The 56008-nt window shown below is 69.9% G+C and carries 61 protein-coding genes (1 of these 61 only partly in view); 37 read left to right on the forward strand and 24 right to left on the reverse strand.

Going from position 1 to position 56008, the window contains the following annotated elements; all coding sequences use genetic code 11:
• The first annotated feature begins 153 nt into the window (after nt 1-153).
• From ACFO0C_RS20175 to ACFO0C_RS20235, 13 genes are all read left to right on the forward strand, one after another.
• A complete protein-coding gene (locus tag ACFO0C_RS20175; protein ID WP_093619563.1) occupies nt 154-441 on the forward strand; it encodes a flagellar FlbD family protein in 288 nt (95 codons plus the stop codon).
• Complete coding sequence (locus ACFO0C_RS20180) at nt 441-1232, forward strand: flagellar motor protein (protein WP_378068184.1); 792 nt, start codon at nt 441-443, stop codon at nt 1230-1232. Before ACFO0C_RS20175 ends, ACFO0C_RS20180 begins: the two co-directional genes overlap by 1 nt.
• Nucleotides 1233-1237: 5 nt before the next feature.
• Nucleotides 1238-2236 carry a flagellar motor protein MotB gene (locus ACFO0C_RS20185; RefSeq protein ID WP_378068185.1) on the forward strand — a complete coding sequence of 333 codons (999 nt, stop codon included), beginning with the start codon at nt 1238-1240 and terminating at the stop codon, nt 2234-2236.
• A gap of 17 nt (nt 2237-2253) precedes the next feature.
• Complete coding sequence (locus ACFO0C_RS20190; RefSeq protein WP_378068186.1) at nt 2254-2712, forward strand: flagellar basal body-associated FliL family protein; 459 nt, start codon at nt 2254-2256, stop codon at nt 2710-2712.
• Nucleotides 2713-2821: 109 nt separating this feature from the next.
• A complete protein-coding gene (locus ACFO0C_RS20195; protein WP_378068187.1) occupies nt 2822-3772 on the forward strand; it encodes a flagellar motor switch protein FliM in 951 nt (316 codons plus the stop codon).
• The gene (fliN, locus tag ACFO0C_RS20200; protein ID WP_378068188.1) at nt 3769-4521 is read left to right on the forward strand and encodes a flagellar motor switch protein FliN; all 753 of its coding nucleotides are present in this window, start codon (nt 3769-3771) and stop codon (nt 4519-4521) included. The genes ACFO0C_RS20195 and fliN overlap by 4 nt, the downstream gene beginning before the upstream one ends.
• Nucleotides 4522-4526: 5 nt before the next feature.
• Nucleotides 4527-4949, forward strand: coding sequence for a flagellar biosynthetic protein FliO (locus ACFO0C_RS20205; RefSeq protein ID WP_378068189.1), 423 nt, complete (start codon nt 4527-4529; stop codon nt 4947-4949).
• A gap of 1 nt (nt 4950) precedes the next feature.
• Nucleotides 4951-5709: a flagellar type III secretion system pore protein FliP gene (gene fliP / locus ACFO0C_RS20210; protein ID WP_378068190.1), complete on the forward strand. Its 759-nt coding sequence runs from the start codon at nt 4951-4953 to the stop codon at nt 5707-5709.
• 4 nt (nt 5710-5713) lie between these two features.
• Nucleotides 5714-6478 carry a flagellar biosynthetic protein FliR gene (gene fliR / locus ACFO0C_RS20215; RefSeq protein WP_378068191.1) on the forward strand — a complete coding sequence of 255 codons (765 nt, stop codon included), beginning with the start codon at nt 5714-5716 and terminating at the stop codon, nt 6476-6478.
• 47 nt (nt 6479-6525) lie between these two features.
• Entirely contained in the window at nt 6526-7617 is a 1092-nt protein-coding gene (locus ACFO0C_RS20220) for an EscU/YscU/HrcU family type III secretion system export apparatus switch protein (protein WP_378068192.1), read from the forward strand.
• Between the two features lie 232 nt (nt 7618-7849).
• A complete protein-coding gene (locus ACFO0C_RS20225; protein WP_378068193.1) occupies nt 7850-9835 on the forward strand; it encodes a flagellar biosynthesis protein FlhA in 1986 nt (661 codons plus the stop codon).
• Nucleotides 9825-11351, forward strand: a complete 1527-nt coding sequence (locus tag ACFO0C_RS20230; protein ID WP_378068194.1) for a hypothetical protein — start codon at nt 9825-9827, stop codon at nt 11349-11351. Before ACFO0C_RS20225 ends, ACFO0C_RS20230 begins: the two co-directional genes overlap by 11 nt.
• Nucleotides 11352-11364: 13 nt before the next feature.
• Nucleotides 11365-11613 carry a hypothetical protein gene (locus tag ACFO0C_RS20235; RefSeq protein ID WP_378068195.1) on the forward strand — a complete coding sequence of 83 codons (249 nt, stop codon included), beginning with the start codon at nt 11365-11367 and terminating at the stop codon, nt 11611-11613.
• 44 nt (nt 11614-11657) lie between these two features.
• Here the strand turns inward: ACFO0C_RS20235 and ACFO0C_RS20240 are convergent, their stop codons facing one another.
• The 14 genes from ACFO0C_RS20240 to ACFO0C_RS20305 all read right to left on the reverse strand — a co-directional run bounded on the left by ACFO0C_RS20240 (nt 11658) and on the right by ACFO0C_RS20305 (nt 25166).
• A complete protein-coding gene (locus ACFO0C_RS20240) occupies nt 11658-13805 on the reverse strand; it encodes a flagellar hook-length control protein FliK (protein WP_378068196.1) in 2148 nt (715 codons plus the stop codon).
• A gap of 46 nt (nt 13806-13851) precedes the next feature.
• Nucleotides 13852-14841: a transglycosylase SLT domain-containing protein gene (locus ACFO0C_RS20245; RefSeq protein WP_378068197.1), complete on the reverse strand. Its 990-nt coding sequence runs from the start codon at nt 14839-14841 to the stop codon at nt 13852-13854.
• Complete coding sequence (locus ACFO0C_RS20250) at nt 14838-15296, reverse strand: cell envelope biogenesis protein TolA (RefSeq protein WP_378068198.1); 459 nt, start codon at nt 15294-15296, stop codon at nt 14838-14840. The genes ACFO0C_RS20245 and ACFO0C_RS20250 overlap by 4 nt, the downstream gene beginning before the upstream one ends.
• A gap of 414 nt (nt 15297-15710) precedes the next feature.
• The gene (locus tag ACFO0C_RS20255; RefSeq protein ID WP_378068199.1) at nt 15711-17018 is read right to left on the reverse strand and encodes a FliI/YscN family ATPase; all 1308 of its coding nucleotides are present in this window, start codon (nt 17016-17018) and stop codon (nt 15711-15713) included.
• Nucleotides 17015-17689: a FliH/SctL family protein gene (locus tag ACFO0C_RS20260; protein ID WP_378068200.1), complete on the reverse strand. Its 675-nt coding sequence runs from the start codon at nt 17687-17689 to the stop codon at nt 17015-17017. Before ACFO0C_RS20260 ends, ACFO0C_RS20255 begins: the two co-directional genes overlap by 4 nt.
• Nucleotides 17673-18698: a flagellar motor switch protein FliG gene (fliG, locus tag ACFO0C_RS20265; RefSeq protein ID WP_378068201.1), complete on the reverse strand. Its 1026-nt coding sequence runs from the start codon at nt 18696-18698 to the stop codon at nt 17673-17675. The genes ACFO0C_RS20260 and fliG overlap by 17 nt, the downstream gene beginning before the upstream one ends.
• A gap of 16 nt (nt 18699-18714) precedes the next feature.
• The gene (fliF, locus tag ACFO0C_RS20270; RefSeq protein WP_378068202.1) at nt 18715-20325 is read right to left on the reverse strand and encodes a flagellar basal-body MS-ring/collar protein FliF; all 1611 of its coding nucleotides are present in this window, start codon (nt 20323-20325) and stop codon (nt 18715-18717) included.
• Between the two features lies 1 nt (nt 20326).
• Complete coding sequence (locus ACFO0C_RS20275; protein WP_378068203.1) at nt 20327-20692, reverse strand: flagellar hook-basal body complex protein FliE; 366 nt, start codon at nt 20690-20692, stop codon at nt 20327-20329.
• Nucleotides 20689-21081 carry a flagellar basal body rod protein FlgC gene (locus tag ACFO0C_RS20280; protein WP_378068204.1) on the reverse strand — a complete coding sequence of 131 codons (393 nt, stop codon included), beginning with the start codon at nt 21079-21081 and terminating at the stop codon, nt 20689-20691. The genes ACFO0C_RS20275 and ACFO0C_RS20280 overlap by 4 nt, the downstream gene beginning before the upstream one ends.
• Before the next feature lie 2 nt (nt 21082-21083).
• The gene (locus ACFO0C_RS20285) at nt 21084-21431 is read right to left on the reverse strand and encodes a flagellar basal body rod protein FlgB (RefSeq protein ID WP_378068205.1); all 348 of its coding nucleotides are present in this window, start codon (nt 21429-21431) and stop codon (nt 21084-21086) included.
• A 179-nt stretch (nt 21432-21610) separates the two neighbouring features.
• Nucleotides 21611-21976: a hypothetical protein gene (locus tag ACFO0C_RS20290; protein WP_378068206.1), complete on the reverse strand. Its 366-nt coding sequence runs from the start codon at nt 21974-21976 to the stop codon at nt 21611-21613.
• Nucleotides 21946-22320 carry a flagellar export chaperone FliS gene (gene fliS, locus ACFO0C_RS20295; protein WP_378068207.1) on the reverse strand — a complete coding sequence of 125 codons (375 nt, stop codon included), beginning with the start codon at nt 22318-22320 and terminating at the stop codon, nt 21946-21948. The genes ACFO0C_RS20290 and fliS overlap by 31 nt, the downstream gene beginning before the upstream one ends.
• 50 nt (nt 22321-22370) lie before the next feature.
• Nucleotides 22371-23807, reverse strand: coding sequence for a flagellar filament capping protein FliD (gene fliD / locus ACFO0C_RS20300; protein ID WP_378068208.1), 1437 nt, complete (start codon nt 23805-23807; stop codon nt 22371-22373).
• A 138-nt stretch (nt 23808-23945) separates the two neighbouring features.
• Nucleotides 23946-25166: a flagellin N-terminal helical domain-containing protein gene (locus ACFO0C_RS20305; RefSeq protein WP_378068209.1), complete on the reverse strand. Its 1221-nt coding sequence runs from the start codon at nt 25164-25166 to the stop codon at nt 23946-23948.
• 247 nt (nt 25167-25413) lie between these two features.
• Between ACFO0C_RS20305 and ACFO0C_RS20310 the strand changes: the two genes are divergently transcribed.
• From ACFO0C_RS20310 to ACFO0C_RS20340, 7 genes are all read left to right on the forward strand, one after another.
• Entirely contained in the window at nt 25414-25899 is a 486-nt protein-coding gene (locus ACFO0C_RS20310; RefSeq protein WP_378068210.1) for a flagellar protein FlgN, read from the forward strand.
• Nucleotides 25899-27347: a flagellar hook-associated protein FlgK gene (gene flgK / locus ACFO0C_RS20315; RefSeq protein WP_378068211.1), complete on the forward strand. Its 1449-nt coding sequence runs from the start codon at nt 25899-25901 to the stop codon at nt 27345-27347. The genes ACFO0C_RS20310 and flgK overlap by 1 nt, the downstream gene beginning before the upstream one ends.
• Before the next feature lie 76 nt (nt 27348-27423).
• Entirely contained in the window at nt 27424-28338 is a 915-nt protein-coding gene (locus tag ACFO0C_RS20320; RefSeq protein WP_378068212.1) for a flagellin N-terminal helical domain-containing protein, read from the forward strand.
• Nucleotides 28339-28415: 77 nt separating this feature from the next.
• Nucleotides 28416-28778, forward strand: coding sequence for a flagellar assembly protein FliW (fliW, locus tag ACFO0C_RS20325; RefSeq protein ID WP_378068522.1), 363 nt, complete (start codon nt 28416-28418; stop codon nt 28776-28778).
• Nucleotides 28779-28854: 76 nt separating this feature from the next.
• Nucleotides 28855-29100 (forward strand): carbon storage regulator CsrA, encoded by a 246-nt coding sequence (gene csrA / locus ACFO0C_RS20330; protein ID WP_378068213.1) that lies wholly within the window; start codon nt 28855-28857, stop codon nt 29098-29100.
• Between the two features lie 160 nt (nt 29101-29260).
• Complete coding sequence (locus tag ACFO0C_RS20335; RefSeq protein WP_378068214.1) at nt 29261-30010, forward strand: hydrolase; 750 nt, start codon at nt 29261-29263, stop codon at nt 30008-30010.
• Nucleotides 30011-30099: 89 nt separating this feature from the next.
• Nucleotides 30100-30765 (forward strand): SRPBCC family protein, encoded by a 666-nt coding sequence (locus ACFO0C_RS20340; protein WP_378068215.1) that lies wholly within the window; start codon nt 30100-30102, stop codon nt 30763-30765.
• A gap of 48 nt (nt 30766-30813) precedes the next feature.
• Here ACFO0C_RS20340 and ACFO0C_RS20345 read toward each other — a convergent pair whose 3' ends face one another.
• Entirely contained in the window at nt 30814-32613 is a 1800-nt protein-coding gene (locus ACFO0C_RS20345) for a sensor histidine kinase (protein WP_378068216.1), read from the reverse strand.
• 48 nt (nt 32614-32661) lie between these two features.
• The gene (locus tag ACFO0C_RS20350) at nt 32662-32874 is read right to left on the reverse strand and encodes a DUF7455 domain-containing protein (protein ID WP_093619596.1); all 213 of its coding nucleotides are present in this window, start codon (nt 32872-32874) and stop codon (nt 32662-32664) included.
• 269 nt (nt 32875-33143) lie between these two features.
• On the opposite strand from ACFO0C_RS20350, the gene ACFO0C_RS20355 reads away from it, so the two are divergent.
• A complete protein-coding gene (locus ACFO0C_RS20355) occupies nt 33144-34388 on the forward strand; it encodes a S8 family peptidase (protein ID WP_378068217.1) in 1245 nt (414 codons plus the stop codon).
• 145 nt (nt 34389-34533) lie between these two features.
• Nucleotides 34534-34938: a response regulator gene (locus tag ACFO0C_RS20360; protein WP_378068218.1), complete on the forward strand. Its 405-nt coding sequence runs from the start codon at nt 34534-34536 to the stop codon at nt 34936-34938.
• Here ACFO0C_RS20360 and ACFO0C_RS20365 read toward each other — a convergent pair.
• Nucleotides 34935-35687, reverse strand: a complete 753-nt coding sequence (locus ACFO0C_RS20365) for a class I SAM-dependent methyltransferase (RefSeq protein ID WP_378068219.1) — start codon at nt 35685-35687, stop codon at nt 34935-34937. The two genes, ACFO0C_RS20360 and ACFO0C_RS20365, sit on opposite strands and share 4 nt — an antisense overlap.
• Before the next feature lie 2 nt (nt 35688-35689).
• Nucleotides 35690-36445, reverse strand: a complete 756-nt coding sequence (locus ACFO0C_RS20370; protein ID WP_378068523.1) for an SDR family NAD(P)-dependent oxidoreductase — start codon at nt 36443-36445, stop codon at nt 35690-35692.
• A gap of 153 nt (nt 36446-36598) precedes the next feature.
• On the opposite strand from ACFO0C_RS20370, the gene mshA reads away from it, so the two are divergent.
• The gene (gene mshA, locus ACFO0C_RS20375; protein WP_378068220.1) at nt 36599-37888 is read left to right on the forward strand and encodes a D-inositol-3-phosphate glycosyltransferase; all 1290 of its coding nucleotides are present in this window, start codon (nt 36599-36601) and stop codon (nt 37886-37888) included.
• Nucleotides 37882-38364, forward strand: a complete 483-nt coding sequence (locus ACFO0C_RS20380) for a type III secretion system chaperone family protein (protein ID WP_378068221.1) — start codon at nt 37882-37884, stop codon at nt 38362-38364. The genes mshA and ACFO0C_RS20380 overlap by 7 nt, the downstream gene beginning before the upstream one ends.
• A 747-nt stretch (nt 38365-39111) precedes the next feature.
• Here the strand turns inward: ACFO0C_RS20380 and ACFO0C_RS20385 are convergent.
• Complete coding sequence (locus ACFO0C_RS20385; RefSeq protein WP_378068222.1) at nt 39112-40356, reverse strand: MDR family MFS transporter; 1245 nt, start codon at nt 40354-40356, stop codon at nt 39112-39114.
• 137 nt (nt 40357-40493) lie between these two features.
• On the opposite strand from ACFO0C_RS20385, the gene ACFO0C_RS20390 reads away from it, so the two are divergent.
• On the forward strand, nt 40494-41243 hold the full coding sequence (locus ACFO0C_RS20390; protein WP_378068223.1) for a phosphoglyceromutase: 750 nt from the start codon (nt 40494-40496) through the stop codon (nt 41241-41243).
• A gap of 69 nt (nt 41244-41312) precedes the next feature.
• On the opposite strand, the gene phoU is transcribed toward ACFO0C_RS20390, so the two are convergent.
• Entirely contained in the window at nt 41313-41981 is a 669-nt protein-coding gene (gene phoU, locus ACFO0C_RS20395; protein ID WP_378068224.1) for a phosphate signaling complex protein PhoU, read from the reverse strand.
• Between the two features lie 195 nt (nt 41982-42176).
• On the opposite strand from phoU, the gene ACFO0C_RS20400 reads away from it, so the two are divergent.
• The gene (locus ACFO0C_RS20400; protein WP_378068225.1) at nt 42177-43457 is read left to right on the forward strand and encodes a sensor histidine kinase; all 1281 of its coding nucleotides are present in this window, start codon (nt 42177-42179) and stop codon (nt 43455-43457) included.
• 29 nt (nt 43458-43486) lie between these two features.
• Nucleotides 43487-44170: a response regulator transcription factor gene (locus tag ACFO0C_RS20405; RefSeq protein WP_106315884.1), complete on the forward strand. Its 684-nt coding sequence runs from the start codon at nt 43487-43489 to the stop codon at nt 44168-44170.
• A 32-nt stretch (nt 44171-44202) separates the two neighbouring features.
• Here the strand turns inward: ACFO0C_RS20405 and ACFO0C_RS20410 are convergent, their stop codons facing one another.
• Complete coding sequence (locus ACFO0C_RS20410) at nt 44203-45045, reverse strand: hypothetical protein (RefSeq protein WP_378068226.1); 843 nt, start codon at nt 45043-45045, stop codon at nt 44203-44205.
• An 85-nt stretch (nt 45046-45130) separates the two neighbouring features.
• On the opposite strand from ACFO0C_RS20410, the gene ACFO0C_RS20415 reads away from it, so the two are divergent.
• A complete protein-coding gene (locus tag ACFO0C_RS20415) occupies nt 45131-45940 on the forward strand; it encodes a sugar phosphate isomerase/epimerase family protein (RefSeq protein ID WP_378068227.1) in 810 nt (269 codons plus the stop codon).
• A gap of 3 nt (nt 45941-45943) precedes the next feature.
• On the opposite strand, the gene ACFO0C_RS20420 is transcribed toward ACFO0C_RS20415, so the two are convergent.
• A complete protein-coding gene (locus ACFO0C_RS20420; protein ID WP_378068228.1) occupies nt 45944-46483 on the reverse strand; it encodes a CGNR zinc finger domain-containing protein in 540 nt (179 codons plus the stop codon).
• An 85-nt stretch (nt 46484-46568) separates the two neighbouring features.
• Here ACFO0C_RS20420 and ACFO0C_RS20425 point away from each other — a divergent pair, with 85 nt between their 5' ends.
• The 5 genes from ACFO0C_RS20425 to ACFO0C_RS20445 all read left to right on the forward strand — a co-directional run bounded on the left by ACFO0C_RS20425 (nt 46569) and on the right by ACFO0C_RS20445 (nt 50307).
• Nucleotides 46569-47489 carry a proline dehydrogenase family protein gene (locus ACFO0C_RS20425; protein ID WP_378068229.1) on the forward strand — a complete coding sequence of 307 codons (921 nt, stop codon included), beginning with the start codon at nt 46569-46571 and terminating at the stop codon, nt 47487-47489.
• Nucleotides 47490-47673: 184 nt separating this feature from the next.
• Nucleotides 47674-47886: a helix-turn-helix domain-containing protein gene (locus tag ACFO0C_RS20430; RefSeq protein ID WP_014447695.1), complete on the forward strand. Its 213-nt coding sequence runs from the start codon at nt 47674-47676 to the stop codon at nt 47884-47886.
• Between the two features lie 165 nt (nt 47887-48051).
• Entirely contained in the window at nt 48052-48153 is a 102-nt protein-coding gene (locus ACFO0C_RS20435) for a 30S ribosomal protein bS22 (RefSeq protein WP_007465623.1), read from the forward strand.
• Nucleotides 48154-48229: 76 nt separating this feature from the next.
• The gene (locus ACFO0C_RS20440; RefSeq protein ID WP_378068230.1) at nt 48230-49309 is read left to right on the forward strand and encodes an NAD-dependent epimerase/dehydratase family protein; all 1080 of its coding nucleotides are present in this window, start codon (nt 48230-48232) and stop codon (nt 49307-49309) included.
• On the forward strand, nt 49306-50307 hold the full coding sequence (locus ACFO0C_RS20445; protein ID WP_378068231.1) for a lysophospholipid acyltransferase family protein: 1002 nt from the start codon (nt 49306-49308) through the stop codon (nt 50305-50307). Before ACFO0C_RS20440 ends, ACFO0C_RS20445 begins: the two co-directional genes overlap by 4 nt.
• 128 nt (nt 50308-50435) lie before the next feature.
• On the opposite strand, the gene ACFO0C_RS20450 is transcribed toward ACFO0C_RS20445, so the two are convergent.
• Nucleotides 50436-51587 carry a DUF5667 domain-containing protein gene (locus tag ACFO0C_RS20450; protein ID WP_378068232.1) on the reverse strand — a complete coding sequence of 384 codons (1152 nt, stop codon included), beginning with the start codon at nt 51585-51587 and terminating at the stop codon, nt 50436-50438.
• A 175-nt stretch (nt 51588-51762) separates the two neighbouring features.
• Complete coding sequence (locus tag ACFO0C_RS20455; RefSeq protein WP_378068233.1) at nt 51763-52686, reverse strand: ECF subfamily RNA polymerase sigma factor, BldN family; 924 nt, start codon at nt 52684-52686, stop codon at nt 51763-51765.
• 395 nt (nt 52687-53081) lie between these two features.
• On the opposite strand from ACFO0C_RS20455, the gene ACFO0C_RS20460 reads away from it, so the two are divergent.
• The 4 genes from ACFO0C_RS20460 to ACFO0C_RS20475 form a co-directional block, all read left to right on the forward strand.
• The gene (locus ACFO0C_RS20460) at nt 53082-54515 is read left to right on the forward strand and encodes a class I adenylate-forming enzyme family protein (protein ID WP_378068234.1); all 1434 of its coding nucleotides are present in this window, start codon (nt 53082-53084) and stop codon (nt 54513-54515) included.
• Nucleotides 54512-54757: a glutaredoxin family protein gene (locus tag ACFO0C_RS20465; RefSeq protein WP_378068235.1), complete on the forward strand. Its 246-nt coding sequence runs from the start codon at nt 54512-54514 to the stop codon at nt 54755-54757. The genes ACFO0C_RS20460 and ACFO0C_RS20465 overlap by 4 nt, the downstream gene beginning before the upstream one ends.
• Nucleotides 54758-54766: 9 nt before the next feature.
• The gene (locus ACFO0C_RS20470) at nt 54767-55408 is read left to right on the forward strand and encodes an HAD family hydrolase (protein WP_378068236.1); all 642 of its coding nucleotides are present in this window, start codon (nt 54767-54769) and stop codon (nt 55406-55408) included.
• Nucleotides 55409-55640: 232 nt separating this feature from the next.
• Nucleotides 55641-56008 carry the 5' end (the start) of a redox-sensing transcriptional repressor Rex gene (locus tag ACFO0C_RS20475; protein ID WP_378068237.1) on the forward strand. It continues 379 nt past the right edge of the window, so the window shows 368 of its 747 coding nt (coding positions 1-368); its start codon is at nt 55641-55643; the stop codon falls past the right edge of the window.

A 56008-nucleotide genomic window follows, 5' to 3' on the forward strand; every position in this document is an offset into this window, starting at 1 on the left:
CCCGGCCGTTCGTCGCGTCCGGAAGGGTGAGCTCCTTCGCACCCGGATAGCGACCGCCTCGATCTCATCGGCAACCGGGATCGGGCCGAAGTAACAGGCGAAGGGCCACGGACGGCCCACACCAGCCAAGGACGACCCAAGGACGGAACTGTCTTGATCCTCGTAACTCGTATCAACGGTGCCGTGTTCGCCCTGAACCCGGACCTGGTCGAGCGCGTCGACTGCACGCCCGACACGGTCGTCACCCTGGTGGACGGCACCAAGTACGTCATCGCCGAGTCCGTGCCCGAATTCATCGACTCGGTGCGTCACTACCGCGCCTCGCTGATCGCCCAGGCGAGCCGCATGGAGCCCGAGCCCTCGGCCCTCACCACTTCCTCGTCCTCCTCGGATGACGACCTCGACGCCAAGGTGCTCCCGCTGCACCGGAAGGAACGCTGATGGACCTCGCTAGCATCATCGGTGTGGTCGCCGGCCTGGCGATCGTCTTCACCGTCCAGATCCTGGAGGGCGGCTCACCCGCCTCCATCATCCTGCTTCCCTCGATGCTCCTGGTCTTCGGTGGCGCCTTCTGTGCCGCCATGGCCGGCGGCATCATGAAGGACGCCGGCGGCTTCGTCAATCAGCTCAAGAAGGCCTTCACCAACAAGGTCACCCCGCCGACCCAGCTGCTCGACAACGTCGTGAAGCTGGCCGAGCGGGCCCGCCGCGAGGGCCTGCTGGCCCTCGAGGACGCGGTCAAGACGGTCGAGCACCCCTTCCTCAAGCGCGGGCTGCAGCTCGCCATCGACGGCACCGACCCGGACGAGCTGCACGACATCCTGCACGCCGAGGTCGCGGCCAAGAAGAAGGCCGACAAGGCCGGCAAGAAGTTCTTCGAGAACATGGGTGGCTACGCCCCGACGATCGGCATCATCGGCACGGTCATGGGTCTGGTCCACGTGCTCGAGAACCTGGACAAGCCCGAGACGCTCGGCCACTCGATCGCCGCGGCGTTCGTCGCGACCCTCTGGGGCGTGCTCAGCGCGAACATCATCTTCCTGCCGATGGCGGCCCGGCTCGACCGGCTGGGCGCCATCGAGGCCGAGGAGATGGAGCTGGTCATCGACGGTGTCCTGGCCATCCAGGCCGGCTCGAACCCGCGCCTGGTCGCCCAGAAGCTGCGGAGCCTGCTGCCTCCGGACGAGATGAAGAAGGCCGAAGCGGCGGCCTCGAGCAAGAAGGCGGCCTGACCTAGATGAGTTCCGGCGGGGGCAAGCGTAAGCAGAAGCACGAGGAGCACGAGGAGCACGTCAACCACGAGCGCTGGCTCGTGTCGTACGCAGACATGCTGACCCTGCTGTTTGTTCTCTTCGTGGTGCTCTTCTCGATGAGTGACGTGAACCAGAAGAAGTTCGCGCAGTTGGCGCAGGGCCTGTCCCAGGGGTTCGGCTCCAAGAGCGCGGCGTTCAGCGGCAACTACGCCCCGCTGGACGGCGCCTCGAACAACGCCCAGGTCGTGCAGATCGACCCGGGCTCCAACCCCGGTGACGGCAGCTCGGGCACCGAGGGCCTGAACCAGAAGCAGAAGGAAGCGGTCGCACGGGCCGTCCAGGCCGAGGACCGCAAGAAGGCGTCGGCCAACGCGGAGAAGGCCGCCAAGGAGGCCGAGGACCTGAAGGCCATCGAACGGAGGATCGCCGACGCGCTGGCGGCACAGAAACTGCTCGGCAGCGCGAAGTTCACGATCGACCAGCGCGGCCTGATCGTCACCATCGTGACCAACGAGGTGGTCTTCGCCGGCAACCGGGCCGAGCTCCAGACCGGTGGCGAGAAGATCCTGAACGCGATCGCCCCCACCCTGGCCGAGCTGCCCAACAGCATCGAGGTCGACGGTCACACCAACCAGCTCAAGGCGCGGACCACGTTCTACCCCAGCGGCTGGGAGCTGTCGGCGGCGCGAGCCTCGACCACGGTCCGGTTCTTCACCGACCACGGTCTGCCGAAGAAGCGGCTCAGCGCGGTCGGGTTCTCCGACACCAAGCCGCTGATCGACCCGAAGGACCCGCGCTCGATCCAGATGAACCGCCGGGTGGACGTCGTCGTCCTCACCCAGCTCACCGCGGACCAGGCGGCGCTGCTGCCGTCGGCGGCCGGCGAGGACGGGAAGCTGCACACCGGCCAGACCACCGCCGAGTACGAGGCCGAGCAGAAGGCGTCGACCGAAACCACCACCACGACCACCACGCACGACTGAACTGAGGGGAGTTCGTAATGGCTGACGAGAAGGAAACGGCCGAAGCGCCGAAGAAGTCCAACAAGATGCTGATGATCGTCATCGCCCTCGTGCTGGTCATCCTGGGCGGCGGTGGAGCCGGGGCGTTCTTCATGCTCCGCGGCGACTCGGCCTCTGCCGCCGAGGAGAAGCTGGTCAAGGGTGTCGTCACCGCCGCCGAGAGCACCATCACGGTGAACCTGGCCGACGGGCACTACCTGAAGCTCGGCTTCGCGCTCCAGCAGACCGAGGACGCCGGCACCGAGGCGGTCGACCTGAGCGAGGCCTACCAGCTGGCGATCGACGAGTACACCGGTCGCAAGCTGGAGGAACTCTCCACCGCCGAGGGCCGCGAGAAGATCAAGGAAGAGCTGAAGACCAAGCTGATCGAGGCCTACACCGAAGAGAAGAAGAAGATGGTCATGGACATCTACTACACGTCCTTCGTGACCCAGTAGGACCGCCGGCCGGGCGGGTCTCCCCAGGGAGACCCGCCCATCGGCGCGAGAAGTGGATGAAAACACCGCCACGGCTCAGCGGATCGGTAAGTGAGCCGATGAGGACGACGTGACCACCGCTCAGCGATCCCCCGGCAGGATGTCACGTCGCGGCCATGGCGGAGGCCCGACCGCGTACGACTTCCGGCGTCCCATCAAGCTCTCCCGCGAGCACGTCCGTACGTTGCAGATGGTCTTCGAGTCCTATGCGCGCAGCTGCGGCACCCTCCTGACCACCCGGCTCCGGGCGGTCAGCAACGTTTCGCTGATCTCCATCGAGCAGCTGAACTACGACGAGTACGTAGCCGCGCTCGCCAATCCGACGATCATCGGCGTGGTCACCCTCGACCCGCTGCCCGGCACGGTGTTGCTGGAGATAGCCCAGTCGGCGGTGATGACCGCGATCGACCACATGCTCGGCGGCCCCGGCGGCAGTCAGCCGGAGCGGCCGCTGACCGAGGTCGAGATGCCGCTGCTGCGTGGCCTGATGGAACGGATGCTGGGCGAGCTGCGCTACGGCTTCGAGAGCATGGTGGACATCTCCCCGAAGCTCAAGGAGATCGAGTACAACGCGCAGTTCCTGCGGGCCCATGCTCCCGGTGACGCGGTCGTGGTCGCCTCCTTCGAGACCAAGATCGGGGCGGAGGAGTGCATCTCCACCCTCTGTCTGCCGTTCAACACCATCCTGCCGGTGCTGTCGCGGACCGAGACGATCGTGCTGAGCGCCGCCGAACGCGAGTCGCGCGACACCTCCCTGCGGAACCTGACGGCCGGACTTTCCGCCGCTCCGATCGACGTAGCAGTGCGATTTCAGCCCATCAGGATGCGTACCGATGACATCGTGGATCTGCGCCCCGGCGACGTGGTCCCGCTCGGACACGCGACCAGCCGGCCGCTCGAGGTGACGGTCAACGACATCGTCTTCGCTCATGCAGTCCCCGGTAATCAGGGCGCCCGGCTCGCCTGTCTCGTCGTGCCGTCGCCCAACGAGAGCTCGTCCAAGGAGTCTGGCCGCCCATGACAGCGCCCACCATGACCGCGCCGCAGCTGGCGCTAGCCCGGAACGCCGCCGAGGCCGCGCTGGCCGTCCTGCCCACCAGCCGAGCCCTGGTGGTCGGCGACCCGGTCGTGCCGGACGCCGGGACGGTGATCGACGGCCAGGCGATCACGGCGCGGTTCACCGGCGCGGCCTCCGGTGAGGTCGTCGTCGTGGTCGCTCAGGACCTGGCGGACGCCCTCCGGGAGAGCCCGCTCGGCGAGCTCGACCTCACCGCCGCCGTCCGTCCCGCACTGGAGGCCGCGGCCCGGGTCTTCGGCCCGGTGGTCCTCGACCCCGGCCAGCTGATGGAGCCGGAGGTCGCGCTCAGCGCGCTGGCCGCGAAGGAGGGTTCGGTCGCGGTTCCGCTGCGTGACGAGACCGACGTACGGGCGGTGGTGGCCCTCGCGCTGAGCCTGTGGCCCGGCGACGACCAGGGCGCGCTGAACATCTCCCAGCGGGCGGCCCCGGCCCGGAACGCCTCCGGCCGGGGCGGCCTGGACATGCTGCACGACGTCGAGATGGAGGTCTCGGCCGAGCTGGGCCGGACCCGGATGAGCGTGCGGGAACTGCTCTCGCTCACCCCGGGCGCGATCGTCGAGCTGGACCGGGCCGCCGGTAGTCCGGCCGACCTGCTGGTCAACGGCCGGTTGATCGCCCGCGGCGAGGTCGTCGTGGTGGACGAGAACTTCGGTATCCGGATCACCGAGATCGTCTCGCCGGGCGCGGAGTAACGGTCTTGATCGCGCTCACCGTGCGTGTCGTCCTCGCCCTCCTGGTCGTCCTGATGCTGATGTGGCTGCTCGCCAAGGCCGTTCGCCGGCCGTACGCGAACCGTCGTGACGGGACGCTCGCGGTGCTGACCCGCCAGCAGCTGAGCCGTGGCTCGGCGGTGGCGGTGGTGCGGGTGGCCGACCGTGCACTGGTGCTCGGGATCACCGAACAGCAGGTCAGCCTGCTGGGCGAGACGGACATCGACGCCTTCGAGACCGAGCCCGAGGAGCACCGGGATCACATGGAGGTGGAGCCCGGCGGCATGTCCGCCAAGCTGCCGGGACGGCACCCGATGAGCCTCGGCGGCCGGCTCGACGGCTCCCTGCTCTCCCCGAAGACGTGGACCTCGACCCTCGAGTTCCTGCGCGACCGGACGACGAGGCGATGACATGGTGCGGCGCGCGTATTCGCTGCTGACCCTGGTGGCGACACTGGTCCTGCTGCCGACGGCCGCCTCCGCGGCGCCCGCGCCGACACCGCCCAGCATCGACATCCAGATCAACGGTACGAACCCCGACGGCAGCCGCCCGGCCGCGTCCCTCGTGATCGTCCTCGGCCTGACGCTGCTCTCGGTGGCACCCGCCCTGTTGCTGCTGTGCACATGTTTCACCAAGGTCTTCATGGTGCTCGGCATCACCCGCAACGCGCTGGGGCTGACCACGATGCCGCCCAACCAGGTGCTCGCCGGCCTGGCCCTGTTCCTGAGCCTGTTCATCATGGGGCCGACCGTGTCGGCGATCAACGAGCAGGGCGTGCAGCCCTATCTCAAAGGGGACAAGTCCCAGTCGGAGGCGTTCAGGGACGGGGTCGAGCCGCTGCGCGAGTTCATGTACGAGGTGACCCGCGAGGACGAACTGGCGTTGCTGATCAAGGTGTCCGGTGAGGAGCGTCCGGCCAACATCCAGTCGGTGCCGCTGACCACGCTGGTGCCGGCGTTCGTGCTCTCGGAGCTGCGGGCCGCGTTCATCATCGGGTTCGTCATCTTCATCCCGTTCTTGATCATCGACCTCGTGGTGTCGGCGTCCCTGATGTCGCTGGGCATGATGATGCTGCCCCCGGTGACCGTCGCGCTGCCGTTCAAACTGCTGCTGTTCGTGCTGGTCAATGGGTGGAGCCTGGTCATCACGGCGCTGGTGGGCTCGTACTGAGACGATGAACTTCGACGTCGCCATCGCCCAGTTCCTGGCGATCATGCTGGGGGCGGTACGAACCGGCGCGTGGATGATCGTGTGTCCGCCGTTCAGCTCCAAGATGATCCCGGGGCAGGTCAAGGCGCTGCTCTCGGTCGGGCTGACGCTGCCGATGACGCCGTACCTGACCACCACGGTGCCGTCACTGGAGACCAAGGATCTGATCGCCAGCGCCGCCCTGCAGGTCTTCGTCGGCGCGGCACTCGGCTTCTTCACCGCGCTGCTCTTCGCCGCCGTCCAGGCCGCGGGTGACCTGCTCGACCTCTTCAGCGGGTTCACGCTGGCGTCGGCGTACGACCCGTTCTCGCAGAGCAGCAGCTCGATCTTCGGCCGGTTCTACAACCTGGTGGCGCTGACCCTGCTCTTCGCCGGGGACGGGCACCAGATGATCCTGCGCGGGTTCCTGCAGAGCTTCCGTACGCTCCCGCTGGACGCCACCTTCTCGACCGAGACCTTCAGCCGGCTGCTGCTGCGCGGGGTCGGCGAGATGTTCCTGGCCGCGGTCCAGATCGCCGGCCCGCTGATCGCCGTGCTGTTCCTGGCCGACGTGGCGCTCGGCCTGCTCAACCGGGTGGCGCCCGCGCTCAACGCGTTCCAGCTGGGCTTCCCGGTCAAGATCTTCCTGGTGGTGACCATGTCCGGGCTCGCCATCGCGATGTTGCCGGGCGCGCTGGACGCGCTCATCGACAAGGCCGTGACCGCGGTGGTCCGGCTCAGTGGCGGCTGATCCACGCCGAAGAGCGTGGGGAGGCCACGAGCGCGGGGAGGTGAGACGTGTCCGGCGAGAAGACCGAAGAACCCACACAACAAAAGCTGAAGAAGGCCAAGCAGGAAGGCCAGATCGGCAAGACCCCGGACCTCGGGGCCTGGGTCGGGATGCTCGCGGCGAGCATCATGCTGCCGCGCACGCTGCGCCAGGCCATGGAGCACGCCCAGGATCTGATGGCCAAGATCCCGGACACGATCATCGAACCGGACGTCGGAAAAACCCTCGCCATCCTCAAGGACGGGCTGATGAGCGCCGCCTGGGCGGTGCTGCCGCTGGCGCTGACCATGATGGCGGTCGGCATCGTCGCGGCCGGTGCCCAGGGCGGCATCCGGATCGCCACGAAGCTGTTCATTCCCAAGTTCAGCCGGCTCAATCCGTTCAGCGGCATCAAGCGTGTGTTCGGCCCGCAGGCGCTCTGGGAGGGCTTCAAGGCCCTGATCAAGACGCTCGTGCTGGGCCTGGTCCTCTGGTTCACGATGCAGGACATCGTCCCGGTGCTGATGGACGCGGGCCGGCTGCCGCTCGTCACGCTGCTCGGGGTGGTCAGTGACGCGTCGATCCAGCTGATCCGGGCGGCGGCCGCGGCCGGGATCGTGATGGCGGCGGCCGACTACTTCGTGGTGCGCCGGCGGACCAAGAAGCAGCTGCGGATGAGCAAGGAGGAGGTCAAGCAGGAGCACAAGAACACCGAGGGTGACCCGCTGATCAAGGCCCAGATCCGGGCCAAGCAGCACGCCATGGCCCGGAACCGGCAGATGGCCGACGTGCCGACCGCGGATGTCGTGGTGGTCAACCCGGTGCACGTCGCGGTGGCCTTGCGGTACGAGCCGGAGAAGGGCGCGCCCCGCGTGGTGGCGAAAGGCAAGGGGCCGCTGGCCGCGAAGATCCGGGAGATCGCGACCGAGAACCGGATCCCGATGGTCCAGGACGTCCCGCTGGCCCGGGCGCTCAACCAGAACTGCGAGATCGGCCAGGAGATCCCGGCGGAGTTCTACGGCGCGGTGGCAAAGGTGCTGGCGTTCGTGATGAGTCTGAAGGCACGTGGTGCGGCGGCCGGTTTGCACCGCAACCCGAACCCGACCCCAGCCATGGCATAACCACCGATTCCGGAGATTTCCTCACAACGCGGTGCAAGAGCAGGGAAGATCGAGACGTGGCGGTGCCACAGCGGCCTCAGTGATGGCGACGGATCGCCGAACAGAACAACGCCAGGACGGCGACGGCTGGGCCCGGATGGCCATCGACTGCCCACGCTCGGAAGGTGCCGTGAAGAACCGAAACCTAGGCAGGTTCGCCGTTCCCGTAGGGGTCGTCGGCATCATCATCATGATGGTCGTCCCCCTGCCGACCTTCCTGCTGGACATGCTGATCGCCGTGAACATCACGGCGGCCCTGCTCGTCCTGCTGATCGCCATGTTCGTGCAGAAGCCTCTCGACTTCGCCGTCTTCCCGGCATTGCTGCTGGTCATGACACTATTCCGGCTCGCCCTGAACATCAGCGCGACACGCCTGGTGCTCCGCGACGGAGACGCCGGCAAGGTGATCCACGCGTTCGGCAGCTTCGTCGTCGGCGGCAACCTGGTCATCGGCCTCGTCATCTTCACGATCCTGGTCATCGTCCAGATGATCGTGGTCACCAAGGGCGCCGAGCGGGTCGCCGAGGTCGGTGCCCGCTTCACCCTCGACGCGATGCCCGGCAAGCAGATGGCGATCGACGCCGACCTCAACGCCGGCCTGATCGACGAGGCCGAGGCGAAGAAGCGCCGGATCGAGGTGTCCTCGGAAGCCGACTTCTACGGCGCGATGGACGGTGGATCCAAGTTCGTCAAGGGCGACGCCATCGCGGCGATCATCATCACGCTGATCAACCTGATCGGCGGCTTCACGATCGGCATCCTCCAGGCCGGGATGTCGCCGGTCGACGCGATGAACCACTACAGCATGCTGAGCATCGGCGACGGCCTGGTCTCGCAGATCCCCGCACTGCTGCTGTCGGTCGCCACCGGTCTCATCGTGACCCGCTCGGCCACCTCCGGCGACATGGGCCAGACCGTCACCACCCAGCTCAGCCAGAACAAACTGGCACTGCGCATCGGCGGCGGCGCGGCGATGGCGCTCTGCATCATCCCCGGGCTGCCACCGCTGCCGTTCCTCCTGGTCGGCGCCACGGTGCTGCTGATCGCCCAGCGGGTCAAGGAGCCCGCACCCGAGCCGATCGAGAGCGGAGCGGCGGCCGAGGCGGTCGACCTGCCCGCACCCGACTCGCCGGAACAACTGCTCGGCGAGATGCGGATCGACCCGCTGGAGTTGGCCCTCGCCCCCGACCTGGTCGACCTCGTCGACGCCAGCAGCGGCGACCTGCTCGACCGGGTCCGCGCCCTGCGTCGCAAGATGGCCATGGAACTCGGCGTGATCATGCCGCCGGTCCGTACCCGGGACGACCTCGACCTGCCCCTCTCCTCGTACGCGATCCGGATCTCTGGCGTCGACGCCGGCACCGGCCAGGCGCCGCCGGGCACCGTCCTGGCCATCGGCGAAGGCCTGCAGGCACTCCCCGGCCGGGCCGGGGTCGAACCGGTCTTCGGACTGGCCGGCAAGTGGGTCCCCGCCGAACTGCACTATCAGGCCGAGATCTCCGGCGCGACGGTCGTCGACCGGGCCTCGGTGATCATCACGCATCTGGCTGAGATCGTCCGGACCAACGCGAGCCGCCTGCTCGGCCGCGAGGACGTCCGCGCGCTCTCCGAGATGGTCAAGCGAACCCACCCGGTGGTGGTGGAGGAACTGACCCCGGCCCTGCTCAGCCTCGGCCAGGTCCAGAAGGTGCTGCAGGCGCTGCTCGACGAGGGTGTGCCGATTCGCGACCTGGTCCGGATCTTCGAGGCGCTGTCGCTGCGGGCCAAGACCTCCCAGGATCACGACGGCCTGGTCGAGGCGGCGCGTGGCGCCCTCGGGCCGGCCATCGCCGCCCAGTACGCGACAGCGGGCCGGCTGACCGTGATCACGCTCGACCCGATGCTCGAGCAGGGCCTGCTCGAATCGCTGCGGCCGAGCGACACCGGTGCCTTCATGGCGATCGACGGCATGCGTGCCGAGGCGATCGTCAGCGAGGCCAGCCGGCTCGCCGAGGCCGCGGAGCAGCAGGGACTCAACCCGGTCCTGGCCTGCTCACCACAGCTGCGGCTGCCACTGATGCGACTGCTGCGAGCCGGCTCGCGCCGGGTTCAGGTGCTGTCGTACAGCGAAATCTCTGGTTCCACCGCACAGATCGAGACGATAGGGGTGGTGAACGGTGCCTACGCGGGTGCTGCTTGAGGGGCCGGCCATCGAGCCGCTGCTGGCTCAGGTCCGTGACGAGTACGGCTCGGCCGTCCGGATCATCTCCGCCGACAAGGTACGAAGTGGTGGCATCGGGGGCTTCTTCGCGAAGCAGCACTACGAGCTCTCCGTCGAGGTACCGGATCCAACCGAGGACAGTGAGGACATGGCGCAACAGACCGTCGCCGGCAACGGCACACACAACTTCGAGCGCCTGCTCGAACAGGCCGAGGCCCGCGACCGGGTGACCACCGACCGGCCGCCCGCCGCGCCCGAACGGCGGACACGCCAGGAGGGCCGGCAGGCCGGGATCGGCGACACCGGTGCCGCGTTCGCCGAGCTGATGGCCGGCCTCGACGTCGCCGGGCACCTCGGTGAGGGCCGGGCACCGTCCCGTCCCCGGGTGGCGGCCGATCCCAAGCACGCCGAGGCCCGCGAGGAGGCGCCGACGGTGCGCCCCTTCCGCCCGGCCACCGCCACCGGCTCGGCGGTCAACGCCGGCCAGCGGCCGCTGCCCGCGGCACTTCCCACCATGCCGAGCTTCCCCGAGCGGTCCGCCGCCAAGGAGCGCGAGACCCCGGAGCCCCGCGAGACCATGACACCGATCCGTGCGGCCACCGCCGCTCCCCGCTCGGTATCCCCGGCACCGTTCCGGACCGTCGAGCCGACCCCGGCGCCACCGCGCGCCGCCTTCGCCCAGCCGCCGGCACCCATGCGATCCGCGGCCGAGGTGTACGGGCTGGACGAGTCGGTGCCGGTCTCGCCCGCTCCGGCGGCGCCGCCCGCGAGCCCGGCCGCCCTGCGCTCCGGCGAACTCGACCCCGTGCAGCGGAACCTGATCACGGTCGGCATGCCCGAGTCGATGGCCCGCAAGATCACCGGCGGGGACACGTACGCCGGTGTGCTCAGCGTCCTCGCCGCCCGCCCGGCCGCCCCCGGCATCCCGGACGGCCCCGGCGAGATCCTGGTGCTGGCCGGCGAGGTGCACACGGCCGTGCCGATCGCCAAGCAGATCCTCGAGCAGCTGCACGTCGACCAGACCCATCTGCTGCTCGCCGCGCCGTCCACGGCCGGTACCGGACTGCACTCGTCCCGGCTCATCTCCAGCCGCAGTTCGGCCGAGTCTCGGGCGGAGAAGCTGCAGAGCTCCGAGCACCCGTGGGTGGTGGTGATCGAGGCGCCGGTCGGCGGGACCGACCCGTTCTGGGTCAACGACATGTGCGACGCGCTCGGCGCCACCGCGCTCTGGGCCGTCGTCGACGCCACCCGCAAGACCGCCGACTCCGCCCGCCACCTGCGCAATCTCGGCGAGGTCGAGGCGCTCGTGGTGCACAGCGTGGAACTCACCGCCGACCCCGCGTCGGTGCTCGGCCTGGACGTGCCGATCTTCTCGCTGGACGGCAAACCGGCCACCCCGCACGCCTGGGCCGCGATGCTCTGCGCCCGGATCGCGGCCGAGGTCATGCCCTCGGCGGTGGTGCCGCGCCGGGTGACCCGCTCCGGCCGCCGCTGACCCCGTCCAGCCGATGATCAAGCCGTCGGTTCTGCTGTTCGCGCTGCTGATGAGCGCGCCGGCGTTCTACCGCCTGCTCGGTGACGAGATCGACCTGATCCAGGTACTGATCCGTTTCCTCGTCGCGGTGCCGATCGCCGCCGTGCTCATGGCCGGGCTCCGATTCATCCTCGCCGGATACCGGAAGGCCGAGGAGGAGCCCCCGGCGACCGTGATGACGCCCGAGCCGTACGACAGCCCCGAACCGGGGAAGTCGACCTGACCGGCGCCGGCCCCCGCACGAGCGGGAGCCGGCGCCGTTCGCTGTCAGGCCTGCACGTCCAGCCGGCCCGATCCCGGGTCCACCCGGCGGGTGGTGACCGGCGCGGGCTCGGCGCCGACGTCCGGTCCACCACGTGCGGTGTCGGTCCGCCGGCCCAGCGAGTCGGCGAACTGTTGCCGTGCCTGCTGTTGCTGCGCGTTGCCCTGTCGCAGGTCGAGCGTGCAGTTGCCGAACCCGGAGTTCTCCAGCTCACGCCGCAGATCGTCGAGCGATGACCGGAGTGCCTCGGTGCCGGCCTCGGTCCCGCCGGACAGTTGCACGGTGATGTCGCCGTTGCGGATCTCCGCCACCACCTGCACCGGGCCCAGATCGACCGGGTGCAGCTGAACGGTCAGCCGGTGCACACCGTCCGCGTCCAGACGCAGCGGGGCGAGCCGGGAGGCCACCTGCGACGCCGGGTGCGTGGGAAGGCTCGGGGCCGGTGGGGCCGCGGCCTGCGGCTCGGCGGCCGGTGCCGCGGGCGCGGCGGCCTGCGGGCCGGTCGTCCCGGCGACTCCGGCAGCGGCCGGGTGCACCGGTGCACCCGCGTCGGCTGGTGCGTTGACCTGCGGGAACCCTGTGGGTGTGCCTCCGGTGGGTTCAGGTGCGGTCTCCGCGGTCGTGGTGGACGCGCCGGGCGTACCGCCTCCGTTGCCCTGTCCGGACCGGTCGCCCTGCCCGGCGCCGTCCTGGCCGCCGGTGTCCGGTGCCGCCTCCCCGGCCGGCACCGGCTCGGCGGCCGCCCCGGCGAACGTGTCGGCCGCCCCGGCGGACGTGTCGGCCGCCGCCGTGGCGGTCGTCTCCGGCGCGCGCAGGCTCTCCGGGCGTGGCGCGGTCGCGACCCCGGTCCCGGTGGATGCCGCGGCGGTCGCGGCCGGATCGACCGGAGATCCAGCCCCCTGCGGTACGGCCGGAGCCGCCCCCGCACCAGCCGCAGCCGTGCCCGCCTGTCCCGGGACACCGGCCGGCGCACCCGGCGCGGGAGCGGCAGCGGCAGCGGCCGTACCCTCACCGCCCGGTGCCGTCGGGCCGACGGTCGCGGTGCCGGTGGTGCTCGTCGTGGTCCCGGGCGCGGCCTGAGCAGCGGTGTCCGTGCCGGTGACGGTGGTCTGACCCGCGGGTGCCGTTCCCGTCGCCGGTGCGGCAGCCGAGCCGTCACCGGTGAGGGCCACCCGGGAGGCTTGCGGCGCCAGACCGGTGATCGCCGGGGTCGCGGCGTCCCCGGTCGTGGCGGCATCCGCCGGGACCGGCAGTTGGAGGCCCGCCATCACACCGGTCGCCATCACCGTCACCGTGCCGTCGGTTGCCTTCTCCTCGGCCTCGGTCGCCTCGGTCGCGGTCGCGGCGGCGGATTCGGTGCCGGTCACCGTGGCCTTCCCGGCCTCGGTCCCGGCGACGTCCGTGGCCTTCTCGGCCTGGGATGCGGGCCGGCCACCGCCGGTCGTCTCGCCCCTGCGCGCGGCCGGGTCCCCGGCCGCCCGGTCGACCACGGCCCGGTCCGTGGCCGCCCGGTCCGGTACCCGCTTCGAGTCCCGTCCCGCGGCCGCCCGTCGCTCCGATGCCCGATCGGTGACGGCCTGCTGGTCGGCGCGCTCGGTGGCCGCCTGCTGATCGTCCCGTTCGGCGGCCGCCCGCCGGCCGGCCCGTGCCGCGGTGTCCCGGACGGTGGCCCGCTGGTCCGCACGTTCGGCACCGGCCCGTTCGGTGGCCTCGCGCCCGGCCGCGGCCCGCGACGCGGCGGCTCGTCCGGCTACCGCCCGGGACACCGCCGCACGCTGCGCCGCCTCACGTCCGTCGACCGCCCGGGCCGCCTCGCGTCCGTCAGCGGCCCGCGCCGTCCGGTCACCGGCAGCAGCCTCCTGGGCACCGGCCGCCCGGTCCTCGGCGACCCGGGCCGCCGCCACCCGCGCGACCGCCGCCCGGGACATCGCCGCCCGGTCCGCAGCGAAACGAGCGGCGACCTGAGAGGTCGAGGCGGAGTCCCGCATTCCGGGTGGCCGGTCGGCGGCTCGCTCGTCCTGGTCACCGGGACGGCTCATCTCCGCCGACAGCGTCGACCCGAACTCCGGCCCGCCCTCCTCACGCCGTCCGCCCGGCCGTTTGGTCGTGTCGGCGCCCGGCCGACGGTCGGGACCCGTCACTGAACTCGGCATGGTCATGCTCTCCCTGCTGGATGGGGTGTCTGATCAGGGCAAGTTCTCAGCCGCCGAGTGCGGCCAGTGCCTTCTGCACCTTCGGGACGTAGGCCTGGGTCTCGGCGAACGGGGGGATTCCGTCGTACCGGTGCACGGCCCCGCCACCGGCGTTGTAGGCGGCCAGCGCCAGCGGCACCGACTTGAACTCACGCAGGTTCCTGGCGAGCAGCTTCGCCGCCCCGTTCACCGCCTGCGCCGGGTCGAACGCGTCGTCGACACCGAGCCCGCGGGCGGTCGCCGGCATCAGCTGCATGAGGCCCTGGGCACCGGCCTTGCTGACGGCCTTCGGGTTGTAGCCGGACTCGACCTTGGCGACCGCGGCGAGCAGCTTCGGCGAGACGCCGTGCCGGGCGCCGGCCTGCTCGAACAGGTTCGCGTACGGCACACCGCCGAGCCCTTCACCGGCGGTTGCGGCCCGCAGCCCGGCCGGGCGCAGCGACGACATGTCCTGCACGGCCGCCGTCGGAACGGTGTCGAGGACACGGCGGATGGCGCTCGGCGTCTCGTAGACACTCTGGATCTTGACGTGGTCACCCGGCTTCGGGGCCGCGATCATCCGGTTGCCGCCCAGGTAGATCGCCACGTGGTCGACCGGCGAATTGAACGCGAGGATGTCGCCCGGCTTGGCGTCGGCCATGCTCGCCACCGGGCGGCCGGCCTTCGCCTGCTGCCACGAGTTGCGCGGCAGCTCGACACCGAGGTCACGGTAGGCGCGCTGCACCAGGGCCGAACAGTCCAGCCCCTTGGCCGGGTCGTCGCCGCCGAAGACGTACGGCGTACCCAGATATTTCTTGGCCGCCTCGACGACATCGCCGCCGGACGGGCCGGAGGAGGGCGACCCACCGCCGGTGCCGCCGGTGGCGCCGGCGAGTGCCGAGGCGAACTTCGCGCCCGACGTGCCACCGCTCGCCGCCGGGGCCGGAGCCGGAGTGAGACCCAGCTGGTCCTGGAGTTCGGCAATGCGGGAGAGGACTCCGGTGACACCCATCATCATGCTTCGCTCCGGTTCGGGTCGTTGACGGTTCCGGCGGCGTCGCGCGCTTTCGCGGTGACGGCGAGTTCGTCGAGGGCGGCCTGATCGGTCCGCAGGTCGTGGGCCTTCACGGTGGCGGCGTGGCGTTCGGCCATCATCTCCACGGCCCGGCGCCGCTTGGCGGCGTCCGCGAGGGCGGCCAGCTTCTCCTCCTCGATCACCTCGGCGCTGGTCACCATGCGCTGGGCGTCGAACAGCCCGGCGGCCAGCGACTGCCGGGCGACCAGCGCCGCGACCATGGCCCGTGCCGACCCCTCGGACGGCGCGTCGGCGCCGACCAGGTCCAGCTTGCGGCGCTTGACCAGGTCCTCGGCCGCACGGATCTCGGCTCGGGACTGAATCACGGCGCCACGGGCGGCGTCCTCCTGTGCCTTGCGGGCGCGCAGCACGGGTGCCAGTCGGAACAGGCGGTTCAACGTGGGCCTCCTAGCGGGGCCGGTGGGCCCTCACCTAGCCGCTTCGGTCCGCCCGCCGAACCCCTGAGCCCCTGCACCGACTTCGCTACTGAGCTGCCAGGACGGCATCCCTCAAGCCCGCCGTTCGCCTGTCTTGCGCACCGCTTGCGGCCTTCGGCACGAGAGCGCGGTTGCCGGGCGCGGTGCGTGGTCCCCTCCCGGTTCGCGAGGGTCGCGGTCCACGCAAAAGGCGACAACCTTCATCTCGTACGCAAGAAACCGCCCTCAACCGCAAACCGGACCGCCCCGCCCGCGCCGCGCGAGGTCGCCGGACGGCAGGGCCGAAACGCGGGCGCCGGGCTGATGCGGTGGTCCCCGGCTGGTCCGCACCGCTGTCTCGAAGGCCCCGGGACAGCGGTGGCAGCCGGCGGGATCTCAGGTGGTGGCGATCAGGGCTCGGAGAGCGGCCCACGCGGACTCGGCGGTGGTCCGGTCGTCGAGGTCCTGGCGGAGGAAGGCGCTGATCTGTGCCCACGCCGCATTGGCCCGGTCGGCGTCGGGATTGGTGCCGGGGACGTAGGCGCCGATCTCGACGAGTTCGCGGATGTCGCGGTGCGCGGCCATGAGGCGGCGGAGTTCGGTGGCGTCGGCCCGCTGCTGCTGGTTGGTGATCTTGTTGGCGACGCGGGAGATCGAGTCGAGGGACTGGATGGCGGGGAAATGACCGGCAGTGGCCAGTTTGCGGTCCAGCACGATGTGCCCGTCGAGGATCGACCGGGCCGCGTCTGCGATCGGCTCGTTGTGGTCGTCGCCTTCGACGAGAACCGTGTAGAGACCGGTGATGCTGCCGCGGGCGCCCGGCCCGGCCCGTTCCAGCAGGGAGGCGAGCATCGCGAAGACCGACGGTGGATAGCCCCGGGTGGCCGGCGGCTCGCCGACCGACAGGCCGACCTCTCGTTGCGCCATCGCCGCACGCGTCACGCTGTCCATCATGAGGAGCACGTCGGCGCCCTCGTCCCGGTAGTACTCGGCGATCCGGGTGGCGACCGCGCCGGCCCGGAGCCGGACCAGCGGCGGCGTGTCCGACGTGGCGATCACCAGGACCGAGCGGGCCAGGCCCTCCGGACCGAGGTCGTGCTCGATGAACTCGCGGACCTCGCGGCCGCGTTCGCCGACCAGGGCGACGACGTTCAGCTCGGCCGCGGTGCCCCGGGTGATCTGGCTCATCAGGGTGGACTTGCCGACCCCGGAGCCGGCGAAGATGCCGATGCGCTGGCCCCTGCCGCACGGGACGAGGGTGTCGAGGACGCGTACCCCGAGGGACATCTGCGTTCCGACCAGTTGCCGTTCCATCGCGGACGGCGGCGTCCCGTCGATCGGCACCAGGGCACCGCGCAGCGGTGGGCCGCCGTCCATCGGGCGGCCGAGCCCGTCGAGGATGCGCCCGCGCAGGTCGGGCCCGACGGCGATGCGCAGTGGCCCGCCGGTGCTGTACGCGGGGGTGCCGGCGCCGATCCCGGCGATCGGCCCGAGCGGCATGCAGGAGAGCCGTTCGCCGTCGAGGGCGGCCACTTCGGCCAGGACCTGGTCCGGTCCGGTGCCGATGCGCAGCAGGTCGCCGACGTTGGCCTCCAGCCCGCTGACCGTCACGCGTAGCCCGACGGCGCCGGTGACCCGCCCGCTGACCAGCGGACGGGCTGCCTCGATCGCACTGCGGATGCGGTGCTGGAAGAGATCGGTCACAGACGTAGCGCCTCGCGGGCCCGGGCCACCGCCGCCGCGATGGTGGCGTCGACGGTCGCGGTGCCGGTCTCGGCGACCGCGTCCCCGGGCTGGAGTCCGGGGTCGGGGCGCAGCGTGATGCGGCGCCCCTGGAAGTCGAAGTCCGCGCCGGAGCCGGAGTCGGAGCCGGTGAGATTGCGGTAGTCGTCGGGATGCAGGGAGACGGTGACGTCGCCGTGTTCCGGTGTGGCGGTCATCGCCCGGCGCAGGGCGTCCGCTCCGCGTTCCGGGTCGTCGCGCAGGTTACGGCCGATGATCGCCTCGGCCAGTTCCCAGGCGCTGGCCAGCACGACCTCCTGCAGCTCGGTGAAGGTCGGCATGAGCTGGTCCTCGAGGCCGGTCACCGCACGGCCGAGGGCGTTCACGGCGCTGGCCAGGGCGGTGGTGCGGCGCTGCTCGTACGCCTCCTCGGCGAGCACGGCGCGTGCCGCGGCAGCCTCGTTGGCGGCCGCGGCGTCGCGCTTGCCCTGTGCCCATCCCTCGGCGTATCCGGTGGTCTGGGCCTGCTGGCGGGCCCGTTCGAGGATCTCCTCGTTGACCGGGGTCTCCTTGCGCAGGTCGATGCCGAACCGCGCGGCGGCGGCGTTCTCGGCCGCCACCCCGCGGAGCACCCGGTCAGGCGATGAGCTCATCGGCCTCGCCACCACGCTGGATCTCGATCTGACCGGAGTCCTCGAGCGTACGGATGACACTGACGATCTTGGCCTGGGACTCCTCGACCATCTTGACCTTCACCGGGCCGAGCAGGTCCATCTCCTCCAGGAGGTTCTCCCGCCCGCGTTCGGAGAGGTTCTTGGTGACCTTGTCCCGTACGCCCTCGGGAACGCCCTTGAGAGCGGTGGCCAGGTCGGCCGGCTCCACCTGGCGCAGGATGAGCTGCACCGCGCGGTCCTCCAGGTTGATGATGTCCTCGAACATGAACATCCGCCGGCGGATCTCCTCGGCCAGCTCCGGGCTGCGCGCGTCGAGCGCCTCCAGGATGAGGCGTTCGGTGGTGCGGTCGGCCCGGTTGATGATGTCGACGAGTGGCTGGAGGCCGCCGACCGTGGAGAGCTCGTCCGGCTGGAGCACGCTGGACAGCTTGCGCTGCAGGGCGCTCTCCACCTGGCGGATGATGTCCGGCGAGGTGCGGTCCATGATCGCGATACGGTGCGCGACCTCGGTCTGCACCTCCAGCGGCAGCCCGGCCAGGATCGACGAGGCCAGACCGGACGGGATGTGGGCCAGCACCAGCGCGATCGTCTGCGGGTGCTCGTACTGGACGTAGGAGAGCAGCTGCCGGGGGTCGGCGTGGCTGAGGAAGTTGAACGGGATGTCGTTCATCGACGCTTCGAGCCGTTCCAGGATGAGCGCCGCCCGCTCCTTGCCGAGCGACGCCTCCAGCAGCTCCCTGGCGTACTCCATGCCACCCGACCCGGCGTATCGGGTGGTGGCCATGGCGTAGAACTCGTCCATGACGTCGTCGACCTGGACGGGGTCGAGCTTGCCCAGCCGAGCCACTTCGGCGGACACCATCTCGACCTCTTTGTCGGTCATGTTCGCCATGACCTGCGCCGCGTGCTCCCTGCCGAACTGAACCAGCATGATCGCGGCCTTGCGCACTCCGGTCATGGAGAGCGTGGTGAGCGCCGGTGTAGTCAACTGTTGCTCCTGGGGTTCAGCGGTTGCTCTCGTCGGCGGAGATCCAGCTGCGGATCAGGGACGCCGTCTCGTCCGGCTTCTCCCGGACCAGGTCCTCGATCTCACGATGACGCTCCTCCCGCGCTTCGTCCGTCTTATCGGCGACGTCCGGAAGCTCCAGCATGTGTGCGGTGGTGACGTCGATCTCAGCCGCCCGCTGCGCCTCGAGTGCGGCCTGCATCTCCTCGAGGTGCCGGCGCTCCTCCTCGGTGAGCTGCTGCTGACGCTTCTTGGCGCGACGGTTGGCCCGCCAGGCCAGCATGACCAGCATCAGCACCACGAACAGCAGGGCACCGGTCTGGATCAGCTTGGTCTGTTTCGCGGTCTTCTCGGCCGCGGCCGCCGCGGCGAGCTCGTCCTTCGCCGCCTGGGCCTGAGTGGTGTCGAACGGCATCGAGGCCACCGCGATGGTGTCGCCCCGGGTCGGGTCGATACCGGCCGCGGCGCTGAGCAACTGCTGCACCTCGGTCGGGTTGATCGCGCCGGCCACCGTGCTGTCCAGCAGGACCGAGACGTTGAGGCGCTCGATGCTGCCCGGCGCGTTGCGGCGGACCTCCTCCACCTCGTTGAAGCGGCGGGTACGCGTCTCGTCCTTCTGCTGGTACTGACCGTTGCCGGTGCCGTTGGGCACCTGGATGTTGTCCGGCCCCAGTACGCCACCGTTGCCGACGCCGCTGCCGGTGTAGGTCTCGCTCTTGAGGTTCTCCGTCTCGGCCGGCATGGCCGGGTCGGTGCTGTACTTCTTGCTCCGCGTCTCGGTCTGGTCGAAGTCCAGGATCGGGGTGGTGGTGACCACCGAGTGGCCCGGGCCGACCAGGTTGTCGAGCATCCGCTGGAGTGAGTTGTTCAGACGGTTCTGGAACGCCACGGTCTGCTGCTCGGTGCCGCTGTCAGCTCCGGTGGCACCGACCGTGTTGCCGCCGCCGGTGGAGAGCATCCGGCCGTCCGAGCCGGCGACGGTGACCTGGGTCGGGTCGAGTCCTTCGACGCTCGACGCGACCAGGTGCACGATCGACTGCACCTGCTGCTGGTCGAGCGGGTTGCTCGCCTTCGAGGCGACCAGCACCGACGCGGTCGGCTGGGTCTGGTCGTCGGTGAAGATGTCCTCTTTCGGCATCACCAGGTGGACCGTCGCGGCCTCGACGCCGTCGATCGACTTGATGGTGTTGGCCAGTTCGCCCTCGAGTGCCCGCTGGTAGTTGGCGTGCTGCATGAAGTCGCTGGTGGTGATGCCCTGCTGGTCCAGCAGCGAGTAGCCGGTGCCCTCGTCGTTGGGCAGGCCCTCGCCGGAGAGCTGGAGGCGGAGCTCGTTCACCTGCTCGCGCGGCACCATGATCGTCTGACCGTCGTTGGCCAGCTCGTACTGGGTGCCGGACTTCTGCAGCGACTCGACGATCGCGCTGGCGTCCTTGGTGGACAGATTGTTGAACAGGATCTGATACGACGGCTTCGCCGCCCAGGTGGCGAAGAAGTAGCCGCCGACGGCGAGCGCGAGAACCGCGAAAACGGTGACAGCCTTCTGTCCCGGCGTGAAGGACCTGAAGGTGTCCGTGATGCGGCGTACCGGAGCGGGAAGGCGGTCGGTCATGTCAGGCCTGCATCCTCATGATCTCTTGGAAGGCCTCGACGGCCTTGTTGCGGATCGCCATGGTCAGCTGGAGGCCGAGGGCGGCCTCGGTGGACGCCATCGTGTACTGCGCCGGGTCGGCCAGCCGGCCGTCGGCGACCTGTACGGCCAGGTCAGCGGCCTTGGCCTGAGAGGCCTGCACGTTCTCGATGCCCTTGGCGAGCATTCCGGCGAAGTCGGCGTTGGGACCCTGCGGGGCCTGCGGCTCGGATGACCCCAGCATGCCGCCGAGGCCGTTGAGGCCGCCGAGCCCGACACCACGGTCGCTGAGCCCGCCGATGGCGGAGAAGCCACCGATGGGGCTGATCGGTGCGGACAAGAGGATCACTTCCCGAGGTTGATCGCGGCGGTGTACGAGTCGCGAGCCCGGTCCACCACGGCGAGGTTCGCCTGGTAGGAACGCTGGGCCATCATGAGCTGGGCCATCTGGTTGCCCATGTCGATGTCCGGGCGGCGGACGTAGCCCTCGGCGTCGGCGAGGGGGTTCTCCGGCTCGTAGGCCAGGATGCCCTCGGCGCTACCGAAGTGGACACCGGCGACCTCGGCACCGTTACCGTCCTGCGCGGAACGCGCCGCGACATACCGGGCCTGGAAGGCGTTCTCGCTGGTCCGGGTGGTGGTGTTGATGTTCGCGAGGTTGTCGGCCACCGCGTCCAGCCACTTCCGGTAGACCGTGACGCCGCTACCCGCGATTCCGATGGCGTTGAAGGTACTCATCGTCAGGCCCCCTTGATGGCTTCGCGCAGCAGGCTGTACTTGCCGTCCATCGCCCGGATGGCGAGCTGGTAGCGCATCGTGGTGTCGATGTGCGACAGCGTCTCCTCGTCGAGGTTGACGTTGTTGCCGTTGAGCCGGGTCGGCTCCAGCGACGTCAGCACACTCGGGGATACCCCGGCGGGTGATTCGCCGCGGGCGACGGCGCTCTGCAGCGCGTCCTCGAACTTGACCTTACGGGCCCGGTAGCCGGGGGTCTCGATGTTGGCGATGTTGTTGGCGATGGCCTGCTGCCGTGCCGCCAGGCCGGCGACGGCGACGCGCAGTGCTGACGACGAACGATCGTCGAACAAGGTTGCTCCTCAGTCGTTCGAGGTAGCCCGTCCTTGGCTTTTCGGTTGAGCGATCCGTGCTCGTACCCTGCAATTCGGCGTGCGCGCTGATCCGCTGAGCGCCAAGCGGTTGCCGGAAGGTTGCACGCGAAAAGGTCCCGGACCCCGCGTGGGGGTCCGGGACCTGTCGGGTCTCGGCGTTACATGGCGCAGTCCAGATAGATGGGGCGTTTGACCGCCTCGCCGGTCTCGATCCGGGAGGTCATCGCCATCTGCTGACGGTTCGCCGTGAGCCGCCGGGCGATCTCCTGCGCCGCCGCCAGCTGACGGGTGAGGATCCCGTCGGCACGCGGCTTGAGGTCCAGCGGCAGCGCGCCGAGTTCGGTCGGCGGGCGCCACAGGTCGGACGGCGGGGTCTCGGCGATGCGGCGTTCGTCGGCCAGCATCGTCTCGACCGCGAGCACGTCCATCTCCAGGTCGTCGAGCGCCGCGGTCCAGGCGGACCGCCAGTCCACGGCGTTCGACGGGCCGGCGCTCATGTCGAGGCCGAGGCGGCGTCGCGCCACGCGTCGCGCAGCGGTTCCAGAAGGGCACGGCAGCCGGCCACCCGGTCGGCGTCCCGCTTGATGTTCGCCCCGATCAGCTCGGTGAGGACGAAGCCGTACAGGCTGGCCAGACCGGGCGCGCCGTCCCAGGCCTCCAGGTCGAGCGTGACCCGGAGTTCCAGGACGATCTCCTGGGCGTGGGTGATCTTCTCGTTGGCCAGTACACGGTCGTCGTTGCGGAGCGCCTCCTCGCCGTGCATCAGGTCGAGGATCAGCCGGTCGTACAGCATGATCAGAAGCCGGGCCGGCGAGGCCGTGTTGATCGAGTCCTGCAGATAGCGGTCGCGGAGATGGGGCGCGCTCATGGGTCTCCCTCGGTCAGGGGCGGTCGGCTGGGGTCGGTTCTCGAGAACCGTCAGCCGAGGCTCGACAGCTGTCCGGAGAGCCAGGTCGACTGGTTCTTGAGGTTGCCCAGCGAGGTCTCCAGGGCCGAGTACTGCCGCTGGAGGGCGCTGCGCCGGGTCGCCAGCCGGATGTCCCAGTTGTCGATCTGGTCGTTGAGCGTTTTGATCTCGTTCTTACGGCCGGTGATGACGCCGGTGACCGTGCCCATCTGGCTGTCGGTGAGGGACCGCAGCTTGGTGCCGAAGGCCATGCCGGCCTCCTGGATGCCGGTCGGGTCCTTGGCGTACGCCTCCGCGAAGGCGCCCGAGTCGAAGGAGAACTGGCTGCCGTCCTTGCTGAGCGAGATGCCGAGCTGCTTGAGCGAGCCGAACTCCACCGTCGTGGTGTCCTTGTTGCCGTCGTTGTCCGCGTCGGTGTTGAGGGTCTTGGTGTACGACAGCCCGTTACTGATCATGCTCAGAACGGCCTGGTTCATCTGCCGGATGGTGAAGTCACCGGTCAGCGGGGAGCCCTTCCTGGTCTCCGTGTCGTACTTGGTCTGCGTCGAGATCTCGGTGAGCGCTTCGTTGGCCGCGGTGACCAGCGCCTGGATCTTGTCGGAGATCGCGGTGGCGTCGGCGGTGGCGTTGACGGTGACGCCGGTCTCCTCCTTGGCGACCGTCAGCGTCACGCCCGGCATCAGCGAGCTGAACGTGTTCGACGCGCTGCTGATCGAGTATTCCGAGGTGGTGCCCGGGTTGACGGTCAGCTTCGCGTCCTTGGCCGAGGTCGTCTTCGGGTCGGTGCCACCCGTGCCGTACCCCTCCAGCCCGGTGATCTGGAAGCCGTTGGCGGCGCCGCTCTTCATCCCGGTGAACTGCACGACGCCCTCGGTGCCCGAGGTGGTGACCGTGTAGGCGCGGATACCGAGGCTGGCCCCGTTCGCGTCGGTGGCCGAGTTGACCGCCGAGGTGAGACTGGCCGCGGTCCGCGGCTCCGGGATGGTGACCTCGACCGGGTCGCCGACCGCGGTGAACTCGTCGACGCCGTCGTTGTCCGCGTCCGGGCTCCACGTGCCCGGCTGGATCGTGATCGTGCCGGGCATGGCCTGCTCCGCGGTGGTGTCGCCGATCTGCAGGATCGAGGACTGCGCGCGGGCCACCGAGGTGACGTCGAAGCTGAGACTGCCGGCCATGCCGGACAGGCCGCCGGTGGCGGTCGCGGTCACGTTCGTCGAGCTGGACGTGGCCTTGAGGGAACGCCACGAGGACAGCGAGCCCATCGCCTCCGCGGCCGTCTTGACCGCCTTGAGTTTGGCGTTGACCGACAGGTAAGAGCTGACCGCGGTCTCCGCGGTCTCGACCTTGGTCTTGAGCTTGGTCTGTCCCGCCGCCTCGACCTGCATCATCTGGTTGATCATCGAGGTGGTGCTGAGACCACTGACGAGGCCGTCAACGGAGCTGGTCACGGGATCCTGCCTTTCGTGCCGAGGGCGAGAGCGGAGTGGGGGTAGCCGGCTGGGCTCGCCGGGCTACCCCCACTGTTTCGGCCGTTCGCGGACCGGATTCAGTTGTCGTCGGTGGTTATTCGGTTGTCAGCCGGTGCGTCAGCGGAGCAGCGACAGCACGTTCTGCGAGGCCTGGTTGGCCTGCGACAGCATCGAGGTGCCGGCCTGGGTGAGGATCTGGTTGCGGGTGAACGACACCATCTCCTGCGCCATGTCGGTGTCACGGATACGCGACTCCGACGCGGACAGGTTCTCGACCGCGACGTTGAGGTTGTTGATGGTGTGCTCGAAGCGGTTCTGGTGGGCACCCAGCTTGGCCCGGTTGTCCGACACCGTCTGGATGGCGACGTCGAGCGCCTCCATCGCGGCGGCGGCGCCGGTCTTCCCGCCGTTCTCCGCGGCCGTCAGAGTGAGGTCGAGGTTGGACAGACCGAGGGTCTGGGAGTTGACGGCGCCGATGCCGACGCTCAGGGTCTCGCCCGAGTTGGCGCCGATCTGGAAGGCGCCCGGGGTCGCGGTGGTGCTCGCCGTCGACGCGGCGGACAGCGACAGGTCGCCGGCGGTGAGCGTGAAGGCGCTCGTGCCGGAGGCCGAGAAGGTCGTGTTGCCGGTCGCCTTGTCGACAGTCGCCGTGACCTCCAGCGTGGTGTCGCCGTAGCCGGCGTCCTTCAGTGCCGTGGCGATGGCGTCGTTGACCTTCGACGCGATGGCCTGCGGGCTGAGCGCGGCACCGTTGGAGTCGGTCAGGCCGGTGACGTCGGCCACGTTGATCGTGGTCGTCTGACCGGGAAGGCCGGTGATGGTCATACCGGTCGAGCTGGTCGGCATGTTCGGCGTGGCCGGCGGGCCGGCGTTGCCGTTGATGACGGATCCGGCGGCGGAGTTCGTCATGCCGAAGCTGCCGTCGAGGAGCTTCGACTTGCCGAACGAGGTGGTGTCGCTGACCCGGTCGATCTCGGAGGCGAGCTGCGAGAACTCGGCCGCGGCGGCCTTCTTGGCGCTGTCGTCCAGGGAGGCGTTGTTCGCCTGGACCGCCAGGTCACGCATGCGCTGCAGCATGCTGGTGGTCTCGTTCAGCGCACCCTCAGCGGTCTGCACGACGCTGATGGCGTCCTGCGCGTTGCGGACGGCGACCTTGAGGCCACCGGTCTGCGCCCGCAGACCCTCGGAGATCGACAGACCGGCCGCGTCGTCCGAGGCCCGGTTGATGCGGAAACCGCTGGAGAGCTTCTCGAGCGACTTCGACATCTGGTTGTCGGTGACCGAAAGGTTCCGGTAGGCGTTCTGTGCGGCGATGTTCTGATTGATGCGAAGACCCATTAGGTGATTCCTCCTTGAGTGGGGTCTTGAGCCGGCCCGTCCATGAGCCGTGGTGTTACGCCACTTCCCATCGGCGGGACGCCGAGAGGCCATGAGGATTCTCTGAGATTTTTTCGGGCTTTTCGGGCGAACCGGAGAAGTACCGATCGGGAGAAAGCGCTCAGCGGCACGGCGGATGTGCCGACCTGTCCGAATGAGCGGGTCCGCCGAGGGGGTAGGCCCGACCAGCCATACGACGGAGGACCGGGTGAGCCTGACCGACCTGGCCAGTGTCCTCTGGCGCTCACGCGAGCTGCTGGAGATGCTGCTGTTCAAGCTTGAGGAGGAGCAGTTGCTCCTCGCGTCCAACCGGTCCCGATGGCTCAGCCACGCCACCCGCGAGGTGGAGGTGGTGCTGGATCAGATCCGGCAGACCGAGGTGATCCGTGCGGCGTACTCGCAGGAGGTCGCCGTGGAGCTCGGCCTGTCGCCGGACGCCTCGCTCGGCGAGCTCGCGGACGCGGCGCCGGACCCCTGGTCGGAGCTGTTGCATCAGCACCGCAAGGCGTTCCTGATGGTGACGTCGGAGATCCGGGCCCTGGCCGACGTCAACCGTGAGCTGCTGACCGCGGGCCAGCGCGCGGCTCGCGAAACCATGCTCGCGTTCGCCGAGACTGTGGAAACGTACGGACCGCAGGGCCAGACCGTCAGCGGCGCCGTGCGGCGCCCCACTCTGGTTGATGAGGCGATCTGATGGGCAGTACTTTCAGCGGACTCAACACGGCGCTCACGTCTCTCTACGCGCAGCGCCGGGGCCTGGACGTCACGGGCCAGAACATCGCGAACGCCAGCACCGAGGGGTACACCCGCCAGCGCGTGGTCATGCACGCGCAGAACGCGAACCTCGTGCCGGGCATCTACTCCACCACGACAGCGGTGGGCAACGGTGTCACCGTCAGCTCTGTGGAGCGACTCCGCAACGGTGCTCTCGACCAGCGCAGTTACACCGAGCACGCGAACTCGTCGTACCACAACGAGCGGGCCGGGGCGTACACGCTGATCGAGGACGTGTTCGGCGAACCGAGCGACACCGCTCTCCAGGCCCGTCTCCAGGACATGTGGGACGGGTGGAATGCGATCGCCTCGAACCCGGACAAGCAGGCGCCCAAGTCGGCGATGCTGGAGCAGGCGGTCACCGTCGCGACGTCACTCAACGACGCCGCCGTGCAGCTCGACAACCAGTACAAGTCGACCCGGGCGGGCCTCGACACGTACGTCGGTGAGGTCAACAAGGCCGCCGAGTCGATCGCCAAGCTGAACCACGAGATCGTGCTCGCCACGCAGGCCGGTCTCCAGGCCAATGAGCTGATGGACCAGCGGGGCCAGCAGATGCTGAAGCTGTCCGAGCTGGTCGGCGCGACCGCGACCGACCTGCCGAACGGGGCGATGAGTGTCTACGTCGGCAGCGCCCAGCTGGTCAGCGAGTTCAACACCCGGGAGATCTGGGTCGAGCCGGGCAGCGCGCAGAAGCTCCAGGACCTGCCCGACATCGAGGTCAACCTGAAGTGGAAGGACACCGGCGCCTCGGTCGCGGCGGGCGGCACCATGGGCGCGCAGATGGAGCTGCTGGACAAGGACGGCACGCTGCGGGAGATCTCGACGCAGCTGGACCTGGTCGCGTCCACTCTGGCCTCCGACGTCAACGGCAAACACCGCGCGGGGTACGGAGTGGACGGAAGCACCGGCCTCGACATGTTCGTGCCGTACGAACCGGCCGACCCGGACATCACCGCCCGCAACATCCGGGTCAACACCGACCTTCTCGACAATGTGGACCGTGTGGCGGTGTCCTCCGGTGACCCGCTGGGAGTGGGCACCGCGACCCGGGTGCTGAACGGCACGGTGGCCGACGAGATGTCCGAGCTGGCCTCCTCCCGGATCGGGGCGGATGCCACGTACCAGTCGCTGATCGGTGACCTCGGGGTCTCCTCGCAGTCCTCGATCCGCCGGCGCGACATCCAGAACGCGGTGACCGACCAGGTCGACGCCGCCCGGGACGCCGAGTCGGGGGTCAACCTCGACGAGGAGATGACCAACCTGCTCACGTACCAGCGTGGGTACGAGGCGGCGTCACGCGTACTGACAACGATCGACTCGATGCTCGATCAGCTGATCAACCGCACCGGCCTGGTCGGCCGGTAGCGGGTAGTAAGCAGGGGGAGCAGCGCAGATGAGCAGCAGCCCGCGAGTAACCGAGAGCTCCGTCCGGACCCGGACGATGGCGAGCCTCCAGCGGAACCTGAGCCGGACCCAGACCGCGCAGGATCAGATCTCCAGCGGCAAGCAGTTGCACCGCCCGTCGGATTCACCGACCGGCACGGTCACCGCACTTCAACTGCGCGGGGAGGTACGGGCGAACAAGAAGTACTCGGCCAACGCGGACGACGCGATGGGCCGTCTCGGCACTGTGCAGGACACCCTGAAGAGCGTGTACGACCAGGTGCAGAGGGTTCGCACGCTGACCCTGGAGGGGGTGAGCGCCGGTGGCGGCAGCACACCGCAGGCGAACAAGGCCCGTGCCGACGAGATCGATCAGATCAAAGGTCTGGTCGTCCAGTTCGCGAACACGAAGTATCTGAACCGCCCGGTGTTCGGCGGGTTCACCCCGGACGCGAAGGCGTACCAGGATTCGGGCTCCTATGTGGGCGAGATCGCCGGCGAGACGACCCGGGCGATCGGCCCGAACGCGAAGGTCCGCGTCGACGTGCGAGGCCCGGAGGTGTTCGGCCCCGAGGTCGTGATGCAGGCCGACGGCGTCACTCCGGCGCTCGACGCGAACGGTGACGAGGTCCCGAACGACGCCCAGCTCTTCAAGGTCCTCGACGCCATTTCCACCGCTATGCGGACGGGTGATGCCGATGGCATCAAGACAGGTCTGGAGAATCTAGATAAAGCAACGGAAACCCTGAATTCGACCCTTTCGGACGTAGGCGCCCGATACAATCGGGTTACGCAGATGAAGCAGTCCGCAGAGGATCGCTTGATGTCCGTGTCGTCGCAGCTGTCCGATATCGAGGATGTCGACCTGCCCAAGGCGATCATGGAATTGCAACTCCAGCAGACCTCGTATCAGGCCGCCCTGGCCGCCACGGCCAAGGTGATCCAGCCCTCGCTCATCGATTTCCTGAGGTGACCATGACTACTCGCACCGCATTCCGTCCGATTGAGGCCACCATGACCGACCCGTCGCTGGGGCTGCCGACCATCACGATGGCAGTGCCAATGCCGGGATTCCCGTCTCACCGGGAATTCGTTCTGGTGCGTCTCAACGAGGACGGCCTGCTCTACGCGTTCACGTCCATCGAGAACCCGGAGCTCCGCTTCCTGGTGGCCCCGCCGGAGCCGTTCTTCCCGGACTACGCGCCGGAGATCGAGAACGCGGTTTTCGCGGCGCTGAACACGAAGGACCCGGACCGGCTCCTTCTGCTCACGGTCATCACCGCCGGCGAGCGCGAGACCACCGCGAACCTCCTCGCGCCGATCGTGGTGGACCGCGACAGCATGCGTGCCATGCAGGTCGTGCTCTCCGGCTCGGGTTTCCCGGTCCGGGCGATCATGAACCGGAGCTTCTGACCCTCCACAGGCAGGCGCGGTCGCGAGGAACGCGACCGCGCCTTTGCTGTCCGATAGATGGGTGGAGGGGGCGCGGATGCTGGTATTGACGCGGCGAGCCGGCGAGAGCGTGATGATCGGCGACGACGTCGTCATCACGGTGCTCGAGGCCCGTGGCGACGTCATCCGGCTGGGCATTCAGGCACCCCGGGACGTACAGGTGCATCGCGAGGAGGTCTACCGCGAACTGCAGGAGGCCAACCGGGCCGCGGCCTCGCCCAGCGAGGACGCCGTCCACGCGATCACCAGGATGCTGGAGAAGCCGGACCCCACGGCCGAGTGAGAGAGCCACCGAAACGCCCGTCGCCTGCGCGGCGGGCGTTTTCCGTGCCCCGCGTTACACGCTCCTGTCCTGCACCGGCCACTGACCCCGGAGACAACGTCCAGGCCGCACTCTCATCATCGGGCGGGAGAAACCCGCCCCCTTCAGCCGGGGAGAGAGTGTGGCCGCAGAGCGCGAATCAGTCATCGGTGGCGGTGCGGTGGGCACCGCCTGCGCGCTGGACCTGTCGGTGGACGCGCACGTGCACACCGGGTTCGCGGCCGGCCGCGACGCCGTCGGTGTGGTGGTGTCGGCCGCCGACCAGATCGGCCTGGCCGCTCTCACCTTCGCCGACCAGGCGGGACCGGAGACCACCTGGCTCCCGGCGTACGCCGACGCGGTCCGCCGGGCCCGGCACCGTACCGAGATGACGCTGCGGGTGGCGGCCGAGGTGGAGGTGGTCCGCCCGGACGGCTGGCTGGCGCTGCCCCCGGACCTGGCCCCGCTGGACGCCCTCTCGGTGGCGGTCTCCGGCCTGCCGGTCGAGGGTGAGCTGCTCACCCCGCGTGAGGTCCGCACCCGCCTGGACGCCGGCCTGCTGACCGCCGGCCAGGTGGCGGAGCTGCTGGTCGCGGCGACCGTCAAGGGCCTCGAGCGGGCCTCCCGGTACGTGCCGGCCCAGCTCGCCCGTCCGCTGGCGTTGCTCGGCCAGGCCGGGCTCGACGACTCCTCGGTGACTCCGGCGCTGATCGCCGACCTGGCCTCCGCCTGCCGGACCACCGGAGCGGTGGTGGAGGTGAGCGAGGCGTGGCGCAGCCCGTCCTCCCGGGTGGTGGAGATGCTCCTGGACGCGGCGGTCACGGTGGTGCCGGCGAGCGACGCCCGGTACGCCGCCGAGGTGGGCCGCTGGCACTACCTGCGCCGCGTGTGAGAGGTGCAGTGAAACAGCGAAATTGAACACGAGTTGCACTCGTCTCCGTACTCTCTGTGATGCCAGCACTTCAGCATAGGAGAGTTGCGATGAGCATGGTTCAGCAGGCTATCGAGGTCAGTGCGCCCGTCCACACGGTGTACGAGCAGCTCGCGGCGTTCGAGAACTACCCGCGGTTCATGACCGGTGTGCGGCAGGTGACGTCGATCGGCGCCGACCAGACCCACTGGATCATGGACGTCGACGGCAAGCGCCGTGAGTTCGACGCCCAGATCATCGAGCGGTCGCCGGACGAGCGGGTCTCCTGGTCGACCATGGAGGGCCCGCTGCTCGCGGAGACGATCACGCTGCGCCCGATGGGCGAGACGAAGACGCAGATCGTCGCCCAGCTGGAGGCCGACATCGCCTTCCTCATGCCCAGCGACCGGCACGGTCAGGAGTCGCTGAACCGCCGCCTCAAGGCCGACCTGACCACCTTCAAGGGCCTGGTGGAGAGCGGCGTGCTCGGTGGCCGGCCGATCCCGCACGGTGCCAGCTCCAAGACGATGGGTAGCCGGTCGCAGACCCTGCTTCCCGGCATGGACGCACCGTCCCCGGCCGCGGTGGCCGCCCGCATCCGCAACCGGAACACCCCTGCGCCGGGTCCGGGCGCCGGCTGGGACACCGGGGTCGCCGGTACGGCCCGGATGGGTGGCCGTACCGCCGCCGCCGACATGTGGGGCAACGGCATGATCAACGAAGAGGAACGCGGATAGCGATCTTTCACACCGGGGCCCGGGACGCTGTGCGTCCCGGGCCCCGGCTCATGTGCTGGCCGGCGCCGCCTCCAGGGTGACCAGCAGCCGGGCGCCACGCGGCTCGGCGGGTTCGTAGCGGACCGTCCCGCCGTTGGCCTCGACCAGGTGCCGGACGATGAACAGCCCGAGCCCGGCGCCGCGGATGAACCGGCCGAACAGGTTGGGCAGCACGTCCTCGGGGATGCCGCCACCGCTGTCCTGCACGGCCAGCCGGACCGTCCCGCCGGCGCCGCGGTCGGCCTGGATGTGGATCGGCGGCGCCCCGTGTGTGAGCGCGTTCTTCAGCAGGTTCTCCACCACGACCGTCAGATGCCCGCGGTCGGCCAGCGCGGCCAGCTCCTCGTCGATGACGATTTCCACGTCGCCGGTGCCGGTCGACGTGCCGCAGGCCGCCTCGACCACCTCCAGCAGCGGCACCGGCACCCGGCGGGCGGTGACCGTGCCGGTGTCCAGGCGGAACAGCAGCTGGAGGTCGTTCATCATCTTGATGAGCCGCCGGGTGTTCTTGTCGATCTTGGTGGCCAGTTCGAGCCGGATGTCCTCGGGCAGATCGGCCCAGTCCGCGCAGAGCAGCTCGGCGAGGCTGGCGATGGAGCTGATCGGCTGGGCCACGTCGTGGGTCAGCATCGAGGTCAGGTCGTTCTTGAAGGCCAGGGCCGCGGCCAGGTCGGCGTTGCCGCGCTCCAGTTCGGCGGCGTGCTCGGTGAGCGCCTCCTCGGCCTGCTTGCGCTCGGCGATGTCGATGTAGGTGGCCACGTAACCGCGGGTCGTACCGGCCGCGTCCGGGATGGCCGCCATGGTGGCGAGCACCGGCACGTCGGTGCCGTCGGCCCGGGGCAGAAGCCAGTCGCCGCCGGTGCCCGGCGGGGGCAGCGGCGGCGATTCGGCAGGCGGTTCGTCGTGTCCGGTGAGCTCCCGCCAGCGGCGGTTCACATCGATGACCCGATAGTTGGCATCGAGGACCATGACGGCCTCGTTCATCGACTGGAGCAGGGTCTGCGCGAAGTCCTGCCGCTCCTCCAGCTCGGCGACCAGATGCCGTTGTCTCCGGTCGGCGGTGTCGAGCGTGCGGACCAGATAGGCGAGCAGCGCGAGCAGTGCGAGGGCGGCGAGGATCACGCCGGTGCTCACCGCGGCCACCGGGCGGCTCACGCTGTTCTGCGCGGCGAATGCACTGACCAGGGCGGCGACGATGGGGGCGGCGATCAGGGCGGGGGCCAGCCGGCGTACGGCCGCGCGCGGCCCGGTCTCCTCGAGCGTGTGCAGCGGCCCCGTCTCGGGCCGGGCCAGGATGGTGCCGGTGGCGAGGCAGAGCAACGCGCCGGCCAGGTTGGAGGGCATGACGCTCTCCGGCCCCTCGCCGGCTGGGAAGGACGCCTCGAAGAGCCGTGGCACCAGGGCGACGAGCGCGATGATCGCGGCGCCCAGCAGGAGCGGGTCGGCGACCCGGAAGGCGATCCGGCCACTGCGGCCGGGCACGCGCAGGTCGAGGCAGGCCAGGGCCAGCCCGGACAGGGCGGTGGCGACCGCCGCCGCGGGGTGGCTGCCCAGCGTGACGGCGCCCGCGCCGGTGGCGGTCAGCGCGAGGAGCGCCGCCGCACCGGCACGGAGGCGGCCGACCTGATCGCCAGGGGCCGGAACCACCTGGAGCAGCAGGGCGATCCCGGCCGGGATCAGGGCAGGCGCCGGCCCGGGGTCGAACGTGTGCAGGGCGCCGAAGACGGCGACCGATCCTCCGGCGCACCCGGCGGTCAGCCGGGACAGCCTGCCCACGTCGTGCGCCGCGATATGCACAAATACCCCCAAGACGTGAGGGAAAGAGCATAACGCGGGGCTACCCGGGTGAGCGGTGGGTTACTTGCCCGCCCAGTCGAAGCCGTCCTCGAGGCGGATCTTGCTGGCCACCTTGGCGATGTCGGCCCGGTGGCGGTTGGCGTGGTGCCCACAGAACGCGAGGTCACCGCCGCTGGTCAGGACGACCTCCAGCTTGGCGGCCGCCCCACAACGATCGCAGCGCTCGGTCAGTTCGCCGACGGTGTCGATCTCGGGCGACAGCAGTGCGGTCATATCGCTCTCCTAGTAGCTCGGGTGGCGGTGCTGAGTGGTGGTGCTGGGGTCCTGACAGCGAGATGTTCGGCCCCCCGCACGGTCGGCTTAGAGGTTCCCGGTGTGACTCCGCCGATCCGCGGCGGCTGATTTCGTGCAACCCGGTCACAACCCGGCCGAACCCCGGGCCGCTACCTCTCCTCTCCAATGTTTCCCCCAGCTGCTTTCGGCATGCCCCCGGGCCGGATTCAAAGACGACCTGAGAACACAACCGAGAGGACTCACCACATATGTTCGGTAACGACGCCCGCCGTCTGGCCATCCGACTGACCGTCGCCGCGAGCGCCGCCACCGCCACCCTCTGGGGCCTGACCGGGACGGCCGTCGCCGCTCCCGCGGCGCCCGCAGTGGGGACCATCTCCGGGACCGGCGTGGAGGGCGCCATCCCGGGCAGCTACATCGTGGTACTCGAGCCCGGCACGCCGGCCGCCGATCGCGCCGCCTCGACCTCGCAGGAACTGGTCGCCCGATACGGCGGCAAGGTCGCCGGCAACTACCTGTCCTCGGTGCGTGGCTTCCACCTGGAGGCCACCGCCGACGAGGCCGCCCGTCTGGCCGCGGACCCGTCCGTCTCGTTCGTCGAGCAGGACGCCGTGATCGACGGCAAGGCCCTGGCCGCACCGGCCGCCCCGCTCACCCAGTCGCGGAAGGTCGCCTGGGGCCTGGACCGGCTCGACCAGCGGTCGCTGCCGCTGTCGAAGACCTACACCTACAAGTCCGCCTCCGCGGTCACCGCCTACGTGATCGACACCGGCGTCCGTACCAGCCACAAGGAGTTCGGCGGCCGGGCCACCAGCGGCTGGGACTTCGTCGACGGCGACGCCACCGCGAACGACTGCAACGGACACGGGACCCACGTCGCGGGCACGATCGGCGGCGCCACCTACGGCGTGGCCAAGGACGTCAAGATCGTCGGCCTCCGGGTGCTCGGCTGCGACGGCTCGGGCTCGTTCTCCGACTTCATCGCCGCGATCGACTGGGTGACCGCGAACGCCAAGATGCCCGCGGTGGCCAACATGAGCCTGGGCGGTCCGCGCAGCAAGGCGCTCGACGCCGCGGTCCAGCGTTCCGTCGCCAAGGGCGTGACCTACGCGATCGCCGCCGGCAACGAGGACAAGAACGGCTGCAAGAGCTCGCCGGCCGCCGCCCCGGACGCGATCACCGTCGGCGCCGTCGACTCCGCCGACCGCCGCGCCGACTTCTCGAACTGGGGCACCTGCCTGGACATCTTCGCCCCCGGTGTGGACATCGTGTCGGCCGCCAAGGGCTCGGACACCGGCACCAAGAAGATGAGCGGCACCTCGATGGCGGCGCCGCACGTCGCCGGCGCGGCCGCCCTGGTTCTCGCCGCGCACCCGGACTGGACGCCCCGTCAGGTGCGTGACGACCTGGTTGCCAACGCCGGCGTCGACCTGGTGAAGGACCCGGGCAAGGGCTCCCCGAACCGTCTCCTCTACACCGGTCACCTGCTCTGACCCCGTACTGACCCGTCAGCCGGCTCTCGGCGCTGTCCCTGGAGGTCCTGGGCGGCGCCGAGAGCTGGCTTGTTTGAGCGTGAGCCGTACATCGGGCCCCGGGGCCGGTTAGCGTGAGAGCGACCCCAGCCCGAGGAGGACCGAGATGTCCGAGGCGCCGGTCGCCGAGAGGCCGACAATCCTGGTCGTCGACGACGAAGAGGATCTGCGCGACATCATGCGCCGCATGCTGGAGCGCCGCGGGTCATACGCGACACAGGCCACCGGTGAACCGGACGAGGCCATCTCGATCGCCCGGGACCACCCGGGGAAGATCGACGTCCTGATCACCGACCTGACCCTGCCCGGTGCCTCCGGCGGTGAGCTGGCCAGGACCGTCCGCAACCTGCGTCCCGGCATCGGGGTCGTCTTCGTCTCCGGACTGCCCAAGGACCACGCGGTCGCCAAGGGCGAGATCACCGAGGACGACATCCTGGTGAAGAAGCCCTTCACCGCCGATGCCCTGCTGGCCGCGGTCAAGGAAGCCCTCGACCGCAAGGACGAGAGCTAACCCGGCCAGGGCACCGTCAGCTCGCCGAGCCGCCACCGGGCCGGGCCGTCGAGCACCGGCCATCCCTCGTCACGCATCCGGCGCGCGGTGGCCGTCCAGCGTTGCCGCGGCCCGAACGGCGTCGCCTCGGTCTCCCAGGCACGGGCCAGCACCCGCAGCAACTCGTGCACCGGATGACCGGGCACGTTGTGATGGATCAGCGCCTTCGGCAGCCGCTCGGCGAAGACCGAGGGATGCGTGAACGTCGCCAGCCGGGCCGACAGGGTCAGCGTCGACGGCACACCGTGCTCGACGACCGTCCACGTGGCGATCCGGCCCAGCTCGTCGCAGGTGCCCTCGACGAGCAGCCCGCCCGTCCCGGTCATCGACCGCCAGGCGGCCGTCACCTCGTCCTCGGCGTACTGCCGCAGCACGTTGAACGCGCGCACCACCACCGGCGCGAGCCCGGCCAGCTCGAACCCGCCGCGCCGGAACTCCAGCCACGGCGGGTCCGCGAACGGCTGCGCGTCGCTCACCCGTACCGGATCGATCTCCAGACCGACCACCGTGACGTCCGTGCGGACCGCTGCCGCGAGCCGGCCCCGCAGTTCCACCGCGGTCACCGGCGTCGCGCCATAGCCCAGGTCGATCACGAGCGGCTGCGCCGCCTCTTTCAAGAGCCCTTCGCAGCGGTACGAGATGAAGTTGTCCACGCGCCGGAGCCGGTTGGGGTTGGTGGTCCCCCGGGTGACGGCACCGACCGGTTTCATCCCTACAGCTCCCGGTGCACCTTGTGCTGGGCGGCCTGGGCGATCGGCCGCACCACCAGCCGGTCGATGTTGACGTGCTGCGCGCGGGTCGCGGCCCATGCGATGCAGTCGGCGATGTCGTCGGCGACCAGCGGCTCCCGCACCCCGGCGTAGACGGAGTCGGCCTTCGCCCGGTCGCCACCGAACCGGTTGACCGCGAACTCGTCGGTGCGCACCATGCCGGGGTCGATCTCGACGACCCGCACCGGCTTACCGGACAGCTCCAGTCGCAGAGTCCCGACCAGGGCGGTCTCGGCGTGCTTGGCGGCCACGTAGCCACCGCCGCCCTCGTAGGGGGTGAAGGCCGCGGTGGATCCGACCGTCACGATCGTGCCGCGGCCGCTCGCCTCCAGCGCCGGGAGCAGCGCCTGCGTGACCCGCAGTGTGCCCAGGACGTTCACGTCGTACATCCACTGCCAGTCCTCGACCGCGCCGGTGGCGACCGGATCCACGCCGCGGGCGCCGCCGGCGTTGTTGACCAGCAGCGTGAGCGGGCCGCCGAGCCCGGCCACCGCCGCCGCCAGGCCGGCGACCGAGTCGTCCGAGGTGACATCGCACCCGACCGCCGTGGCGCCCGCCCCGATCTCCTTGACCAGCGCCTCCAGCCGGTCGGCCCGCCGGGCCGCGGCGACGACGTGGAATCCCTCCGTGGCCAGCCGGCGGGCCGTGGCCGCGCCGATCCCGCTAGACGCACCGGTGACCACCGCGATGTTCTGCATGCCCCGATTCTGATCCATGACGAGGAACGTCCCACGCGATCAATGACCTGGATCACCCCGGGTCGGCTGAGTGGTGGTTCCGGGGACGCCGATGGGGAAGATGAACGTTGGCGCAACAAGCATGTTGCAGAACCGATACGGAGGGGAGTCAGCGTGGCTGATCTACGGGCCGGTGGCCGATGGCCCACTCCCCGCCGGATCGCGACCCTCTCCGTGCACACGTCGCCCCTGGAGCAACCGGGCACGGGTGACGCCGGGGGGATGAACGTCTACATCGTCGAGATCGCGAAACGGCTGGCCGAGCGCGGCGTCGAGGTGGAGATCTTCACCCGGGCCACGGCCGGTGACCTGCCGCCGGTCGTCGAGATGGCCCCGGGCGTCCATGTGCGCCACGTCACCGCGGGGCCCTACGAGGGGCTCGCCAAGGAGGAGCTGCCCGCCCAGTTGTGCGCCTTCACCAACGGCGTGCTCCGGGCCGAGGCCGCGCACCCCCCGGGCCACTACGACCTGATCCACTCGCACTACTGGCTCTCCGGTCAGGTCGGCTGGCTCGCCCGGGAGCGCTGGGGCGTGCCGCACGTGCACACCGCGCACACCCTGGCCAAGGTCAAGAACAGGTTCATCGCGTCCGGCGACCGTCCCGAGCCGAAAGCGCGGGTGATCGGCGAGGAGCAGGTGGTCGCCGCGTCGGACCGCCTGGTCGCCAACACCGACTTCGAGGCACAGGATCTCATCACCCACTACGGCGCGGCGCCGTCGCTGGTCAGCGTGGTGCAGCCGGGTGTCGACCTGCGGCGGTTCCGGCCCGGCGCGGCTGAGCGGGCCCGGTTCGGCCTGCCCGAGCACGGCCGGATCGTCGCGTTCGTCGGCCGGATCCAGCCGCTCAAGGCGCCTGACGTGCTGATCGCCGCGCTGGCCGAGATGCGCGCGGGCGCGACCCTGGTGATCTGCGGTGGCCCGAGCGGCAGCGGGCTGGACCGGCCCACCGCGCTGATCGAGCTGGCCGCGACGCTCGGTGTCTCCGGCTCGGTGGTGTTCCTGCCCCCGCAGACCGGCGACGACCTGGCCGCTCTCTACCGGGCCGCCGACCTGGTGGCCGTCCCGTCCTACAACGAGTCCTTCGGCCTGGTCGCCCTGGAGGCGCAGGCCTGCGGTACGCCGGTGGTCGCCGCGGCGGTCGGCGGTCTGGTCACCGCGGTGCGTGACGGGGTGAGCGGGGTTCTCGTCGACGGCCACGACCCGCGTGACTGGGGGAGGGTGCTGGACCGGCTGCTCGACGAGCCCGGCCACCGGCACCGGCTGGCGGCCGGCGCGGTCGCCCACGCGCAGCAGTTCTCCTGGGATCGGACCGCCGAGACGCTCCTGCGGGTCTACCGTGACGCGGTGAGCGAGCATCGGGCGCTGATCGCGGCGCGAGTCGAGGGGGCGTCCTGCGCATGGTGACCGAGCTGATCGAGCGGGTCCTGACCGAGCGCGAGCTGGACTGGGAGTCCACCGGTGGCAGCTCCTATGTGGTCACCCTGCCCGGCACCCACAAGCTGAAGACCGCGTGCAACCTGATCGTCGGCGAGCATTCGCTGCGGGTCGAGGCCTTCGTGATGCGCCGCCCGGACGAGCGCCACGAGGACCTGTGGGCCTGGCTGTTGCGCCGCAATGCCCGGATGTTCGGCGTCTCCTTCTCGATCGACGCGGCCGGTGACGTCTACCTGACCGGCCGGGTGTCGCTGAAGGGGCTGGACGAGGACGAGCTGGACCGGTTGCTCGGCTCGGTCCTGACCTATGCCGACGAGTCGTTCGACACGATGCTGGAGATCGGTTTCGGGTCCTCGATCCGCCGGGAGTGGGACTGGCGGGTGAGCCGCGGTGAGTCGACGGCCAACCTGCAGGCCTTCAAACACCTGGTCGAGCGGGCCGAGTAGCTCCTATTTGATCATCAGTGCGGTCTATCTGTACCGGATGGTCCATTGTGGCCGTGTGGCGACGGGAATCGCGATCCAATCCGCGTTCCGCTCCGAACGTGACGTTCATCGATGCATGGATCGCGATGTACCTGGGTACTGGCAGCCCGCTGGCGAAGTGCTGAGGATTGCCTGAGGTTGTCGGCACCTGCTTCGATGATCGTCTAGACTTGCGTGCCATTTGCCGAGGGTCGGTTACCGAACGGTAGTAGGCGCGATTTCTTCCCGTCTGAGAAACCCGGAAGAGTGATTGGCGGCTCGTCCGATCGGTTGGTTGTTGGTGAATGTGACGGTTGAGACAGATGTCGACACGAAATCGGGTTGTATGGCTTGACCGCCCCAACTAGCGTGGTCGATGGACGCCGAGCCGTTAGTTCGGGGAACGGGTCGATCAGCAATGATCGCCACGGTTCGGCGTTTGGGGACGGGTGGCATGAGCCGTTGGGGGACGGCGCGACCCGAGACCGGCGGTAAGTGCGGGCGGCGCCTATGGGGATGGGTGCCGCCCGCCGCCGCCGGCGCTTTTGTTTCCGGCTTGTTTCTGCCGTTCACTTATTGGACACACCCGGACCATTGTCTATCGATGCGTCCGGTCTAATGGCGTGTGCGGCTCGGGAATCCGTTTTCCGGCTTCCCGCAACTGCCGCTGGTGCCGAAGCCGTTGCGGGGCGAGGGTGCTCCCGAGATGTTGCCGGTGGATCCGGTGCGCTATCCGGCGGCGGCGGTCGTCTCCGGCGCCGGATCCTCGTCGGCCCGAAGCCGGAGGGCCCGCCGGATACGCCCCGGCCCGGCCAGCAGCTGACCCGCCGCGACCGCGGCGCACAGCACGAAACAGCCACCCCAGAGGATCGCGCCGCCGCCCTTCTGCAGGACCAGGCCACCGAGGATCGGGGCGAGCGCGCCGCCGACGGCCCAGGACAGCGAGTTCAGGCCCTGGTATCGGCCCCGCAGGCCGGGCGGGGAGAGCGCGGCCACGGTAGCCGCGTTGCTGGGGGACTGGAGCATCTCGCCGAGTGTCCAGATGATCACCGTCAGCGCGTACATCGCAGGGGTTTCGGCCAGGGCGACCAGCCCGAAGCCGGCGCCGATCAGCAATGCCGCCGCTGCCAGGACCTTCGCGCTGTCCCGTCCCTCGATCAGCTTCGGGACGAAGAGCTGCCCGGCGACGATCAGGACGCCGTTGACCGCGATGATCGTGCCGTAGGTGGCGGCCGAGTGGCCGTCGGCCAGCATCGCGATCGGCAGCGTCGACAGGTGTTGGAGGACCACGAGCACCGTGACGAAGTTGAGCAGTAGGAAGACGACGTAGACACGGTCCCGGAGCGCCGTGCCCATGCCGGGGCCCGGGCCGGTCCGGCTGTGGTGTGCCCGGGCCGGCCGGGTCTCGGCGAGGAAGATCGCCGTGATGGTCGCGGTGATCAGCGTGGTCGCCGCGTCGCCGACGAAGAGCAGCAGGTAGTCGAACTTCGTGGCGAAGCCCGCGAGGATCGCCGCGGCCGCGAAGCCCAGGTTGACCGCCCAGTAGTTCAGCGAGAACGCACGGACCCTGTCCTGCTCCGGAACGATGTCGACCATCATCGCCGAGAACGCCGGGCGCACCGCCTCGGAGAACAGGCCGAGCAGCATGGTGGTCACCGCGATCTGCGGATATGTCTGCACGAATCCCAGGGCGAGCATCAGTGCTGCCGCGCCGAACTGGGCGATCAGCATTGTCGGACGCCGTCCCCAGCGGTCGGCCAGCACGCCGCCGCCGAGGGTGCCGATCGCGCCGCCGATGCCGTAGAAGCCCAGGATCAGGCCGGCCTGGCTCTGCGAGAAGCCCTTCTGCGAGGTCAGGTAGATGCTCAGGAACAGCACGGCGAAGGAGCCGACCCGGTTGATCAGGGTGCCGGTCCAGAGGAACCAGAACTGCCGGGGCAGACCACCCGCGGCCTGCCGCAACCAACCTCGCACCGGGCGCCTCCTCGGTAAGCAGTAAATGAGCATTATTCGCTTACTTCGTGATCCGTTCCGCACCGGGTTCCGGTGTGGCGGCGGACACGTGACGGGTGGCCCGTACATGCGGGCGGAGCTCGGGGGAAGATGTGGTCATGACTGGAACCCTGGTGCTGCTGCGACACGGCAACAGCGAGTGGAACGCCAAGAACCTCTTCACCGGCTGGGTCGACGTGGACCTGGACGCCAAGGGTGAGGACGAGGCCCGGCGCGGCGGCGAACTTCTCAAGGAGCAGGGGGTGCTGCCCGACGTGGTGCACACCAGCCTTCTTCGGCGTGCGATCCGGACCAGTGAGATCGCGCTGCACATCACCGACCGGCACTGGATCCCGGTCAAGCGTCACTGGCGGCTCAACGAGCGCCACTACGGCGCCCTGCAGGGCAAGGACAAGAAGCAGACCCTGGAGGCGTACGGGGAGGAGCAGTTCATGCTCTGGCGCCGGTCGTACGACGTGCCGCCGCCCCCGATCGAGGAGGACTCCGAGTTCTCCCAGGTCGGCGACGCGCGTTACGCCGACCTGGCCCCGGAGACCCTGCCGAGGGCGGAGTGCCTGAAGGACGTGCTGGTGCGGGCCCTGCCGTACTGGTACGACGCGATCGTCCCGGACCTGCGGGCCGGCAAGACGGTCCTGGTCGCGGCGCACGGCAACTCGCTGCGCGCGATCGTCAAGCACCTCGACGGCATCTCGGACGAGGCGATCGCCGGGCTGAACATCCCGACCGGCATCCCGCTGCGCTACGACCTGGACGAGAACCTGCGCCCGATCACCCCGGGCGGCACCTACCTCGACCCGGTCGCCGCCAAGGAGGCGGCCGCCGCGGTCGCCAACCAGGGGCGCAAGTAATGGACAGGGCCGGGACACCCCCGTGGTGTCCCGGCCCTGGATCTCCCGGCTCGCGCGCCGGAGATCGGATCAGCTCTCGGCGTCCTCGTTCTGCGAGGCGACGGTCTCACCGGTGATCAGGTAGATCAGGTGCTCGCCGATGTTGACGGCGTGGTCGGCGTAACGCTCGTAGAAGCGGCCCAGCAGGGCGCCGTCGATCGCGGTCTCCGCCCCGTACGGCCAGTCGTCGGCCAGCATGATCTTGAACAGCTCGCGCTCGAGGTCGTCGATCGCGTCGTCGTCGGACTCCAGCTGTGCGGCGGTCTCCGCGTTCGGCTTGCCGAGCAGGTTCGTGATCTTCTCGGCCATGTGGTCGGCGACCTCGGCCATGCCCTTGAAGGTGGGCCGGAGCTCGGCCGGGACGGCCGGGGACGGGTGCCGGCGGGCCGCGGTCTTCGCCACGTGCTCGGCCAGGTCGCCCATCCGTTCCAGGTCGGCGGCGATGTGCAGGGCGGTGATCACGCGCCGCAGGTCGGACGCGACCGGCGCCTGCCGGGCGATGGTGTCGGCGACCTTCAGCTCGACCTGCTCGTAGATGGCGTCGACCTCGGAGTCGCGCTCGATCACGGACTGTGCGGCTTTCAGGTCGGCGGTCAGCAGGGCCGACGTCGCCTTGCGGAGTGCGGCGCGGACCGACTCCGCCATGGTCACGAGCAGGCGGCTCACCTCGACCAGATCGGCCTGGTACTCCTCGCGCATTTCTCAGATCCCTCTTTCGACGGCGACGGCCGATGGCGACGGCCGGGGTGCGCTGACCAGGCTATGGGCGTGGGACGGCCTCAACATGAACGCCGGTGAACGAGGGCGGGCGCAGTGGTGAACATTATTCGACGCGCGCCCGATTTGCCGTAATGGCCCTGTGGTCCAGGTAAACAATGACCCTACGATCGCAGCGTGGAGTGGGAATACGCCGTCGGCATGGTTGCTGCCGCGCTCGCCGTCGGTACGGGAGCGGGACTCGCCCTTGCCCGAATCCGCCGGCCGGGCGGAGAGGCTCGGACCGGGGGACCGGAGGGGAGCGCCGCCATCGAACCGGACGACGATCGCCCGGGAGGCAAACACGGCCTCAAGGGGCTCGGACGCAAGAGCCTCGATTCGTTACGGGTGGGTGTCGTCGTCCTGGACGCCGACGATCATCCGGTTCTGGTCAACCCGGCGGCCCGGGCGATGGGACTGCTGCGGTCCGGTGGGGCCCCGGGCACCATCGCCGCGCACCCGATCCTGCGGACGCTGGCCGGTCAGGTCCGGCGGACCGGCGTGCGCCGGGAGGTCGAGCTCGACCTGCCCCGCGGCCGGGCCGGTGGCGGGCACGCCCCGCTCGGCCTGCACCTGCGGGCCGTCGCGCTGAACGCGACACATGTCGCGGTCGAGGCCGCCGACGTGACCGAGTCGCACCGGCTGGCCCGGGTCCGCCGTGACTTCGTCGCCAACGTCAGCCACGAGCTCAAGACCCCGATCGGGGCGCTCCAGCTGCTGGCCGAGGCGCTGCTCGACGCCACCCAGCTCCCCGACGTGACGCCCGAGCCGCCGTCCGAGGACCTGCTGGCCGCCCGCCGGTTCGCCGAGCGGATCCACCACGAGTCGGCCCGGATGGGCCGCCTGGTGAACGAGCTGCTCGAACTGACCCGGCTGCAGGGCGCCGAGCCGCTGCCCAACCCGGAGCCGGTCTCACTGGACTGGGTGATCGCCGAGGTGATCGACCGGACCAGGACGACCGCGTCGGCGAAGAGCATCGAGGTCACCTACGAGGGGCCCAAGGGCACCATGGCCTACGGCAACGACAGCCAGTTCGCCACGGCGGTCACCAACCTGGTGGAGAACGCGATCGCGTACTCGGGTGAGAACACCAGTGTCTCGCTCACCATGCGTAACAGTGACGACTGGATCGAGATCGATGTCACCGATCAGGGCATCGGCATCGCCCCGCAGGACGTCGAGCGGGTCTTCGAGCGCTTCTACCGCGCCGACCAGGCCCGATCCCGGTCGACCGGCGGCACCGGCCTGGGCCTGGCCATCGTCAAGCACATCGCCACCAACCACGGGGGCCGCGTCGACGTGACCAGTTCACTCGGCGACGGCTCTACGTTCACCTTGCGCCTACCGGCGCGACCCCCTGAGTCCCCCTCATCGTCACCGACGGCGATTGAGATCGAGTCCGGTGTGGCCGGGCGCTGAGCCCGCCGCCGACGACGGAAGGAACTTCATTGGCCCGCGTGCTCGTGGTCGAGGACGAGGAGTCGTTCTCCGACGCCCTGTCGTACATGCTGCGCAAAGAGGGATTCGAGGTGTCGGTCGCCGCGACCGGGACCTCGGCCCTGACGCAGTTCGACCGGACCGGCGCCGACATCGTGCTCCTCGACCTCATGCTGCCGGAGATGTCCGGTACCGAGGTCTGCCGCCAGCTGCGGCAGCGTTCGGCAGTCCCGATCATCATGGTCACCGCCCGGGACAGCGAGATCGACAAGGTCGTCGGCCTGGAGATCGGGGCGGACGACTACGTCACGAAGCCGTACTCGCCTCGTGAGCTGGTCGCCCGGATCCGTGCCGTGCTCCGCCGCCAGGGCACCGAGGCGGCCGAGGTCACCACGCCGACCCTGGCCGCCGGCCCGGTCCGGATGGATGTCGAGCGCCATGTGGTGACCGTCGACGGCGGTGGGGTGCAGCTGCCGCTGAAGGAGTTCGAGCTGCTCGAGCTTCTGCTGCGCAACGCCGGCCGGGTGCTCACCCGCGGCCAGCTGATCGACCGGGTCTGGGGTGCCGACTACGTCGGGGACACCAAGACCCTGGACGTGCATGTCAAGCGGCTGCGCTCCAAGGTGGAGCCGGAGCCGTCGGCGCCGCGCTACATCGTCACCGTCCGGGGCCTGGGCTACAAGTTCGAGCCCTGATTCACCCTTGTCGCGTATCAAGTAGCGTGCGACTATGGTGTGGTCGGGTGGCCCGCCCGTGATCGGGTCACCCGGCGCTTGGTTTCGGCTCGCGCGGTTTCGGCTGCGGTGGTCGCCGGGTGGACGGCGATCAGGCCGGATGCGATGCGGGCCGTACAGAGCTCGGCGAGGTGGCTGTACGCCGCCTCGCCGATCAGTTCGGTCAGCTCGGGGGCGTAGGTGACGTACATCGGCTCGGTGCCCACGTGGGCCTCCGGCGACGAGGTGCACCACCAGGCCAGATCGTGGCCGCCCGGCCCCCAGCCGCGGCGGTCGAACTCGCTCAAAGTGGATTGCAGCAGTTTCGTGCCGTCCGGCCGGGTGATCCAGTCCTGCTCCCGGCGGACCGGCAGCTGCCAGCAGACGTCCGGCTTGTACTTGAGCGGGTGCACCCCGTCGCGCAGGGCCTGGCCGTGCAGCGCGCAGCCACCGCCGCCGGGGAAATCGGCGTCGTTCAGGAAGACGCACGGGCCGTCGGCGGACTGCGTGGCCGTACGCCGCGCGGGTTTGCTGCCGTCGACGGTGTCCACCTCGGTGTAATTCTTGAACCCGCGCCGGTAGTGCTGCCACGTCTGTGGGGTGAGCTTCGCGGCGGCGGCCTTCACCCGGTTCTCGTCGTCGGCGTCGGTGAAGAACGCCCCGTGCGAGCAGCAGCCGTCCTCGGCGCGGCCGGGCAGGATCCCCCGGCAGGCCGAGCCGAAGACGCAGGTCCAGCGGGAGAGCAGCCAGGTCAGGTCGGCCCGGACCAGGTGTTGCTCGTCGGCGGGATCGAGGAACTCGATCCACTCGCGAGGGAAGTCGAGCGGTACTTCCCGGGGTGGCGTCGCGCGGCTCATCCGGGTCAGCGTACGCGCACTGGTGGGTCATGACCGTTTAGAGCTGATATATCCGAGCCTGTTGCGCGCGGCTACCCTTGAGGGCGTGACTTCCCGCGTACCCGTGCTTCTCTCCAGCTCCTCGGTCTTCCCGGAGCCGACGGCGGCTGCGTTCGAGATGGCGGCCACGGTCGGCTACGACGGCCTCGAGGTCATGGTGTGGACCGACGCCGTCAGTCAGGACGCCGGTGCCCTCAAGGGACTGGCCGACCACTACGGCGTCCCGGTCCTCTCGGTGCACGCCCCCTGTCTGCTGGTGACCCAGCGGGTGTGGAGCTCCGACCCGTGGGAGCGGCTGGCCCGGGCCGCCCAGCTCGCCGAGAGCCTCGGCGCGCCGACCGTGGTGGTGCACCCGCCGTTCCGCTGGCAGGGCGACTACGCGCGCAACTTCGCCGAGGGCCTGGCCAAGGTCCGCGGCCGCCATCCGGACCTGACCTTCGCGGTGGAGAACATGTTCCCCGTCAAGATGGCCGGCCGCTGGGTGGTGCCCTACAACCCCGGCTGGGACCCGACCGAGACCGGTTTCGACGCGTACACGCTGGACCTCTCGCACTGTGCGGCCTCGCGTGTCGACGCGCTGGAGATGGCCGACAAGATGGGCGCCGGCCTGCGGCACGTCCATCTCGGTGACGGCACCGGCGAGGGCCGCGACGAGCACCTGGTGCCCGGCCGCGGCAACCAGCCCTGCGCGGAGCTGCTGCGGTCGCTGGCCGGCCGCGGGTTCATCGGATCGGTGGCGCTGGAGATCAACACGCGCAAGGCGGCGAGCCGCCCGGCCCGCGAGGCCGACCTCCGCGAGGCCCTCGAGTTCGCCCGCCGCCACCTTGAGCCGAGCCCGGCCGTCACGCAGGGCTGAGACTCAGGCGGGGGTGAGGTTCTCCGCGGCGCGCTTGCGGGCCCGGTGGGCGGCGACGTGCGAGCGGGTGGCGCAGCGCTCCGAGCAGAAGCGGCGGCAGTTGTTGGACGACGTGTCGAGGTAGACGTTGCCGCACCGCTCGTCGGCGCAGATGCCGAAGCGGGCGCTGCCGTACTCGCAGAGCCAGACGGAGAGGCCCCAGACGGCTCCCGCCAGGTACTCCGCGCTGACCGACGAGCCACGGCTGGTCACGTGCATGTGCCAGTCGCTCGCGTCGTGCCCGGAGATGCGTGGCTGCACCGGATAGGCCTCGAGCAGCCCGTTGAGCTCGCGGACCGCCTCACCGTCCTGCCCGGTGGTGCCGAACTCGAAGACCTCCCGCAGCCGCCGCTGCGCACGGCGGAACGGCGCCAGGTCCTTCTCGGTGACCTGGTCGCGCATGTATGCCTGCTCGGCGGAGAACAGGGCCCGCAACCCGGCGAGATCGTCCAGACCCGCGTTGACGAGGTCTATCGCGGTCCGGGCGTACGCATCGAAGTTCACCCGACAACGGTAGCCGCACCTGACCCGATGGGGCACGTATGTGTTGCCCGGCGTCCGTGCCAGGTCCGGAGGTTACGCTCGGCGCATGCTCCGTACCCTGTTTCTCGCCGCGGCCGGATCCGCCCGGCTCGGGCGGCTGGTCGAGTCCGCCCCCGTCAGCAAGGGGATCGTGCAGCGGTTCGTCGCCGGGCCGAGCGCCGACGAGGTTCTGCTGGTCAGCCGCGAGCTCGCCGACGACGGCCTGTCCGTCAGCCTCGATCATCTGGGCGAGGACACCCGGACGATAGAGCAGGCGGTGGCCACCCGCGACGAGTACGTCTCGGTTCTCGGCCGGCTCAAGGGCGCCGGGCTGACGCCGGCGGTCGAGGTGAGCGTCAAACTCTCGGCCCTGGGTCAGCGGATCGACGAGAAGCTGGCGTACGAGCACGCGCGCGCGATCTGTGCCGCGGCGGCCGAGGCGGGCACCACGGTGACCCTGGACGCCGAGGACCACAACACCACCGACGCGACCCTGGAGACGCTGGCCGAGCTGCGACGGGACTATCCGTCGACGGGGGCGGCGCTGCAGGCGTACCTGCGGCGGACCGAGGGGGACTGCCGCGAGCTGGCGACGGCCGGGTCCCGGGTGCGGCTGTGCAAGGGCGCCTACTCGGAGCCGGAGTCGGTGGCGTTCCAGTCCGCGCTGGACGTCGACAAGTCGTTCGTCCGCTGCCTCAACATCCTGATGTCGGGGGAGGGCTACCCGATGGTGGCCACCCACGACGCGCGGCTGATCGCGATCGCCGAGGACCGGGCCCGCTGGTTCGACCGCTCCACCGCGGAGTACGAGTTCCAGATGCTGCACGGGGTCCGCCCGGACGAGCAGGCCCGGCTGGTCGGCAGTGGTCACACGGTCCGGGTTCTGCTGCCCTACGGCCAGGAGTGGTATGCGTACCTGATGCGCCGCCTGGCCGACCGCCCGGCGAACGTCGGCTTTGTGGCACGAGCCGTCGCTTCTCGGAAATAACGGGCGAAATCACCATGGATCCGGCGTGTCGGGCTTGACTTTTTCTGGGCATTTCACGGAACGTATCGCGTTGGTCACAGCCGTATCGATACCGTTCTGATGACACGCACGTCATCCCCGCGGACTTCCGGGACCCTCCGGCCGCTTCCACCGCGGAGGATTGCGAAAGGATCGGTGCGACGCGATGACGGGTCCAGCCCAGACCGAGGAACGCCTCTCGGAGGTTCGTTTCCTGACAGTGGCCGAGGTGGCCGCGCTCATGCGGGTTTCCAAGATGACCGTCTACCGGCTCGTGCACGGCGGTGATCTCACCGCTGTCCGGGTCGGTCGTTCGTTCCGGGTGCCCGAGCACGCGGTACACGAATATCTGCGCGGCGCGTTCTCACAGAGCGCCTGACTCCCGGGGCCGTGTTGGCCCGGCTGGGGCATGCCGGTACGCTGGACCGGTTGGTTCCCGGGTCCACGCGTGCCGTTACGTTGGCGCCGCTGCTCCGGGCGCCGTCCCAGTCCGGTCCCGGCCGCGCGCCGGGCCACCCACATGGTTTCTCGAGAGGCTTTTCGTATGGGCTCCGTGGTCAAGAAGCGCCGCAAGCGTATGGCGAAGAAGAAGCACCGCAAGCTGCTGCGCAAGACCCGCGTCCAGCGTCGCCGTCTCGGCAAGTGATCGTCGGCCGGGATAAACTCCCGGCCACTGACGGCACTTGCCATCTGATCGAGGCCGCGCATCGAAGGGTGCCCCCGTGGTGACCTCACCGCCCAGCGTTGTCGTGGTCACCGGAGTCAGCCGTTATCTCGGCGCTCGGGTGGCCGCCCGCCTCGCCGCTGATCCTCGTATCGACCGTGTCGTCGGTCTGGATCCGCACGATCCGCCCGCACGCCTTCTGGGCCTGCTGGACGGGGTGGAGCGGATCCGGGCCGATGCGCGAGCGGCCACCGAGGCGATCGCCGATCTCGGCGCCGAGGCCGTCGTGCACCTGGCCATCACCAGCGTGCCCGACAGCCGGCACGGCGGCCGCGCGGCGATGAAGGAACAGAACGTCATCGGCACCATGCAGGTGCTGGCCGCCGCCCAGGGTGCTCCCGGGCTGCGCAAACTCGTGGTGCGTTCGTCCACGGCCGCCTACGGCGCCTCGTTCCGCGACCCCGCGGTCTTCACCGAGGACACCGAGCCCCGTGCGGTGCCGCGTGGCGCGTTCGCCCGCGACATCCTCGACGTCGAGGGCTACGTCCGTGGTTTCCGCCGCCGCCGGCCCGAGGTCGCGGCGACGGTCCTGCGCTTCGCCCCGATGATCAGCTCGTCCGCCGAGACGTCGCTGACCCGCTACTTCGCCCAGCCGGTGGTGCCCACCGTGCTCGGCCGTGACGCCCGGCTCCAGTTCGTGCACGTCGAGGACGCCCTGGAGGTCCTGCACCGCTCGGTGACCGAGGACCATCCGGGCACCTTCAACGTCGCCGGTTCCGGCGTTCTCATGCTGTCCCAGGCCGTGCGCCGGGCCGGCCGCGTGTCCCTGCCGCTGCCCGAGCCGGCCCTGTCCACCGGCGCGGCCCTGCTCCGCAATCTCGGCGTCGAGCAGATCGGCATGGACCAGATCGACCTGTTCGTGCACGGCCGAGTGGTCGACACGACCCGCCTGGTCAAGGAGTTCGGCTTCACCCCGCGCACCACCGCCGAGGCGTTCGACGAGTTCATCCGGGCACACGCGGCAGGCTCCACGCTCACCGCTGACCGGCTGGCCGCCGCGGAGACCGCGATCCTGGACGGCATCCGCCGGGTCCGTGCGGCGGCCGACGCCACGACGGCGGGACAGGAGACGCCGTGAGCCAGGACGAGTATCGCGACATGCTCCCCGGTCACACCGATTTCAAGCTGCCCGAGCCGCCGCCGGTCCAGCGGGTCAACGGCCGGCGCCCGATCCCGGAGAAGGGCGAGCCGATGCCCGAGCCGATGCCGGAGCCGGTGGCGGTGGCCGCCGGGCTGGACGTCTGGGACCAGCGGGTCGCCGACGGCCTGGCGTTCCTGCGCCGGCGGCTCGCCGGGGCGTACGAGGTGGACGAGTTCGGTTTCGACCCGGAGCTGGCCGAGACCCTCTTCCATCCGCTGCTGAAGATCCTTTATCGGGACTGGTTCCGGACCGAGGTGCTCGGCATCGAGAACGTGCCGTCCGAGGGCAGTGCCCTGGTCGTCGGCAACCACTCCGGCACGATCGCGCTGGACGCCCTGATGCTCACCGTGGGCCTGCGTGACAAGCACCCGCAGCAGCGTCACCTGCGGCTGCTCGGCGCCGACCTGGTGTTCCGGCTGCCACTGGCGAGTGAGCTGGCCCGCGCGGCCGGCGCCACCGTCGCCTGTAATCCGGACGCCGAGCGCCTGATGAACTCGGGCCAGCTGGTCGGTGTCTTCCCGGAGGGGTTCAAGGGCATCGGGAAGAAGTTCTCTGAGCGCTACAAGCTGCAGCGCTTCGGACGGGGTGGTTTCGTGTCGGCGGCGCTGCGCACCGGCACCCCGATCGTCCCGGTCGCGATCGTCGGCGCCGAGGAGATCTATCCGATCCTGGCCGATCTGAAGCCGCTGGCCCGTCTGCTCGGGATCCCGTACTTCCCGATCACGCCGACCTTCCCCTGGCTGGGGCCACTGGGCATGATCCCGCTGCCGAGCAAGTGGCTGATCCAGTTCTGCCCGCCGATCCCGACGGCGCACCTCACCGAGTTCGCGGACGATCCGCTCGTCGTCTACAACCTGGCCGACCAGGTCCGCGAGACGATCCAGGCCACGCTGCACGAGCTGCTGGAGAAGCGCCCCGACCCGTTCGGCCCGTGACCCCGGCGAGTGCCAACTTTCTGGAGGGGTCCTACGAACCGTCCTATAGTGACGATTGAGGGGCGGCCCCGGAGTCTCGATCTCCGGCACCGCCCCTCGCCATGCACTTGTCAGAAGAGCATGCGCTGTCAGAAGAGGTCGCCGAGCAGTCCTTCGAGGACACTGTCCTGGTCGGCCGGGTCGACGCCGGCCGGGTCCACCGTCTCCTCACCCAGCATCGGCGTGACCCCGTCGGTGGCCGTCGGTGTCGCCGACGGAGCTGCCGACTTTCCGGGCCGCACGGTCTGACCGGTCACGCCGGGCTCGGCGGAGGCGCCGGACTTGGCGGTCTTCGGCGTGACGGCCTGGCCGTTCTGCCGGTTCCCGGTCTTGGTCCCCTGACCGTTCTGCGACGACGACGCGTCCGTCTCGGTGGTCTCGTCCTCAGTCGCGCATTCGCGGAGCTTGGGCCCGAGCGCGTCGGACCCGGCCGGCGTGACCTTGTCGCAGCCGAGCCCGGTCCGCAACGTCTCGGCCCGCTTGACGACGTCCTCCAGCAGGCCGAGTGACGTGGTCGCCCGGTCCCGGTTGGCAGCCGAGAGCTTCTCCAGCGCCGGCGTGAACGTGGTGCGCTGGTCGTCGACGAATCCGTCCAGTGTGGCCAGCGGCTTGGTGTCCTGCTGGGACACCGCGGACGTGGTCAGCAGGCGGACGCCCTTGCGGGTGTCTGCGTCCATGTCGTCCAGGACCAGCGCGAAGTCGGACGCGTCGCCGCTCATCGCCATGGCCTCGGAGAGCCGGGTGCGCGCGAAGTCGAGCGACAGCTGACCGCGGGTGACGTCGGATCCGGCGATCGCCAGCTGGGCGCGCTCGGTCTGGCGTTTGACGCTGTACAGGACCTCGCCCGGTGAGGCGCTCTCACTGGCCGCGGAGATCCCGGAGACGGCCATCGCGCCGGCGGCCACGCCGATCACGATCGCTCCGCGGGCACGTATCCGGCGGCCGAACAGCGGCCGGCGGGCGGCGGGTTCGGCGACGGGCTCGGGATCGGCCTCGTCGGTGGTCCGCCCGATGCCGTCCCGCTCGGCGGTGGCGACCAGCATGGCGCGCAGGCCGACACGGAACTCGGAGTCGACCGGTGCGACGGGCCGTGCCGCGGAGAGCCGGTTGCTGATGGCGACCAGCCGGTTCATCTCCTCGTCGGCCTGCCCACGACTGTGGTGCCGACGAGGGCCGCCGGCGTCGTCGATGAGCTCCGCGAAGCGCTCGGCACTCCGGGAGTTCGGGAACGCGAACTTCACCGTGGGCACCTCCCCTCGCTCGTGACTGTCTCGCCGTCCTGACGGGCGGCGTCGGCGACCGGACCCTGTGTCACAGCCATGGGTCGCATCCGGACAAACGCGCGACACGCGGCCCCGGTTACGGGTGCCGGGCGGCGCCATCGGGTATCAGAGATCGACGACTCGTGACATCTGATCAAGATTGGAACCCGTCCGGCAGGAGCCGGTTCAGTGCCCGGACCGCCCGGTACTGAAGGGCCTTGATGGCACCCTCGTTCTTGCCCATGGTCTGCGCGGTCTCGGCGACCGAGAAGCCCTGCAGGAACCGGAGCACGATGCATTCCTGCTGTTCCGGGTTGAGCTGCTTGACCGCGGTGAGCAGGGCGACGTTGGTGATGTGATCGACCACCGCGGATTCCGGGCTGCCCTCCGGGCCCCGGTCCTCGCGGTCGGCGTCGAGCACGTCGCCGGTGGTCACCTCAAGGCGGTAGCGGCCGGACTTGAAGTGGTCGGCGACCAGGTTCCGGGCGATGGTGACCAGCCAGGCGCCGAGGTCACGGCCCTGCCAGGTGAAGCTGCCGATGCGCTTGAGGGCACGCAGGAACGTGTCCGACGTGAGGTCCTCGGCGAGCTGGCGGTTGCCGACCCGGAAATAGACGAACCGGAAGACCGTGTCCACATAGCGGTCGTAGATCAGCCCGAACGCCTCGGCCTCACCGGCCTGGGCCCGCTCGACCAGCGCCCACACCTCGGCGGCCGGGTCACCCCGGTCCGGACGGGCCTTCGGCGGCGGCGCGGACTCGGTGGGCGGGCCGGTGGTGCTCTGCGTCGGCAGGACGACGGTGTGTTCGCCGGGTGGCGTCTCGCCCTCGCCGAGGTTGGAGCGCTGTCCCGCGGTCGGCTGGGCCGGCGGCCGGGGTGCGGCGGGCCGGCCGCTCCCGAACTTCCCGTTCGCCGTGTTCGGGGAGGCGACCGCGGGAGGCCCGTTGGGCGTGCGGCGGCTGCCGGTCTGCTTGGAGCTGTCGCCCCGGATGGCGTTGACGATCATCCCCCCAGCCGTGTCGCGCAATGTGTTCAGGACGTCGCGGTGGTACGGCCCCTCCGCGTACACATGAGTCACTGCGCCTCCTCAGCCCGGCGGGCCTCCGATGACAGCGAATCCGTCCCGCCAGACGTGAATTCACCGTGATTCCGTGCGTTTTGGGGCACAGCGGCCTCCTCAGGACGAGGGTGGGTCACTCTTAACAAAAGTGGTCAATCACAGCAAAATGGGTGGGTAACCGGCGTATAGACCGGTCAACCTCACCCGTTGGTGTGTATTCCGTTACACAGTGCGGAAGTATTGCCGACTTCGGACACGCGGAGTCGCACAGTGTGTGCGCTGCGCGCAAAGCCGCGAATCGCGCCGAATACGGCAACCCTCGTCAAGGTCACCTTGACGGAACAAGCCGCTTTCAGGACGGACGGGCTGTCCGGCGTCCCGGTGACGGCCTGTTTGTGCCAGACTCGGGCCTCGTGGAGGAAACCGCCCGCGACGCGGTCGCCGAGGCCGCCGGCAGTCGTCCCGGCCACCCCGCGCTGATCGCCGGGGACACCGTTGTCACATGGTCGGAATTGGACACGCGCGTGTCCGCGGCCGCCCGCTGGATCGCGTCCCGCACCGAGCCGGGCGACCGTGTCGCACTGCTGCTCGGCAACACCGTCGATTTCGCCGTGGCCTATTTCGGCGTGCTGCGGGCCGGCCGTGTCGCGGTGCCGCTCAACCCCGGTTACACCGCCGACGAGCGCGATCACGCGATCACCGACTCGGGTGCCGTGCTGGTGGTCGACGGGCCTCCCGGGTCGGTGGAGACGGGTGCTCTGGCCGTACCCCGAAAAAATGATCTCGCGGTTTTGCTCTACACCTCGGGGACCAGCGGGCGCCCCAAGGGCGCCATGCTCACCCACGCCGCGCTCGCCGCGAACCATGACCAGCTGGACCGGATCGAGCCGCCCGTGGTCGGCCCGGACGACGTGGTGCTGCTCGCCGTGCCGTTCTTCCATGCCTATGGGTTGAACACCGGGCTCGGCATCGTCGCGCACCACGCGGCGACCGGGGTGCTGGCCGAGCGCTTCGAGCCGGAGGGTTCACTCGGCCTGATCGCCCGGCACGGGGTGACGGTCACCGTCGGCGTCCCCGGGATGTACCAGGCGTGGACCGCGGTCCCGTCGGCCGGCGAGGCGCTGAGCGGCGTGCGGACCGCGGTGTGCGGCGCGGCGCCGCTGGACACCGGCGTCGCGGCGCGCTTCCGGAAAATGACCGGCCGGGCGATCCTGATCGGGTACGGCCTGACCGAGACCGCCCCGGTGCTGACCACGACGGCGGTCAGCGACCGGGACAAGAGCGGCTCGATCGGCCGCCCGCTGCCCGGTGTCGAGCTGTTGCTGCGCACCACGGCCGGTGCCGAGTTGTGGCGGGACGGGACCGCTTCGGTCGACGAGGATCTGGAGTTCGCCGAGTCGGCCGGCACCGATCCGGGCGAGATCGTCGTGCGCGGGCCCAACCTCTTCGCCGGTTACTGGCCGGACGGCTCCGGCGGGCCCGATTCGGACGGCTGGTGGGCGACCGGGGACATCGCCTACGCCGACGGTGACGGTGACCTGGTGCTCGTCGACCGGATCGGCGAGTTGATCATGGTCAACGGGTTCAACGTCTACCCGGCCGAGATCGAGCGGGTGCTGCTCGCGCACCCGCGGGTGACCGGGGTGGCTGTGGTCGGCGTGCCGGACACCACGACCGGGCAGCGGCCGTACGCGTACGTCACGGTGTCCGGCGACCCCTCGCCGACCGCGACCGAGCTGCAGGTGCACTGCGCGGCCCGGCTGGCCCGGTTCAAACTGCCCGGTGTCGAGCTGGTGGACGAGCTGCCGCGGACGGCGATCGGCAAGGTACGGAAGAGGGACCTGTGAGACTGACCCTGATCAGCCGTGCGGGCTGCCACCTGTGCGAGGTGGCCGAGCAGACGCTGGACCGGATCGCGCCCGGCCAGTGGGTCAAGGTCGACGTGGACTCCGACATCGAGCTGGAGCGTGACTACGGCGACCGGGTGCCGGTGCTGCTGCTCGACGGCAAGGAGCACGGTTACTGGCGGATCGAGGAGGAGCGCCTCCTGCGGGATTTGGCTCGACAGCCGGGTGAGCCCCGCCTGTAGGTTCTGCGGGTGACAGCTAAGCATTTGGTCTGGGACTGGAACGGCACCCTTCTCGACGACCTGCACCTGGTCGTGTCCTCGACGAACGTCGCCTTCGCCTCGGCCGGTGGCCGTGACGTCGGCTCCGACGAGCACCGGCGGACCTTCCGGCGGCCGGTCGCCGACTTCTACGCCGAGATGCTCGGCCGGGCGATCGACGAGGAGGAGTTCGGCCGGCTGGACCGGATCTTCCATGACGCGTACCGCCTCGGGTTGACCGACGTCACGCTGGCCGCCGACGCGCTGGCAGCGATCAAGACCTGGCCGGGCAGCCAGTCGCTGCTATCCATGTGGTTCCACCACGAACTGGTCCCGGCGGTCGAGGGCCACGGCCTGACCGGTGTGTTCACCCGGATCGACGGGCTGCGGGCCGAGCTGGGCGGCGGTTTCAAGGCCGCGCACCTCGCCGCTCACCTGGCCGGACTCGGCGTCGAGGGCGGTGACGTGGTGATGATCGGTGATTCGCTCGACGACGCCGACGCGGCCGAGTCCGTCGGCGGGAGCGCGGTTCTCTACACGGGCGGGTTCACCGATCCCGCACGGTTGCGTGAATCCGGGCGTCCGGTCGCCGACACGCTGGTAGAGGCGGTAAAGATGGCCATGTCACTCTGAGCCGAGTGGCCCTGGCGGGGTTCGGAAGGTAATACTCGACAGGTCGGCCCGACTAACACAGCCGGGTCGATCTTGTCCAATTGTCCCGACAAGATCGCGATTTGTGCACGCCTTCACAAGCGCCTACTCTGTGACTCCGACGAGCCCCGCTACCACAGCCACCCCACGAGGGTTCCACCGGTATCGCACAGACGGGGCTCACCGCAGGTTCGCCTCGTCGGCACGGAGTCAGATGAGTCAGCAACGTCACGGAAGCACGCCCGGCGAAGCCGATGGCGTCCCGGCCTTCCCGGATCTGCCGGAGGCGACCATCGCGCGACTGCCTGAGTACCTTCGTGCCCTGCACCACCTCGCCGAAACGGGCGCGGAGACGGTGTCGAGCGAGGGTCTCGCCGCGGCCGCCGGGGTCAACTCGGCGAAACTCCGCAAGGATCTGTCGCACCTCGGTTCCTACGGCACGCGCGGCGTCGGTTACGACGTGGCCCTGCTCGTCGACCAGATCGAGTACATTCTCGGCCTCGACAAGAACCAGGCGGTCTGCCTGGTCGGCGTCGGCAACCTCGGGCACGCCCTGGCTGGTTACGCCGGGTTCGCGAGCCG

This window comes from Actinoplanes subglobosus (assembly GCF_042650585.1).
Classification (GTDB): Bacteria; Actinomycetota; Actinomycetes; order Mycobacteriales; family Micromonosporaceae; genus Actinoplanes; species Actinoplanes subglobosus.

Bases quoted from the DNA above. Each gene is read 5' to 3' on its own strand.
- ACFO0C_RS20180 (WP_378068184.1), top strand. From the start codon at position 441: ATGGACCTCGCTAGCATCATCGGTGTGGTCGCCGGCCTGGCGATCGTC.
- ACFO0C_RS20185 (WP_378068185.1), top strand. From the start codon at position 1,238: ATGAGTTCCGGCGGGGGCAAGCGTAAGCAGAAGCACGAGGAGCACGAG.
- ACFO0C_RS20190 (WP_378068186.1), top strand. From the start codon at position 2,254: ATGGCTGACGAGAAGGAAACGGCCGAAGCGCCGAAGAAGTCCAACAAG.
- fliN (WP_378068188.1), top strand. From the start codon at position 3,769: ATGACAGCGCCCACCATGACCGCGCCGCAGCTGGCGCTAGCCCGGAAC.
- fliP (WP_378068190.1), top strand. From the start codon at position 4,951: ATGGTGCGGCGCGCGTATTCGCTGCTGACCCTGGTGGCGACACTGGTC.
- fliR (WP_378068191.1), top strand. From the start codon at position 5,714: ATGAACTTCGACGTCGCCATCGCCCAGTTCCTGGCGATCATGCTGGGG.
- ACFO0C_RS20225 (WP_378068193.1), top strand. From the start codon at position 7,850: ATGGTCGTCCCCCTGCCGACCTTCCTGCTGGACATGCTGATCGCCGTG.
- ACFO0C_RS20235 (WP_378068195.1), top strand. From the start codon at position 11,365: ATGATCAAGCCGTCGGTTCTGCTGTTCGCGCTGCTGATGAGCGCGCCG.
- ACFO0C_RS20240 (WP_378068196.1), bottom strand. From the start codon at position 13,805: ATGCCGAGTTCAGTGACGGGTCCCGACCGTCGGCCGGGCGCCGACACG.
- ACFO0C_RS20245 (WP_378068197.1), bottom strand. From the start codon at position 14,841: ATGATGATGGGTGTCACCGGAGTCCTCTCCCGCATTGCCGAACTCCAG.
- ACFO0C_RS20260 (WP_378068200.1), bottom strand. From the start codon at position 17,689: ATGAGCTCATCGCCTGACCGGGTGCTCCGCGGGGTGGCGGCCGAGAAC.
- fliF (WP_378068202.1), bottom strand. From the start codon at position 20,325: ATGACCGACCGCCTTCCCGCTCCGGTACGCCGCATCACGGACACCTTC.
- ACFO0C_RS20280 (WP_378068204.1), bottom strand. From the start codon at position 21,081: ATGAGTACCTTCAACGCCATCGGAATCGCGGGTAGCGGCGTCACGGTC.
- fliS (WP_378068207.1), bottom strand. From the start codon at position 22,320: ATGAGCGCGCCCCATCTCCGCGACCGCTATCTGCAGGACTCGATCAAC.
- ACFO0C_RS20305 (WP_378068209.1), bottom strand. From the start codon at position 25,166: ATGGGTCTTCGCATCAATCAGAACATCGCCGCACAGAACGCCTACCGG.
- flgK (WP_378068211.1), top strand. From the start codon at position 25,899: ATGGGCAGTACTTTCAGCGGACTCAACACGGCGCTCACGTCTCTCTAC.
- ACFO0C_RS20320 (WP_378068212.1), top strand. From the start codon at position 27,424: ATGGCGAGCCTCCAGCGGAACCTGAGCCGGACCCAGACCGCGCAGGAT.
- fliW (WP_378068522.1), top strand. From the start codon at position 28,416: ATGGCAGTGCCAATGCCGGGATTCCCGTCTCACCGGGAATTCGTTCTG.
- csrA (WP_378068213.1), top strand. From the start codon at position 28,855: ATGCTGGTATTGACGCGGCGAGCCGGCGAGAGCGTGATGATCGGCGAC.
- ACFO0C_RS20340 (WP_378068215.1), top strand. From the start codon at position 30,100: ATGAGCATGGTTCAGCAGGCTATCGAGGTCAGTGCGCCCGTCCACACG.
- ACFO0C_RS20350 (WP_093619596.1), bottom strand. From the start codon at position 32,874: ATGACCGCACTGCTGTCGCCCGAGATCGACACCGTCGGCGAACTGACC.
- ACFO0C_RS20355 (WP_378068217.1), top strand. From the start codon at position 33,144: ATGTTCGGTAACGACGCCCGCCGTCTGGCCATCCGACTGACCGTCGCC.
- ACFO0C_RS20360 (WP_378068218.1), top strand. From the start codon at position 34,534: ATGTCCGAGGCGCCGGTCGCCGAGAGGCCGACAATCCTGGTCGTCGAC.
- ACFO0C_RS20365 (WP_378068219.1), bottom strand. From the start codon at position 35,687: ATGAAACCGGTCGGTGCCGTCACCCGGGGGACCACCAACCCCAACCGG.
- ACFO0C_RS20370 (WP_378068523.1), bottom strand. From the start codon at position 36,445: ATGCAGAACATCGCGGTGGTCACCGGTGCGTCTAGCGGGATCGGCGCG.
- ACFO0C_RS20380 (WP_378068221.1), top strand. From the start codon at position 37,882: ATGGTGACCGAGCTGATCGAGCGGGTCCTGACCGAGCGCGAGCTGGAC.
- ACFO0C_RS20390 (WP_378068223.1), top strand. From the start codon at position 40,494: ATGACTGGAACCCTGGTGCTGCTGCGACACGGCAACAGCGAGTGGAAC.
- phoU (WP_378068224.1), bottom strand. From the start codon at position 41,981: ATGCGCGAGGAGTACCAGGCCGATCTGGTCGAGGTGAGCCGCCTGCTC.
- ACFO0C_RS20410 (WP_378068226.1), bottom strand. From the start codon at position 45,045: ATGAGCCGCGCGACGCCACCCCGGGAAGTACCGCTCGACTTCCCTCGC.
- ACFO0C_RS20425 (WP_378068229.1), top strand. From the start codon at position 46,569: ATGCTCCGTACCCTGTTTCTCGCCGCGGCCGGATCCGCCCGGCTCGGG.
- ACFO0C_RS20430 (WP_014447695.1), top strand. From the start codon at position 47,674: ATGACGGGTCCAGCCCAGACCGAGGAACGCCTCTCGGAGGTTCGTTTC.
- ACFO0C_RS20435 (WP_007465623.1), top strand. From the start codon at position 48,052: ATGGGCTCCGTGGTCAAGAAGCGCCGCAAGCGTATGGCGAAGAAGAAG.